This is a genomic window from Leifsonia sp. TF02-11 (assembly GCF_017565305.1).
Lineage (GTDB): Bacteria > Actinomycetota > Actinomycetes > Actinomycetales > Microbacteriaceae > Leifsonia.
The window spans coordinates 514,529-559,295 of the sequence record NZ_JAGEKP010000004.1; the positions used below are offsets into that span (position 1 = coordinate 514,529).

The window sequence follows — 44,767 nt, forward strand, 5'->3', positions numbered from 1 at the left end:
CATCATCTGGCCGTACCGCAGGATGTCGGGGCCGCCGATGTCGAACGTGCGGGAGACCTCGGGAGGCAGCTCGAGCGCCTCGATCAGGTAGTGCAGCACGTCTCGCACGGCGATCGGCTGGATGCGGTTGCGCACCCAGCGCGGCGCGGGCATGTACGGCAGCACATCGGTGAGCTGGCGGATCATCTCGAACGACGCCGATCCGGAGCCGATGACCACGCCCGCCTGCAGCACGGCCGTCGGAACCCCCGAGTCGAGGAGGATGCGCCCGACCGCGACCCGCGACCGGAGGTGGCGGGAGAGCGGGCCGTCCGGGTGCAGGGCACCGAGATAGACGATCCGGCGAACGCCGGCCGCCGCCGACGCGTCGGCCACCGCGTGCGCCGCCCGTGCCTCGTCCGCGTCGAAATCGCCGGTGGCCCGCATGGAGTGCACCAGGTAGTAGACGGCGTCGATGCCCCGGACAGCCTCTTCCACGGCGGCCGGGTCACCGAGATCGCCCTGGACGACCTCCACGTCGTCGCGCCACGGCACGTCGGTCAGCTTGAGCGGCGAGCGCACCAGCACACGCACCCGGTGCCCACGCTCCAGGAGGCGCGGCACGAGACGGCCGCCGATGTAGCCGGTGGCCCCGGTCACGAGAACGTGTAATGCCGTCACCGCCCGAACATACCCCTCCCACCGATGCCTCATCCACCGACCGTCAGGTACGGTTCTGGCATGGGCAAGCTTGTTTACGGAGGAACGACTGAGATCGGTTTCGAGGATCGGGTCCTCGCGCACCTGCAGATCGTGGTCGGGCTCAAGCTGCGCCGCAAGGAGGGCTTCTTCTTCTCGTGGCGCGACGAGCAGTCGGTCGGCGACGGCCGCAGCGCGATCTGGATCGACCCGGCGATTCCTCTCCTGTTCCGCTACAGCGGCGGGCGCCCTCCCAAGATCAACAAGACCTGGTTGGAGGCGCTCACCCTCTCGTCCAACAGCGCCCAGGGACTGCAGCTGACCGAGGAGATCGGCGCCCTCGGCGCTGACGAGGTCAATGCCGACGCTCCCCCCGGCCGCTGAGTCGCCCTGAAGGGACCGCGCCGACCGGAACTCCAGCCGCCAACTTGCTGAGAGACCCTCAGCGATAGCTTGTTCGGGCCCCGTCACGCGCCTAAGGTGGCCTGATCATGGCAGGAAGTGGAGGCGCGCCATGACACCGGAAGCAGAAGAACCGGTCGCCGCCCCCGCCGCACCGGCGGAGGCGCCCGTGGCCGAGCCGATCGCCGCGCCCGCGGACGCGGAGGCAGGCGCCGACGAGGCCGCTCCCGGCGACCGCCCCGGAGACATCCCCTTCGATCAGGCAGTCGCCGAACACGAGAACCCCGAGCTCGCCTGAGCCCGGGGTTCCCCGTACTTCTCGGTCGGAGCGCTCAGCTCCGCACCCGAATCACCGCAGGTATTCGAGCAGCTCCGGGCAGCGCAGCCGCTTGAGGCTGCGCGTCTCCAGCTGGCGCACGCGCTCGCGGGTGATCCCGTAGACCTCGCCGACCTCGTCCAGCGTCATCGGCTTCTGGCCGTCGAGACCGAAGCGCATCCGCACCACCTTGGCGTCGCGCGGAGGGAGGTCGCGCAGGCGATCCTCTAGGTCGCGGTGGCGGAACTCGACCTCGACCGACTCGGACGGTCCCGGTGCGTCGCCGTCCTCGATCAGGTCGCCGAGCTCGGCACCTTCGTTCTCGCCGACGGGAACCGCCAGCGACACCGTCTCCGAGTCGCTCATCCGCAGCTTGTGCACCTCGGCAGGGGTCAGGTTGGCGGCCTCCGCCATCTCCTCCAGCGTGGGCGTGCGACCGAGCTCGCCGCCCAGGTCTCGCCGGATCCGGTCGAGCTTGTCGATCTTCTCCACCGTGTGCACCGGGATCCGGATCAGGCGGGCCGTGTCAGCGATGCCGCGGAGGATCGACTGGCGGATCCACCAGGTGGCGTACGTGGAGAACTTGTTGCCCGTGCGGTAGTCGAACTTCTCGACGGCGCGGACGAGACCGAGGTTGCCCTCCTGGATCAGATCCATGACGGGCAGGCCGCGCCCGGCGTAGCGCTTGGCGATGCTGACGACGAGGCGGAGGTTCGCCTCGATGAAGCGCTCGAATGCACGCTTGCCGTCGTCGGCCAGGTACTGCAGCTCCCTCTTCTCGCGCGGAGTCAGGCCCGGGCGGGTGGCCAGCCGCTCGCCGGCGAGCACGCCGACCTCGATCCTCCTGGCCAGGGCGACCTCTTCGTCCGCGGTGAGCAGACGGGTCCTCCCGATCGAATTGAGGTAGTCGCGAACTGGATCATTGGTCACTTCGAGCGTCGTCATGGTGTCATCCCATCCCATCGTGCGCAGAGTCTTTCTGCCTCGATTCGTGCTTCAGGGTAGGCAGATTGCCTATGACCCCAACAAGGGGTTGACAGTCGTGGGAGCACTCGCTAGGCGTGTCGTTTGCGTCGATGCAAATGCCCCGATGTCAAGGGGATGGCGGCGGAGGGCACTCCTCGTACCGTGACGTGCGTGAGCGTGCATTCATCCGATTCCCAGCAAGACTCCGGCTTGACCACCATCCGGACCACGATCCCAGCCCGCCTCGACCGGTTGCCGTGGTCTCGTTTCCACTGGCTGGTGGTCGTCGGACTCGGCACCGTGTGGATCCTCGACGGACTCGAGGTGACGATCGTCGGCGCGATCGCCAGCCGCCTCACCGAGCCGGACTCGGGGCTCGGCCTGACCACGAGCCAAGTCGGCCTGGCGGCGGCGATCTACGTCGCCGGCGCCTGCACCGGGTCACTGGTCTTCGGCTATCTGACCGACCGGTTCGGCCGGAAGAAGCTGTTCATCGTCACGCTCGGCCTCTACCTCCTCGCCACGGTGTTGACGGCGTTCTCGGTCGCGCCGTGGATGTTCTTCCTGTTCCGGTTCTTCACCGGCGCGGGCATCGGCGGCGAGTACGCGGCCATCAACTCCGCGATCGACGAGCTCATCCCCGCCCGGCGTCGCGGCGTCGTCGATCTCGCCATCAACGGCTCGTACTGGCTGGGCACGGCGTTCGGTGCCGTGCTGACCGTCTTCCTGCTCGACACCGCGATCTTCCCGGCCGATGTCGGCTGGCGCATCGCGTTCGGGCTCGGAGCGGTCCTCGGCCTCGTGATCCTCCTGGTGCGCAGGAACGTGCCGGAGTCGCCGCGCTGGATGTTCATCCACGGCCGGAACGACGCGGCCGAGAAGGAGGTCGGCGCGATCGAGCACGACATCGAGTCGCAGCAGGGCTCTGCGCTCGAGCCGGTGCCCGACGACCGGGCGATCGAGATCCGTCAGCGCAGGTCGACCGGCTTCGGCGAGATCGTCCGCGTCGGAGTGACGGTCTACCCGAAGCGCTCGATCCTCGGACTCTCGCTCTTCATCGGACAGGCCTTCCTCTACAACGCCGTGTTCTTCACCTTCTCGCTCGTGCTGACGAAGCTCCTGCACGTGCCGACCGACGTCGCGCCGTGGGCGCTGGTGCCGATCGCGATCGGCAACTTCCTCGGCCCGTTCCTCCTCGGCCGGCTGTTCGACTCCGTCGGGCGCCGGTTCATGATCACCCTGTCCTACATCGGCTCCGGTGTGCTGCTGGTCGGAACGGGGATCCTCTTCGACGCGGGAGTCCTCGACGCGTTCTGGCTCACCGCCTGCTGGATGGTCGTCTTCTTCTTCGCGTCCGCCGGAGCCAGCGCCGCCTACCTCACCGTGAGCGAGATCTTCCCGATGGAGACCCGCGCGATGGCGATCGCGTTCTTCTACGCCGTCGGCACCGCGGCGGGCGGGATCGTGGGACCGATCCTGTTCGGCACCCTGATCGACGGAGGCATCCATGCCGTCGTGCTCGGCTACTACCTCGGCGCCGGTCTGATGATCGCCGCCGGCCTGGTCGAGCTGTTCCTCGGGGTGGACGCAGAGAACAAGTCGCTGGAGGACATCGCGGCGCCGTTGTCGGCGGGGACGCCGGCGCGATCAGCCCGCGAGTAGCTCCAGCAGGGCCGGCTCCGGCGCACGGCCGCCGCCGGTGTCGATCACCTCGCCGTTGCGGTAGCGGTCGAAGATGCGCGGGTCGATATAGCTGTTGCGCGCGATCGTCGGGGTGTTGCCCAGAGCCTCCGCCGCCTCGTTCACCGCGGCGGAGATCCGCTTCTTGCGCTGGGCGTCCGAACCTCCGACGCCCAGTTCGGCGAGCGCCTGGGCCGCGACGATCGTGCCGTGCAGGGTGCGGAAGTCCTTGGCCGTGAACTCGCCGCGCGTCTGCCGGCGGACGTACTCGTTGAGCGACGCGGGACGGATGGTGTGCCAAGTGCCGTCCTTCCACGACAGCAGCCGTGAGCGCTGCCCCCGCAGCGCCTGGATCTCGGCGAGCAGTTCGGCGAGGTCGGCGTCGGCGATGGTGCTCGTCCACTTCTGGGCCGACTTCGCCGGGAACGTGAGGGTGATCTCGTCGCCGTCGATCCGTGCGTGCCGGCAGAGCAGTGTGGTGAGCCCGCGGCTTCCGTTGGCGTGCAGGTACTCCTCGCTCCCGATGCGCACGCTGCCGAGATCGATGATCCGGAACGCTGCGGCGAGGACGCGGTCGCGACCGAACCCCTCCTCGCGCAGATCCATCGTCACTTTTCGGCGCGCCGCGGGCAGCGACTCGGCCAGCTGCGCCGCCCGCTCGAACTTGACGCGGTCCTGATGCAGGCGCCACGAGTCGTGGTAGCGGTACTGGCGACGCCCGGCGGCGTCCGTCCCGACGGCCTGGATGTGCCCGCGGGCGTCCGGCGAGATCCAGACGTCCTTCCATGCGGGCGGGATGACCAGCGACCGGATCCGCTCGAGCTCGCGCTCGTCCACGATCCGGTTGCCTGCCTCGTCTTCGTAGACGGGCCCGGCCGCCGAGTCACGCCGCGCGTACCCGGGGCCGGTCGGATCGCTGCGGCGCAGGCGCGTCACGCGGGCTTCTTGGCCTTCTTCGCCGGCGACTTCGCGGCGGAGGCCTTCGCGGCGGAGCCCTTCTTCGCGGCCGGTTTCTTCTCCGCGGCGTCGCCCCCTCCCCTGCTGCGCTCGACGCTGCGCTGCAGGGCCTCCATCAGGTCGATGACCTCGCCTCCGCCCTTCTTCTCCTCGGGCTCCTCGCCGAAGGTGGCCGCCGTGTCGATGCTCTCGCCTTGCTCCAGCTTGGCGTCGATGAGCTTGCGGAGCTCCTCCTGGTACTCGTCGGTGAACTTCTCCGGTTCGAAGTCGCCGGCGAAGCTCTCCATCAGCGCTGCGGACAGGGACAGCTCGCGCTCCGTGATCCGCGGCGTCGTCTCGAGCGAAGGGAAGTCGGCCTCGCGGATCTCGTCGTGCCACAGCATCGTCTGCAGCACGAGCACGTTGCCGCGCACGCGCAGCGCGCCGAGCCGGGTCTTCTGGCGGAGGGCGAAGTTGACGATGGCCGTGCGGTCCTCGTCCTCCAGCGTCTTGCGCAGCAGCGCGTACGCCTTCAGCGACTTGGAGTCGGGCTCCAGGTAGTAGCTGCGGTCGAACCACAGCGGGTCGAGCTGGTCGTTGGGGACGAACTCGACCACGTCGATCTCCCTGCTGCGCTCGGCGGGCAGCGACTCCAGGTCCTCCGGCGTCAGGATGACCGTGCGCTCGCCGTCGTCGTAGGCCTTGGCGATGTGCTCGTACGGGATGGTCTTGCCGTCGATCTCGCAGACGCGCTTGTACCGGATGCGCCCGCCGTCGGCGTCGTGCACCTGGTGCAGCGCAACGTCGTGATCCTCTGTCGCGCTGTAGACCTTCACGGGCACGTTGACCAACCCGAAAGTGATAGCGCCCGTCCAAATCGCCCTCATGCGTCCATCGTGTCCGTGGAAGCGCGCAAACTCAATGGTCGAAAGGAGGACGTGCCCGAGCAGGGCGCGGCGGCGTACGGTGTTCGCATGGCTGCCAAGGACACCGAGACGGTCTCGATCGACGGCCACCGGTTGCGGCTGACGAACCTCGACAAGGTGATGTACCCCGAGACCGGGACCACCAAGGCCGACGTCATCGGCTACTACAGCGCGATCGCCGATGTCATGATCCCGCACACCCGCGACCGGATCGCCACCCGTAAGCGCTGGGTGCACGGCGTCGGGACGCCCGAGCATCCCGGCGAGGTCTTCTTCCAGAAGAACCTCGACCCGTCGTCCATCCCCGGCTGGGTGAAGACGCGCACGATCACGCACAAGACCAGCGCCAACACCTACCCGCTCGCGAACGATCGGGCCACCCTCGTCTGGCTCGCGCAGCTCGCCGCACTGGAGCTCCACGTGCCGCAATGGCGAGTGGGCCGCGGAGGCGAGCGCAGGAACCCCGACCGCCTGGTGCTCGACCTCGACCCGGGCGAGGGCGCGACGCTGCTCGACTGCGCGGAGGTGGCCCGGTTGGCGCGCGCCATCCTCGCCGACATGGGGCTCGATCCGCTCCCGGTGACCAGCGGGTCGAAGGGCATCCACCTGTACGCCCCGCTCGACGGCTCGCAGACCAGCGACCAGGTCTCCGCCGTGGCGCACGAGCTCGCCCGAGCGCTGGAGGCCGACCATCCCGACCTCGTGGTGAGCGACATGAAGAAGACGCTGCGAGCGGGCAAGGTGCTGGTCGACTGGAGCCAGAACAACGGAGCCAAGACGACGATCGCGCCCTACTCGCTGCGCGGGCGGTTCCGGCCGACCGTGGCGGCGCCGCGCACCTGGCGGGAGCTGGCCTCGAAGGAGCTGCGCCAGCTGGAGTACCCGGAGGTGCTCGACCGCGTGCAGAAGCGCGGGGATCCGCTCGCCGGCCTCGCCGCTGGGCGCCCAGCAGCCGAGGAGACCGACCGCCTCACGACCTACCGCGCCAAGCGCGACGCCGACAGGACGCCGGAGCCGGTGCCGTCGGTGAGCCCCGACGCCGCCGACGGCCGCTCGTTCGTCATCCAGGAGCACCACGCCAGGCGGCTGCACTGGGACTTCCGCCTTCAGCACGACGGCGTGCTGGTGAGCTGGGCGCTGCCGAAGGGGCCGCCGACGGACCCGAAGCAGAACCACTTGGCGGTGCACGTGGAGGACCACCCCCTGGAGTACGGAACGTTCGCCGGCGACATCCCGCACGGCGAGTACGGGGCCGGCCACGTCGACATCTGGGACCACGGCGAATACGAGCTCGAGAAGTGGCGCGACGACGAAGTGATCGTCACCCTGCACGGCCAGGAGGACGGCGGACTGGGCGGCGTGCCCCGGAAGTTCGCGCTCATCGCCACCGCGCAGGGCGGGGACGAGAAGAACTGGCTGATCCACCTGATGAAGGACGCGGACCCGCGCGGAACGGCCGCACCAAAGGCCCCCGCCGCGAAGAAGACGACCGCCCATCCGATCGACAGTCCCCCGATCTCCCCCATGCTCGCCACCCTCGGCTCACGCAAGGACATCCACGACGAGGCCGAGTGGGCGTTCGAGATGAAGTGGGACGGCATCCGCGCGATCGCGGTCGTGCAGGGCGGCGCGCTCCGGCTGACGACCCGCAACGGCAACGACGTCACCCGCACCTACCCCGACCTCGCCGGGCTCGTCGAGCTGGCCGGCGACCACGACCTGGTCGTCGACGGCGAGATCGTGACCCTCACCCGGCAGGGCCGGCCCGATTTCGGTCTCCTGCAGACCCGGATGGGCTTGACCCGACCAGCGGAGGTGGAGGCGGCTGCGAAGCGCGCCCCCGCGCACTACTTCGTCTTCGACCTCCTCGAGCTCGACGGGAAGGATCTGCGGCGCGAGACCTACGACGACCGCCGCGCGGCGCTGGAGGCCGCGCTCACGCCGCCCAAGGACCACCCCGTGCAGGTGCCGCCGGCGTTCGCCGGGGATGTGGACCACGCCATCGCCTCCTCGAAGGAGCTCGGCCTCGAAGGCGTCATGGCCAAGCAGCGCGACGGCACGTACGCGACCGGCCGGCGCTCGCGCACCTGGATCAAGATCAAGCACCATCTGAGTCAGGAGGTCGTGATCGGCGGCTGGACGCCAGGCAACGGCCGGCGGGCGAACGGGATCGGCGCGCTGCTGCTGGGCATCCCCGACGGCGACACGCTGCGCTACGTGGGCAAAGTGGGCACGGGCTTCACCGACGCGATGCTCGACGACCTCGCGAGGAAGCTCTCGGCGCACGAGCGCAAGACCCCGCCGTTGGAGGGCGTGCCCTCCCTCGACGCGCGCGGCGCGCACTGGGTGCGTCCCGAATACGTCGGCGAGGTCGAGTTCGCGGAGTGGACGGGCACCGACCGCCTCCGCCAGCCGTCGTGGCGGGGCCTGCGGCCCGACAAGTCCGTCGACGAGGTCGTGCGGGAGTCGTGACCGCGCCGGGTCACGGCGTGCGCGGCGAGTAGACCGACAGCGCGGCGGGGAGGATCCGCAGTTCGAGACCCGCACCCGGCGTGTCCGTCGATGCCTCGCCGTCGTGGGCGTAGCCGGGGTCGACGTCGCGGGCACGCACCGAGATGCGGTCGCCGGTGAACGCGTCGAGAGCCGGCGGCCCCTGCAGGAACGGCAGTCGGGCGACGAGCGCGTCCGTGCGGCCGCCGAACGCCAGGGCGACCGCCCCGCGGGTCTTGGGCTTCGGGCCTGCCATCAGGATGCGCACGTCGAGCAGGCCGTCGTCCAGCCTCCGTCGCTCGATCGGCGCGACCGTGACCGGGTAGTAGCGATCGATGCCGACGAACACCGACCAGATCGACCGGGTCTTCCCGTCGATCTCCACCTCGATCGGGCTGCTGGAGCGCACGACGCGGATGGCGGCGATGAGCGCGGCGACCGGCTTGCCCCAGCGCGCCTCGTGCTTCTCGCGCTCCGCGACGAACGCGGGGTAGAGCCCGACGGACGCCGTGTTGAGCACCGTCCGGGTCACCGCATCGCCGCCGGCCGCAGGGAAGCGCAGCTCTGCGACATCGACCCGACGGCCCGAGCCGGCCGCGAAGGCGTCGAGCGCCGACTCGATCGATTCGAGTGCGGCCGCCTTGGCGAAGTGGTTGAACGTGCCGCCGGGCAGCACCAGCAGCGGGAGACCGGCGAGCCTGGCTTCGTGCGCCATCGCCGAGACGGTCCCGTCGCCGCCTGAGACCCCGAGCACGACGGGAGGCTCCGCCGAGTCGAGCTGCTCCTGCACGAGCGCGGCGATGTCGTCGCCCTCCTGCAGTTGGTGCACGCGGGCGTCGGGGAACCGCGTCGCGAGGAGAGGCCGCGGATCCGGCCTCCCGAGCCCGGCGCCCGAACCCGGGTTGACGACGATGAACGCGCCGGCACCGCGCGGCAGCACGGGCAGATCGATCGTCTCGGCAGTCGGCGCGGGAGTCGCAGTGCGCCGCAGCGAGCGCAGCACCGGCGTCGCGGCCTTCAGCAGGAGCGCAGCGCCCGCACCGATCGCCGCACCGCCTGCGACGTCAGAGAACCAGTGCGCGCCGGTGTGCAGGCGCGAGTAGGCAACGCCGGCCGCGAGCGGGGCGAGCGCGGCACCGGCCGCCGGCGACTCCAGCGCGACCCCCGCGGCGAACGCCGCTGCGCTGGCGGTGTGACCGGAAGGGAAGGACGGCGAGGTCGGCGACCGGTCGAGCCGACGCGACACCGGGATGGAGGTGAGCACCGGCCGGTCGCCTCCGACGAGGGTCTTGCCGACGACGTTGGCGATGAGGCTCGCGAGGCCGAGCGACGCGACCCCGCGCAGCGCCGCCCGCGGCTTGCCGAGCGCGACGAGCACCGCCGCAGCAGCGAACCACAGCTTGCCGTGGTCGGCGGCACCGCTGAGGAGCCGCCAGAATCCGTCCGCGCGCGGCCCGGTGCTGCGGCGGTTGATCCGGCGCGCGACCGCCTCGTCGGTACGGACCACCGAACGCGGCAGGGCGAACAGGGACCGGCGGCGACGGGACGCAGACATGCCATCACCGTACCCGCCGGTGGTGTGCGGCGGCCGCTGCCCTGGCCCGCGTGGATTCATCGATCGGGCTCGGTCGGGAGCGTCTCCCCTCGCTCGACACGAGCGCGGATCACGCCTTCCTCCCCCGCGATGAGGCTCTCGCTGCGGCGCAACCCGATCCTCTGCAGGTAATGATCGATATAGGACTCGATCTGGTCGGGCGGATCGTCGTCGAGCGCCGCTGCCTCATGCGCGATCGGTTCGCTGTGGCCGAGCGAGTAGAGGTACACGTCCCAGAAGCAACGGCCGTTTCCGCGCCCTGCCGGCTCTGCGACGATCCGATTCACGGTGCGTCGCTCGGCATCAGTGGTGTCGAGGAACGGCTTGGGCACGAGGACCTCGACTCAGAACGTGATCGTGTCGACGGGGTTACCCGAAGAACAATATCCCCAGGAGGTCAAGACGCTCGACACGGCATCGCTTTCGGATGCCTCGGCATGGGCTGCGGAAGCCCCGATGAGCGTGTGCGGCACCCACCGCCACCGGGCGGTAGGATCGTCGTCGTGAGCACGCACACGATCGCCGACACCCACCACACCGCCTCCGACGATGTCGTCGTGGACGACGAGCACGGCGGCCTCGTCCGCAGCCTGAGCGCGACCGTCCCGCCGATGCTGGGCAACGCGATCGCGACCCTCATCGTGCTGGTCACCGTCGTCATCGGCGTCATCAGCCTCGTGTACACCTGGACCGGGCACGCCGACGAGTTCCTCCCGTTCTTCCAGGTGACGGTCGCGGCCACGGTCGTGTCGCTCAACGCGCTGTACGCCCGCCGCACCTTCAGCTACGTCATCACCCTGATCGGCGCCATCCTCTGGCTCTGGGTCTCCGTCACGCCGTTCGTGCCGTTCTGGCAGGTCGTGTTGCAGGCGGTCACCGTCACCATCATGGTCTTCGGCGTCGTCTTCTCGCTCGCGGCGGTCTCGCTCAGCAAGAAGCCCCGCTTCTGAGCACAGAGCAGACCCCCGGCACACAGAAGCCAAACACAGCGGAGCCCGGCACAGCGGAGCCCGACGATACGCGGCTGTCGCATTCGCGGCACTTCGTCGACCTCAGCCCGCTGAAGGAGTCGCCGGCGTTCGCGCGGCTCTGGGCCGGCGGCGCCATCTCGGGGATCGGCGGCCAGATGACGGTCGTGGCGGTCGGCCTCCACATCTACGACCTCACCCACTCGACGCTCGCCGTCTCGTTGGTGGCGCTCTTCGCGCTCGTCCCGATGATCGTGTTCGGCCTCTACGGGGGCGTGCTCGCGGACGCGTTCGACCGGCGGACGGTCGCGCTCGTCACCGCGATCGTGGCGTGGGCCTCCACCGCCGGCATCGCCCTCGTCGCCTGGATGCACGTCCAGGTCGTCTGGCCGCTGTACGCGCTGACGACCGTCAACGCTGTCGCGACGGTCATGATCGGCGCGACCCGGCAGGCGATCACGCCCCGGCTGCTCCCTGTGCGGTTGCTACCCGCGGCGAGCGCGCTCGGCGGCATCAGCATGGGCGTCATGGTCACGGTCGGCCCCGCGCTGGCCGGTCTGCTGGTCGCGAGTGTCGGTATCCCCTGGACCTACACGGTGGACGTCATCCTGTTCACTGCGGCGTTCCTCGGGATCTTCACGCTGCCCTCCATCGTGCCGGAGGGTGAGCGGCAGAGCGCCGGTCTCTCGTCGGTCCTGCAGGGACTGCGGTTCCTGAAGACCGCGCCGAACCTCTCGATGACCTTCGTGCTCGACCTGATCGCGATGACGTTCGGCCAGCCGCGCGCACTGTTCCCCGCCGTCGGCGCGCTGCTGATCGGGGGCGGCCCCGTCACGGTCGGCATCCTGACCGCCGCCGGCGCCGTCGGCACGCTCGTCTCGAGCGTGTTCTCCGGCCGCCTCGGCCACGTGCGCTGGCAGGGCCGCGCCGTCGAGCGGGCGATCGTGGTCTACGGCGCGTCCATCCTCGGCTTCGGCATCGTGCTCGCCGTCGTCGCGTTCAGCGGCACGGCGGGAGGCGGTGCCTCGTTCGCCGAGGCGAATCTCCCCGCGCTGATCGCGGCCACCGTCCTGCTCGCCGCCTCGGGCGCCGCGGACAACGTCAGCTCGATCTTCCGGATGACGATCCTGCAGGCCTCGGCGCCCGACGTCATGCGCGGGCGGCTCCAGGGCGTGTTCACGGTCGTCGTGACCGGAGGGCCGCGCCTCGGCGACCTCTACATCGGCGTGCTGGCGTTGACCGGCGCGCTGTGGTTCCCTCCGCTTCTCGGCGGCCTCCTGATCGTCGTCCTCGTCGCAACGGTCGTGCGCGTGCAGCGCGGCTTCCGCCGCTACGACGCGCTGGCGCCCACTCCCTGAGCTCTCTGCAGCTCGGGTTCAGCGGGTGCGGATGCGGCGCGCCAGGCGCGGGTAGTCGATGACGAGGCCGTCCTCGTCGACGCCGAGGTCGGCCGTGAAGCCGCTGCCGACGCTGCGATAGCGCACGACCGCGCGTCCGGCCTCCGGGTCGTACGGGTGGGCTGCGCTATACGCCTGGCGGCTCGCGACGACCTCCAGCGACGGGAGGTCCACCCACGCCATCGTCAGTTCCGTCTCTTCCAGGCCGTCCAGCGCGTTCAGTCGCAGGATCGGCATGGTGTTGGTGACCGGGCACAGCGCCAGATCGCAGTCCACGGCGCCGTCCAGGTCGGACGGCGACACGATTCCGGGCTCCGCCAGCGGCGCATCGTGATAGCGGGTCGCGCCGTGCGTGTACGACTCGCTGGTCCAGCGCCCGTGCGCGTCGCGGGCGAGCACCAGCCAGCGCGTGAAGCCGCGGCCAGCCACCGCGACCGAGAGACGGTCGGTCGCCCAGCCGGAGGAGGTCTCGAGCTCCCAGCTCACGACGTAGTCGGTGGTGCGCGAGGTGCCGAGGGCATCGAGCCGGTCGGGCGCGAAGGTGACGACCGCCGCCTCCAACCGCTCGGGGTCCTCGTCGCCGACCCACTCCACGTGCCGCACCGCACCGCGCATCGTTCCCGCCTCCGTCCGCAGGGGCCCGTGACTCCGCCCGAGCAAGACGATACGCTCACGCCATGCAGACAGCGACAGCCATCTGGATCGTCCTCGCCGCCCTCAGCACCGCTATCGTCGGCGGCGTCTACCTCGGCTTCGGCGCGATGGTGATGCCGGCGTTCGACGGCGACGCCCGCTCGACCGGCGTGATGAACCGGATCAACGTGCTGGCGCCGCGGTCGCCGTTCATTCTGGCGTTCCTCGTCTCGGCGCTCGCCTGCGGGGTGAGCATCGTCTTGGTGCTCGTGGACCTGATGGCGGGGGCGACGGCGGCGTGGGCAGCGCTGGTCGCGGTGGCCGGCGCCGTGCTCGGACTCGCCGGATTCGTGATCACGGCCGCGGTCAACGTCCCGCTGAACAACCGCCTGGCGGAGGCCGCGCCGGGCGACGACGCGGCGTTCGCGGCGTTCGAGAAGCCCTGGCGGAAGGCGAACAGTGCGCGCGGCGCGGTCTCGCTCGCCGGCGCCGCAGCCTTGATGACGTCGCTGCTGGGCTGAGCGCGGCCGGTGCCCTTCTCAGGCCGCGATCGTCCGCGCGGGCAGCGGCGTCGGCGCCGGCGGTCCGTCGTAGCGCGACGACGGCCGGAGGATCTTGCCGTCGGCAGCCTGCTCCAGGATGTGCGCCGTCCAGCCGACGACGCGGGCGACGGCGAAGGTCGGCGTGAACAGTGAGCGCGGGATCCCGCACAGTTCCATGACGACACCGGCGTAGAACTCGACGTTGGTGTGCAGTTCCCGACCCGGTTTCAGCTCAGCGAGGAGCCGCTGCACCCGGTCCTCCACCTGCACGGCGAACGCCACCCGGTCTCCGCCGAACCCCTGCGCCACCTCCCGCAGCAGCCGCGAGCGCGGGTCCTCTGTGCGGTAGACGGCGTGCCCGAACCCCATGACGCGGCCGCCGCCGCGGACGGTGGCGGTGATCCACTCGTCGATGCGGTCGGGGGTGCCGATGGCGTCGAGGGTCTCGAGCGCGCGGCTCGGCGCTCCCCCGTGCAACGGGCCGGACAGCGCTCCGAGCGCGCCGTCGACGGCAGCCGCGACATCCGCTCCGGTGGAGGCGATGACCCGCGCGGTGAAGGTGGATGCGTTGAAGCCGTGGTCGATGGCGGCGGTCAGGTACGCGCTCAGCGCGTGCTCGTGGGCCGCATCCGGGACACGACCGGTGACCAGACGCAGGTAGTCGGACACCTGGCCGAGGTCGTCCCGCGGCTCGGCCGGGACCTCTCCCTTTGCGTAGGCGTGCAGCGACGCGAGCAGGACCGGTGTGACGGCCGCGACCCGGATCGCGTCGCTCGTGCGCGCGTCCGGGTCTTCGTCGTAAACCGGCCGCAGCCCATCGTGCGCGGCGACCGCGGCGAGCGCCATCCTCAGGCCGGCGAGGGCATCGCCGCCCGCGGTGAGCCGCGCGATCGACGGCAGCAGTTCGGCGACCGGGCCGGGGATGCGCCGGGCGGCCGCGATGCGCTGCCGGAACGCAGCCAGCTCCTCGGGCGTCGGGAGGTCGCCGAAGAGCAGCAGGTACCAGGCGTCCTCGAACGTGCGATCGCGTGCGAGGTCGATCGCCGAGTACTGGCGGTAGTGATAGAACCCCTCCTGCCCGCGCACGTCGCCCAGCGCGGTGTGCGCGGCGACCACATTGGTCAGCCCGCGGGGGACGTCGATGAGGGTGTCGTTCATGCGGTCCATGGCAGTAGTGTGAACGTGGATTGTCCGTGCGTCAACGTTGATCGGATCAACATGATCGAGTCCTCTGAACAGGCGGAACCCTCCGAACGGGGCAGGCTGCCCCGCCTCACCGCCGAGCAGACGGCCGAGCGCCTCGGCATCAAGCTCGAGACCCTCTACGCCTACGTTGCTCGTGGGCTCCTCGACCGCACGCGCACGGCAGCAGGGTCGACCTTCGATCCGTTGGAGGTCGAGGCGTTCGCCGCCGCCCGGCGACGCACCGCCGCCCCCTCCGCGGCGCGTTCGGAGGGGCGGCCGCTCATGGTCATCGAGACGGACTTCGCCCTCATCGACGACGGAGAGCTGTACTACCGGGGCCGCGCCGCCGCCGAACTGGCGCACGAGCCGTTCGAGGTGGTGGCGCGCTGGGCGCTCTCCGGGCAGTGGGATCCGGCCACCCGCTTCGCCCCCGGTCCCGGGCTGGAGAGCGCCAGGCGAGTGGCCGACGCCCTGCCGCCCGGTGCGGGCGACCGCGACCGTCAGCTGGTCGCGGTGACAGCCCTGGCCGCGGCCGACCCGCTGCGCACCTCCCTCGACCCGGAGGCCGTGGCCGGCGCGGCCGAACGGCTCATCACCGGGATGGTCGAGGTGCTGCCCGTGCGGTCTTCGCCGGTGGCGGCGACCCTCGCCGCCGAGCTCTGGTCACGCCTGACGCCACGGCCCCCGTCACCGCAGCTGCTGCGCACCCTCGACGCGGCCCTCGTGCTGCTGCTCGACCACGACCTCGCCGTGTCGACCCTCGCGGCGCGCGCTGCGGCCTCCGCTCGGGCGACGCCGTACGCGGTCGTCGTGGCCGGGCTCGGCGCCCTCGACTCGCCACTGCACGGCAACGCCAGTCGCGCAGCCCAGCGGATGCTCGCGCGTGTCGCGGCGGGCGAGGAGCCGTCCCGCGTCGTCGCCGACGCCGTCGCCGACGGCCGCGGCCCGGTGCCGGGATTCGGGCAACCGCTCTATCCGGCCGGCGACCCCCGCGCGCGGATCCTGCTCGGCATGCTCGCCGACGATCCAGCAGGCGCGCCCGTCGTCGAGGCCGTCGACGCGGTCGCTGCCCTCCTCCGCGATCGCACGGGCGCCGCCCCCAACTCGGATCTCGCCCTCGCCGCGCTCGCCCTCGCCGGCGGGATGGCCGACGACGCCGGCGAGGTGATCTTCGCCACCGCCCGCACCGCAGGCTGGATCGTGCACGCCCTCGCCGAGTACCGCGAGCGCCCCCTGCGGCTGCGGCCCGTCGGCCGCTACACCGCCCCGGCCGCCCGGCCATAGCCGGGGTGGCGGCTCAGCGGCGGAGGGCTTTGCGGGCCAGCGTGTTGCCGAGGAACTGGACGAGTTGGACCAGGACGACGATGGTGAGCACGGCGACCCAGGTGACGACCCAGTTGTAGCGCTGATAGCCGTACGAGATCGCGAAGTCGCCGAGACCGCCGCCGCCGAGACTGCCGGCGACCGCCGACAGGTCCACGATCGCGACGAACACGAAGGTGTAGCCCAGGATGAGCGGTCCGAGCGCCTCCGGGATGAGCAGCGTCGAGATGATCCGCCAGGGACTCGACCCCATCGCCCGCGCCGCCTCGATCACGCCCGGATCGATGGTCACCAGGTTCTGCTCGACGATGCGGGAGATGGCGAACGTCGCTGCGATCGTCATCGGGAAGATCGCGGCCGGCGTTCCCAGGAACGTGCCGAGCACGACCTGCGTCAGCGGGGCGACCGCTGTCATGAAGATGATGAACGGGATCGGCCGGACGAAGTTGACGAGCACATTGAGCACCGCCGAGAGGGCACGGTTCTGCAGCAACCCGCCGGGCCGCGTCGTGTAGAGCAGCACGCCGAGCGCGAGGCCGAGCACGCCGCCCAGAACGAGCGTCGCGACGACCATCCAGAGCGTCTGGCCGATGGAGGTCAGGTATACCGGCCACAGCGTCGACCAGTCGTTCACGCGGCCACCTCCTCGACCTCGGTGACCGTGCGTAGTTCCGCGATCAGCGCGTCCACGTCGCCAGGGGCGCCGACGAGCTCGAGCGTGAGGCTGCCGAACGACCTCCCCTGCAGTGCGGAGATGCCGCCGTACACGATCTCGAAGCGCACCCCGTGCCGGCCGACGGCGTCGGAGAGCACAGCGCCCAGCCGGCCGTCGTCGTGGATGCGGGCCGAGACGATCCGACCGGAGTGCTTGCCGCGCAGACGTTCGACGTCGGCGGAGTCCGGCTGGTTGCGGAGCACTGTGCCGACGAAGCGCTGCGAGGTCGGCGTCTGCGGGTTCGAGAACACCTCGAACACGCTCCCGGTCTCGATCACCCGACCGGAGTCGAGGACGGCGACGCGGTCCGCGATCGAGCGCACGACCTCCATCTCGTGCGTGATGACCACGATCGTGACGCCGAGCTCCTCGTTGACCCGCTTGAGCAGCGCCAGTACGTCGGCGGTGGTCTCCGGGTCGAGGGCGCTCGTGGCCTCGTCGGCCAGCAGGATCGCGGGGTTGGTCGCGAGCGCACGGGCGATGCCGACGCGCTGCTTCTGGCCGCCCGAGAGCTGGTCAGGATAGGTCCAGGCCTTCTCGGTCAGTCCGACGAACGCGAGAAGCTCGGCGACACGCTGCTTGCGCTTGTCGGCTGGCCAGCCCGCGACCTTCAGCGGGTAGGCGATGTTGGCGAACACCGTGCGCGACCGGAACAGGTTGAACTGTTGGAAGATCATGCCGATACCGGCCCGCACGCTGCGCAGGTCGCGTTCCCGGAGGGTCGTGAGGTCGCGGCCGTCCACGATCACCGCGCCGGAGGTCGGCCGCTCGAGCGCGTTGATGAGCCGCAGCACCGTGCTCTTGCCCGCGCCCGAATAGCCGATGATGCCGAAGATCTCGCCGCGCTCGATCGTCAGGTCGAGGTCCGACACGGCGGCGACCGCGGCGTCACCCGAGCGGAAGCTCTTGGTGACGCCGCGGAACTCGATGAGGGAGCCCACGCGCCTACTTCGCCGCCTGGATCGTCTTCTCGAGCGAACGGAGGATCGCGATCAGGTCGGCCTGCGACTTCTGCACGAGCACGGCGGTGTTCTTGGAGTCGGCGAGCACCGCGTCCTGGACGGCCTTGGAGTGGTACAGCTCTGCGATCTTCAGGTACGTCGCGTTGGACTTGTCCTTGTCGCGGGCGACGAAGGCGTTGATGTAGGGCTCGGCGGCCGCGCTCTTCGGGTCGTCCTTGAACAGGGCCGACTCCGGGTCGATGCCCGCAGGACCGACGAAGGTGTTGTTGATGACCGCGCCGGCGGCCGAGTCGAGGGCGGGTGCGGTCTGGGCGGCATCCACGGGGATCACCGTGACGCGCGACGCGGACGCGTCGATGTCGGCGGGCGTGGCGAGCGTGTTCCCGCCGTTCTTCAGCGTCACGAGGCCGGCCTTCTGCAGCACGAGCAGCGCCCGCGCCTGGTTGGTCGGGTCGTTCGGGATGGCGATGCCGGCGCCGCTCGGGATCTCGTCGAGCTTCGTGTACTTCTTCGAGTAGAGGGACAGGGGCACGACATAGGTGGACGCGATCGGCACCAGGTTCTGGTGCGCCTGCACGTTGTAGTTCGCGAGGAACTGGAGGTGCTGGAACAAGTTCAGGTCGAGCTGTCCGTCGGCGAGCGCCGGGTTGGCCTGCAGGTAGTCCTTGAACCCGACGACCTGGATGTCGATGCCGTTCTGCGCGGCCTCCTTCTTCAGGATCGGCCAGTAGGGCGCCGACTGCTCGGTCGTCCCGATCTTCACGGTGACCTTCGTGCCCGCCGCGTCGGCCGAACCGGAGTTGCTCGCGTTCACGGCGGCGACGACGCCGCCGACAACGGCGAGCACCGCGACGATCGCGATGCCGACGATCCACGGGGTCTTGGAGCGCTTGGGCTTCTCGGGAAGGGCGGGAATGGTCCCGGGCGGGGTGGCGTCGGACATGGCTGTGCCTCTCTTGTGAAGGGGGGATGTGCCGGCGGACGGTTGGCGGCACATCGAGCCTGTCAAGAGGCGGGGGGAGGGTCAAAACCCGTTCCGAAATATTACGGGGACGCAACGCGCGCCCCGCCCCGGCGGCCCGGGGCAGGGCAGCGCGGTGCTACGCGTTCTGCGGCTGGGCCGTGGACTGCAGGATCCGCACCATGTTGCCGGACGGGTCGCGGAAGGCGCAGTCGCGCGGCCCCCACGGCTGGTCCTTCGGCTCCTGGAGCACCTCGGCACCGCTCGCGCGGACGCGCTCGAAGACCGTGTCGAGGTCGTCCTCGGTGCGGAACACGACGTTGGTGAGCACGCCCTTCGCGACGAGCTCCTGGATGGCGTCGCCGTCGGACTGCGAGCGGCCGGCGTACGGGTCGGACAGCACGATCTCCGTGCCCTCCCGCCCGGCGACGCCGAGCGTGATCCAGTGGTGACCGCCCGACGCGACGTCGTTGAGCACGTCCAGGCCCAGCGCGTCGCGGTAGAACGCGAGCGACTCCTCGGGGTCGGTGACGGTGATGTGCGAGTACTGAAGCGAAATGGTCATGGTGTCACTCTAGGAAGGGCACCGGGCGTTCGCTTCTCCATTCCTGCTCGAACCGCGCGCGCCGCTCAGCCCGGCAGCGGCTTCGAGCGCACCGGGCGGGTGCGCTGCTTGGCGATGCAGTTGGGCATCGCCATCACCGCGCGGTGTTCGCGCGTGCGGTAGCTCGTCGGCGACTCGCCGACGATCTCGGCGAACTTGGAGCTGAACGATCCGAGGGAGGTACAGCCCACGGCCATGCACGCCTCGGTGACCGTCAGCCCTTCGCGCAGCAGCGACATGGCGCGCTCGATGCGCCTGGTCATCAAGTAGCTGTACGGGGTCTCTCCGTAGGCGGCCCGGAACCGGCGCGAGAAGTGCGACGGCGACATGAACGCGGAGGCGGCCATCGTCGGCACGTCGAGCGGCTCGGCGTACTGGCGATCGATCAGATCGCGCGCTCGTCGCAGGATGACGAGCTCCTGCAGTTCCTCCGGTGTCACGCCTCCACGGTAGCCCGCGTGGGCAGCACTCACCAGACGGCTCGCACCAGCGAGGCCTCACCCGTCAGACGCGACGTCTGCGTCGCCTCCCGCTCGACCAGTCGGATGAACGCGCTCAGCTCGCCGACACCGGCGGGCGTCGTCGGCAGGAACTCGGTGAGCTCCGGCGAGTGGACGAGGTAGGCCGCCCACTTCGCCCGCGAGATCGCGACGTTGAGCCGGTTCTTCGACAGCAGGAACGACATCCCCCGCGGTACGTCCGCCGCCGAGGACGCGGCGAGGCTGACGATCGCGATCGCCGCCTCCTGCCCCTGGAACTTGTCCACGGTGCCGACCCGCACCTCGGGGAAGCCCGCGGTGTCGAGGGCCTCACGCACCTCGGCCAGCTGCGCGTTGTACGGGGTCACGACGATCACATCGTCCTGACCGAGCGGGGAGTCGTCGCGGTCCGCGGCCGGATCGGTCCAGGGCCGCCCGACCAGGTCGCCCACGATGGCGACGACGACCTCGGCCTCCTGCGGAGATGCCGTCGCGTTGCCGGTGTGGGCGACGGGCACGGGGTGGAGGCCGGGCTCGACACCGGAGAGCTCGCGCTCCCCCGCGTCGGGGTGCGCGTGCAGCCGCCCCTCGTACGACAGCACGGAGACGGCGTGAGCGAGAGCCGGGTGCAGCCGGCGGCTCTCGGCGAGGAAGTAGCCGAACTCGGCAGGCAGCACGTCATGCCCGTCGCTCACCCAGCCGAGGGCGGAGCCGTCCACCGGTTCGGGATGGCTCCCCTGGCTCACCTGCGGCAGCTGCTGCGGGTCGCCGAGCAGCAACAGGTTGCGGGCGGCCACCCCCACGGCGATGGTCGACGCCAGCGAGAACTGGCCGGCCTCGTCGACGACGAGCAGGTCGAGACTCTCGCGGGGAACGCGTGCCGGGTTCGCGAAGTCCCACGCCGTCCCGCCGAGGACGAATCCGCTCGCCTCGCGCTCGGCGGCGAACTCGAGCTGGCCGTTGCGGCGCAGTGCGGTGAACCCCGGCGACTCGGCGGACGCGCTGGGAACCTTCCCGACGAGGGCCGCATCCAGGCCGGTCGCGACGACCCGCTCGAGCAGGTTCTCCACGACCGCGTGCGACTGGGCCACGACTCCGACCCGCCAGCCGTGCTCGGCGACCAGGCGTGCGATCACGTGCGCGCCGAGATATGACTTGCCGGTGCCGGGAGGGCCCTGGACGGCGAGATACGACGAGTCGAGATCGAGGAGGCTGGCCGTCACCGCCGCGATGCGCCCGCTGCCGTCGTCCGGGCCCTCCGGGGCGAGGATGCCGGAGCGGGTGCGCGGCGGGGTCCGTCGCAGCAGGTCGACCGTCGCGTTCACGGGCCAGCTGTCGTTCTGCAGCGCGGCCAGCAGGCCGGTGCCCCACTCCCGGATCGCCTCGGCGAGCGGTCGCGTGTTCGGCGGGGCGGCCGGCGTCAGCGCGCTCGGCAGGTGATCGTACGCGGCGACGTCCTCCGGCAGTGTCTCCCTGACCAGCACCGAGCCGTCGTCCGTGACGTCGATGACCGCGACGGTGCGAACGGTGCGCGCGCCCGGCTGCGCCCGGAGCAGCCGGAACGGACCGGGGTATTCGTAGAGCAGGAACGGTCCGGAGTTCTCGCTGACGCGCACCGAGCTGCCCGCTCCCCACTGACCCGAGAGCAGCAGCTCGCGCCGTTCGACGCGCTGGCCCTCGTCGAGGTACCAGTCGCGGACCACCCGGGCGGTCTCGACGACCAGCACGTCGCGGGTGTCTGCCCACTCCTCCACCGGCTGGATCAGCCGGGAGAAGTGGCTCTGCCAGAAGCTCTTCTGCTCGCGCCGATGGTAGTCGATCGCCGCCGCCGCGAGCGCGACGGCCTCGCGGTCGGTGGTGCGGTGCGGGTCGAGCGGGTCGCCGGCGAAAGTCAGCAGACCGGCGCGGAGCGGGGACGCCTCCGGTGCGACCTCCGGCTCCTCCAGTGGAGCGGCGCCGATCGGGACCCCGGCTTCCTGCGCCCTGGCGAGGAGCCAGTCGCGCAGGCGCAGGGTGGAGACGCAGTCGTACCGGTTGTAGTCGGCCAGCGCGTCGAGCAGGGGCTGCGCATCGTCGAGGCGGCCGAGCGCGATGAGGTCGCGGGCGTTCGCGTACTCGGTGATCGAGTCCGCGCCGTTGGTCACCTCGCTCTGCCGCAGCTCGGAGCCCATGTAGAGCGGCTCCAGCTTCTTGATCGAGTACGAGCGCGATCCCACGCGCACCGACTTGCGCACCAAGGGGTAGAGGTCGACCAGGACGTTGTCGCGGAGCAGGGCGTCGACCTCCTCCTCGCCCACGCCGTGCCGGGCGGCCAGGGACAGCAGGTGGGTCTGCTCGTAGGCGGCGTAGTGGTAGATGTGCATGCCGGGGAAGTCGGCCCGCCGTTCGCGGACGAACGCGAGGAACCGCTCCAGCGCGACACGCTCCTCCGCGAAGTCGTGCGCCCAGAACGCGGTGAACCGCGCATCCTGGTCGACCATGCCGAACAGGTAGTCGAGGTTCCAGCGCTCGCCGGCACCCTCGGTGTACAGCGGGTCGCCTTCGAAGTCGAAGAAGATGTCGCCGGGATCGGGCTCGGGCAGCACGGCCAGCACCGGTGCGTTGAAGACGCGGACGGGAGGCGGCGCGCCCTCGACGGCCTCCAACTGCAGCCGCGCCTGCTCGCGAAGGCCCGTCAGCGTCCCCTCGGGAATGCCGTCGACCGGGCCGGTGGAGGCGGCGAGCGCGTCGATGGTCGTGATGCCGGCGGCGATCAGGCGCTCCCGCTGCGTCACGCGCATTCCGGCGACCAGCAGCACATCGCGCGCCGCTTGCACCTCCGCGTCGCAGGTGTCGCACCGCCCGCAGACGGTGAAGCGCGGGTCGCCCCAGGCGACGGGACCGGTGTCGGCGACGTGCTGGTCGATGATCTCCAGGAGCCGGGCGCGGCGCTTGCGGTAGACGGGCTCGATGTCGGAGAGCCGGTGCTCGCTCACCGAGCCGTCGCCGAGCAGCAGCTCGACGGTTCCGTCGACGTCGACACCGGTGCGGCGCAGCTGCTCGGCGTACGCGGCGAGCTGGAGCAGGGCGGTCACCCGCGCGCTGCGGGCGAGCTTGGAGTCCTGCACGCGGTACCGGCCGTCGGCGAGCCGGACCACGAAGTCGGCGAACCCGACGAACGAACCGTCGAAGAACGTGGCCTGGAACACCACCTCGCTGGCGCGTTCGAACGCACGCGCCGTCTCGGCGACCGCCTCCGCCAGTGAATCGGCGGTCAGCGACTCCGGCCGCGCGACCTCCGCGACCCCCGCGCCGAACCGTTCGCGGTAGCGCTCGAGGATGTGGTGCTCGTGCTCGTCGCCCAGGCGCGAGGACCGCACGTACATGGGATCGTCGACCTCGTCGGTCTTCTCGATCCTGCCCAGCTTGACGTCGAGCGAGCGGAGGAAGGCGAACTCGCACTTCGACGCCTCGGTCAGGTCGCTGGCGCTGGTGACGATCACCCCGTCGAGTAGGAACACACCGCAACGCTATCGGCGTCCGCCGACATCCGTCGCGCTCGGGGTCACCTCACCCGCCGAGGGGCACGTTGTTGTCCCCCTCGGGCCCCGAAGGGGACAACAACGTGCCCCTCGTGCGCGTCCTTCGGCGGGAGCGGGTCAGCCTTTCGCCGCCGCCTTCATCGCGCGCTTGTGCTCGCGCACCTTCGTCAGCGACTCCGGGTCGACGATGTCGGCCACGGAGCGGTAGCCCTCCAGCCCGTAGTCGCCCGCGGCCTCACGCCAGCCCGGGACGTCCAGCCCCTTCTGCTTGCCGAGCAGGGCGAGGAAGATCTTCGCCTTCTGCTCGCCGAAGCCGGGCAGCGCCTTCAGGCGACGCAGCACCTCGGCGCCGTCCGGGTCGCCCTGGGTCCAGATCGCCGCAGTGTCGCCGCCCCAGTCGGTGACGATCGCCGATGCCAGCGACTGCAGGCGGCCGGCCATCGAGCCGGGGAACCGGTGCACCGACGGCGACTGCTTCATCACCTCGACCAGCCGGTCGGGGTCCAGCGAGGCGATGCCGGCCGGGTCGAGGGAGCCGAGCCTGTCGCGCAGCTTCGCGGGACCGACGAACGCGGTCTCCATCGCGATCTGCTGATCGAGCAGCATTCCGACGAGCAGGGCGAACGGAGACTGGTCGAGGAGGGCGTCCGCTTCCGCGTCGCCGGTGATCGAGAGAGCCATGCCCTCATGCTCCCATCCGCGTCACGCGACGAGCAACAGCACACCCGCGACGGCCGACAGCACGGCGAGCAGGAGCGCCACACCGAGGAGGACCGCGTGCACGACCAGGAAGGGGGTGGCGCGGCCGGCCGCGTCCCTCGCGCGCACGTCGGCCCGAACCCGGGAGAAGAAGCGGGGCCAGGCGAACACGTTGAACAGCGCGTTGAGGAACAGGACGACGGCGGCGAAAACGGTCATGATGCCTCCAGCGTAGGCGGAAGCGGGCGCCCGAACCGCTCGGCGATCAGGCCGACCAGGGCACGCGCCGCCGCACCGGGCCGCTGATGAGCGATGACGCTGAGGCGCCACTCGATCACCGGCGCGAGCGGTCGGGTCACCACGCCTGCCGTGGGGAGGACGGTCAGAGCCGGGAGGGCGGCCACGCCCAGGCCCGCTGCGACGAAGCGCGGGATCTCGCCCAGGTCGGACACCTCGGTTGCGATCTGCCTGGTCAGACCCGCCGCCGTCAGCGCGCGGTCGAGGGTGACCCGGTTGCCGAAGCCCGCGCGTGCGTCCACCCACCGCTCTGCGGCGAGCGCCGCCAGCGGCACGGGGCCGCCGCCGTCGGCGAGGAGATGCCCTTCCGGCAGGACGGCCACGAACGGCGCCTCCGCGAGCGGCAGCTCGAGCACCCCGGGCACGGAATCCGGCAGGCCGAGGAACGCGACATCCACCCGCCCCTGCCGCACGTCGTCGGCGAGACCCGTCGAACCGCTGGGCGACGGCCCGAGCCTCAGGTCGACGCGCGGGTGACGTCTGCGGAACTCGCCCATGATGCCGGGGAGGTCGATGGACGCCAGGTTCGTGAAGATCCCGACCCGCACCGCCCCGCGCAAGCCGCCTTCGCCTGCGACGAGGTCGCGGAGCCGCTCGATCGACTGGAGTCCGGTGCGCGCCTCGGCGAGCGCGGCCTCCCCGACGCCGGTGAGCCTGACCCCATGGGCGTCGCGCTCGAACAGGCGCGCGCCGAGCTCTCGCTCGAGCGCGGCCACTCCCGCCGAGACGGTCGACTGGGCTGCGAACAGCCGAGCCGCGGCACGCGTGAAGTTCTGCTCTTCTGCGACCGCGACGAAGTACTCCAGTTGTCGGGTGTCCATCCGGTCATCGTAACGTGATGATCGGTTTCTTCGATCATCAGCATCCAGATCATTCGTTGGACACGATGGCGAGCGGAAGCGATCATCGAGCCATGTCGATCGACGCTCCCACCTCCCCGACCACCGCCGTCTCGCCCACCGCCGTCTCCCCCACTGCCCGTACCCGTCCGGCCTGGCACCTCCGGCACGGCGCGGGCTTCTGGGTGATCGCGGCCGCCTTCCTCGCCGTGATGGCCTTCTCGACGATCCCGACCCCGCTCTACGCGCTCTACCAGCAGCGCGACGGCTTCCCGACCTGGGTGATCACGGTCGTCTTCGCCGCCTACGCGGTCGGCGTGATCGCGAGCCTGTTCCTGATCGGTCACCTCAGTGACTGGGCCGGCCGGCGGCGCATGGTGCTCGTCGCCATCCTGCTCGAGATCGTCGCCGCGGCGCTGTTCCTGGTCTGGAACGACGTCAGCGGCCTGCTCGTCGCACGGCTGATCTCCGGCGTGGGGGTCGGTGCGCTGACCGCGAGCGCGACCGCCCATCTGAGCGAGCTGCGCTCCGTCGCCCGCCCCGACGAGGGGCCGCGACTGGCCGGAACGGTCTCGACGGTGGTCAACACCGGAGGCCTCGCCCTCGGTCCGCTGATCGGAGGCCTCTTCGCGCAGTTCCTGCCTGCGCCGCTGCTGCTCCCGTACGCGGTCTTCCTGGTCGTGCTCGCCGTTGCAGCGGTCGCCGTCGCGCTCGTGCCGGAGACCGTCGAGCGCGCAGAGGAGCGCCCTCCCTACCGCCCGCAGCGCATCTCCCTCCCTGCGGCGGCCCGCGGCGCGTTCTCGGCCGCCGCGATCGCCGCCTTCGCCGGGTTCGCGGTGTTCGGCCTGTTCACGTCGCTGGCGCCGAGCGTGCTCTCCGGCACGTTCCACGTCGCGTCGCACCTCGCGGCCGGCGCGGTGCCGTTCTCGGTGTTCGCCGCGTCCGCCGTCTCGCAGATCGTGTTCGCTCCGGTGCGTCCGCGAACGCAGCTGATCGTCGCGATCGCACTCGTGGCCCTCGGCCTCGCGGGGCTGGCCGTGGGCGTGCTCGGCGGCTCGCTGCCCGCATTCGTCACCGCGGGGATCGTCGCGGGAGCGGGAGTCGGACTCCTCTTCCGCGCCGCGATCCTGGTGGCCGGTTCGCTCGCGGCGCCGGAGCGTCGAGGCGAAGTGCTCGCAGCGGTCTTCCTCGTCGCCTACATCGGCCTCGCGCTGCCCGTGCTGCTCGTGGGCGTCGCGCTCATCGTCTGGCCGCTGGTGCCGGTGCTCGTCGGCTTCGTCGCGATCGTGGCGGCACTGTCGGTGGTCGCGGGCCTGCGGATGCTTCGCACGGCGTGAGGCGCGGGGCGCGAGCGCGAGGGGCGGCCGTCAGGCGCCGGTCGCCAGCTGCACGCGCAGCGAGTCCACGCGCGTCGCGATGGCGTCGTCGGCGGCCCAGCGCTGGGCGAGCCGCGACAGGATCGCGTTGAGCTCCTCGGCGGTCAGGCCGCTCGCCAGCGTCAGTCGCACGACGAGCTCCTCGGCGGCGAGCCGGCAGTCCGGGTCGCCTGCCAGCAGGTCGATGTCGAGCACGCCCAGCTCCGAGCCGATGGAGGCGCGGAAGGCGTCGGCGACAACCGGGTCGCGGTCGCTCGGCAGCCACGGTAGTCCCTGGGCGAGCGTCCACACGGCGGGGCGGCGGAGGACGAACTCCGTTTCGGAAGTCGGGTCGAGCACGAGCAGCTCGGTCTCCTCCGACGCCGCGGCGAGCGCGGCGCGCGGGCCTGCGGCCGGGACGGGGCGTGCGGCCGGGTTCCACGCCTGCATCGCCGTGACTGATGAGAACACCGGCAGGACGCGACGGCCGTCGGGCGCGGCGACGGTGACGATCGACAGCTCCTGCGTCTTGTCGACGGCGAGGCCGGCGTCGCTGACGCCCTCCTCCCCCAGTTCTGCCACCAGGGGGATCAGCACCCGTACGCCACGCACCGCGTCCACCACCGCCTCCGGGCCCACCTCACCGGCCCGGAACGCGGCGAGCGCGCCGAGCAGGGCCGGGGGTGCGGAGCCGTCGTCGTCGCCGAACGGGTTGTCGTCGAACTCGCGACCCTCCCACGGCTGACCGGCGGAGTCGCCCTGCGAGGCGGTGAAACCCGCCAGCGCCGCGGCGAACCCGGCCAGCCGCTCCGACCCGGTCTCGGTCGGCTGCGGTCGCCGGTCGGCGTCGGGGCTGTCGGCGTCGTCCGTCGGCTCAGTCGCCGGCGACATCCAGCGCCTCGGGAAGGGTGAACGCGCCAGAGTAGAGCGCCTTGCCGACGATCGCGCCCTCCAGGCCGAGCGGGACCAGCTCGCGGAGCGCCGCGATGTCGTCGAGGCTGGAGATTCCTCCGGAGGCGACGACAGGGCGCTCGGTGCGCTCCATGACCTCGCGCAGCAGGTCGAGGTTCGGGCCCCTGAGGGTGCCGTCCTTGGTGACGTCGGTCACGACGTAGCGGGCGCAGCCGGCCTCCTCGAGGCGGGCGAGCACCTCCCACAGGTCGCCGCCGTCACGCGTCCAGCCGCGCGCCGCCAGCGTCGTGCCGCGCACGTCCAGTCCGACCGCGATCGCCTCGCCGTAGCGGCCGATGACATTGGCCGCCCACTCCGGGTTCTCGAGGGCTGCCGTGCCGAGGTTCACGCGGGTCGCGCCGATCTCGAGGGCTTGCTCGAGCGACTCGTCGTCGCGGATGCCGCCGGAGAGCTCGATGCTCACGCCCTTGGTCTGGCGGATGACCTTCTTCAGGAGGTCGCGATTGCTCCCGCGCCCGAAGGCCGCGTCGAGGTCGACGAGGTGGATCCACTCGGCTCCCGCGTCCGCCCACTCGGCGGCCGCGTCGACCGGGTCGCCGTAGCTGGTCTCGCTGCCGGCCTCGCCCTGGGTCAGGCGCACCGCCTTGCCGTCCGCCACGTCCACGGCGGGCAGCAGGACGAGCTTGGGCGTGTTGGTGAATTCGCTCATGTCGATGTCTTTCTCGAGTGTGGCTTCGATCGGGTCCGCACGGCGGACGTGTCGGTCTCGCTAGAGCGAGCCGATCCAGTTGCGGAGCAGGCGGAGGCCGGCGTCGCCGGACTTCTCCGGGTGGAACTGGGTCGCGGTGAGCGGGCCGTTCTCGACGGCCGCGACGAACCGTGAACCGTGCTCGGCCCAGGTGACACGCGGTTTCGGGAACGGCCCCGTGGCCTCCAGTGTCCAGTCCTGCGCCGCATACGAGTGCACGAAGTAGAAGCGCTCGTCGCGGATACCGTCGAAGAGCACCGAGTCCGCGGGGGCGTCGACCGTGTTCCAGCCCATGTGCGGCACGACGTCGGCCCGGATGAGGTCGACGGTCCCCGGCCATTCGCCGAGCCCTTCGCTCTCGATCCCGTGCTCGACTCCGCGTTCGAACAGCACCTGCATGCCGACGCAGATCCCGAGGACGGGACGACCGCCCGCGAGCCGGCGGTCGATCACCTCGTCGCCGTGCGAGCGGCGAAGGGCGTCCACCACGGCGGCGAAGGCGCCGACCCCGGGCACCAGCAGCCCGTCGGCCTCCTGCGCCCTGCGGCGGTTGCCGGTGAGCTCCACGTTCGCGCCGGCGGCCTCGAGGGCTTTGACCGCAGAGTGGACGTTTCCCGTGCCGTAGTCGAAGACGACGACGTCCGGTGCGCTCACAGCGCGCCCTTCGTCGACGGGATTCCCGACACCAGCGGGTCGAACGCTTTGGCCTGCCGGAACGCCCGCGCGAACGCCTTGAACTCGGCCTCCGCGATGTGGTGCGGATCGCGGCCGCCCACGACGGTGACGTGCAGCGTGATACCCGAGTTGAACGCGATGGCCTCGAACACGTGACGCACCATCGACCCGGTGAAGTGCCCGCCGATCAGGTGGAACTCGAACCCGGCTGGCTCGCCGCCGTGCACCAGGTACGGCCGGCCGGAGATGTCGACGACCGCCTGCACCAGCGCTTCGTCGAGCGGCACCAGGGCGTCGCCGTAGCGCGAGATGCCCGACTTGTCGCCGAGGGCCTCCCGGATGGCCTGGCCGAGCACGATGCCCACGTCTTCGACGGTGTGGTGCACGTCGATGTCGGTGTCGCCGCTCGCCCGCACCCGGAGGTCGGTGAGCGAGTGCTTGGCGAAGGCGGTGAGCAGGTGGTCGAAGAACGGCACCGACGTGTGGATGTCGGACGCACCGGTGCCGTCGAGGTCGAGGCTCAGCTCGATGCTCGACTCACTGGTGGCACGCTGGAGCTGGGCGGTCCGATTCGTCATGACTGCGAGCTTACTGGGGCTGCGTCGGCGGTCCGGGCCACGCCCGGCCGACCCAGCGCGCGGAGGGCCTCCAGGAACGCCGTGGTCTCGGTCTCGGTGCCCGCGGTCACCCGCAAGTGGTGCGGGATGCCGACGTCGCGGATGAGCACTCCGCGCTCGAGAAGCGCCTCGAAGACCGCGTGCGGGTCGTCGACTCCGCCGAACAGCACGAAGTTGCTCCCGCTGCGGTGCGGCAGGTACCCGAGCTCGGCGAGCTCGACGACCAACCGGTCGCGCTGGGCGCGGATCTCACCGACCATCGCCAGCATCTCGTCCGAGTGCGCGAGGGCGCCGAGGGCCGCCGCCTGGGTGATCGCGGACAGGTGGTACGGCAGGCGCACCAGACGGAGGGCGTCGACGACCGCGGGATCGGCCGCGAGGTACCCCACGCGCGCGCCTGCGAAGGCGAAGGCCTTGCTCATGGTGCGCGAGATCAGCAGGCGAGGGCGTCCCGCGAGGAGGGTGAGCGCGGTCTGCTCGCCGTCGGGCAGGAACTCGGCGTAGGCCTCGTCGACGACCACGATGCCCGAGGCCGCCTCGTAGACCGCCTTGATGGTCGCCAGGTCGAGCGGAGTCCCCGTCGGGTTGTTCGGCGAGCAGAGGATGACGATGTCGGGATCGTGCTCCCGCACCGCGGCGGCGGCAGTCTGCGGCGACAGCTCGAACTCCGCGTCGCGGGTCGCCGCGATCCAGGAGGTGCCGGTGCCGGAGGCCAGCAGCGGGTACATCGAGTAGGTCGGAGCGAACCCGAGCAGGCTGCGCCCGGGTCCGCCGAAGGCCTGGAGGATGTGCTGCAGGACTTCGTTCGACCCATTCGCCGCCCAGATCTGTTCCGCGGAGAGCCCGTGACCGAGATACCGGGCGAACGCCTCGCGCAGCTCTGTGAACTCCCGATCGGGATACCGGTTGACACCGGTGACGGCCACGGCGACGCGCGCGACGATGTCGGCCGCCACATCCTCGGGGACCGGATGCGTGTTCTCGTTCACGTTCAGCGCGACGGGCACGACCTTCTGGGGCGCACCATATGGGGTGCGACCGCGCAGGTCGTCACGGATCGGGAGATCGGAGAGGGAGGTCACGCATTCAATGGTAGTCAGGGTGATGCCTCGTGCTTCACCGTGTGACGGCGGGCGCGACGGCGTCACTCGAGCGCGCGCACCCCGTCGGCCCGGAGCGCGAAGAGTTCGAAGGTCAACGGGTGGGCGCCATCGGCTTCGTGTTCGCGCACGAAGGCGCGCGCTTCGTGTCGGGATGCATCGTCGGCAGCCGGAAACACCAGCAGGGCTTCCCGGTGCGGCACGGAGGCGACCAGTTCGTTTCCCAAGTGCGGTTCGAGAAGGGACGACAGCAACGGCAGCGTGAGAACACTCGACGCTGCCCAGTGACCGCCGAACAGGGCGAACGGCCGCCCGCCCGGTCCCGTCGGAAAGACGCGGGAACCGATCGCTCCCGATCGCAGGAGTGTCTCGAGGTTGGCGAGCGCTTCCGGAAGACGCGTCTCGAGGGTGTCCACGCTCGCCGTGAACGGCGTAGAGCCGATGGACGCGACTGCCGCGCCGTGATCCTGCACAATCTGCAGGAATACGCCGTGCCCGAGGTCACGTGAAAGAGAAGCATCGCTCGTTCCCGGATAGGCGTCCGTCACGAGATATGGGTAAATGAGCGACATCCTGCGATTGTGGCCGGGCTCTCTCATCCAGCCTCCTCGCGACACGCTTCGGATTCGGAGAGGCTTCGGTGTGGAGACCCTACTTGTCGTACTGCGTCGGAATCGCGAGCTGCTGCCCCGGCGTGACGACCGCGGACTCCAGACCGTTGAGCGAGACGAGGTCGGCGATGACGTCGCGCGGGTCGGCGTTGGGCGCCAGGCGCTCGGCGACCGACCAGAGCGAGTCACCCGACTGGACCGTGACGTAGTGGAAGGTCACGTGCGTCTGCTCGCCGGTGGCCGCGGCGACGCCGCCGTTGAGGGCGAAGACGAGAGCACCGATCACGACGGGGAGGGCGACAAGCGCCGTGAGGACGAAGCGCCCGCGGCGCGTGAGGCGGAGCCGGACGCGCGGAGCGGCCGCCGGGCGGGGCAAGGATCCAGTGCCGTTGATCGACGCGGTGCTCATGACTGCTGTGCTCATGATCGTGACCTCCTCGGGCTTCGTCGAAGCTCTGTTCCGAATATATCTTCGAATGTTCGAACCGCAATCGGCGATCCGGAGGGAATTCCCGCACGAATTTCGAGACACACTCGAACACATGTTTGTCGGGCCGCCGTATCGTGGATACAGTTTCGATTGTCTGGGGGAAAGACAACCAGGCACCACCGACATTCGGTTCCGACCGGGTGCGTGGACGGTCACGAAGGGACGAGCGTGTCGAACGAGAACCAGGCTCCGCGCACGCGGCGCCGCAAGAACCTCAGCGAGAAGCAGCTCGCCATCCTCGACGTGATCCAGCGGTCGGTGAGCCAGCGCGGCTACCCGCCGAGCATGCGCGAGATCGGCGACGCCGTCGGCCTCTCCTCGCTCTCGTCCGTCACGCACCAGCTGAACCAGCTCGAGCTGAGCGGCTACCTGCGGCGCGACCCCAACCGTCCCCGTGCCCTCGAGATCCTGATCGACCTGCCCTCGGCGCCCGCCCCCGACTTCGAGAACCAGACGCCCGTCGGCGACGCGGCCATGGTCCCGCTGGTCGGCCGCATCGCCGCCGGCGTCCCGATCACCGCGGAGCAGCAGGTGGAGGAGGTCTTCCCGCTCCCCCGGCAGCTGGTGGGCAACGGCGAGCTCTTCATGCTCAAGGTCGTCGGCGAGTCGATGATCGACGCCGCCATCTGCGATGGCGACTGGGTCGTGGTCCGGTCCCAGAACACCGCGGAGAACGGCGACATCGTCGCGGCGATGCTCGACGAGGAGGCCACGGTCAAGGTCTTCCGCCAGCGCGACGGCCACACGTGGCTGCTCCCCCGCAACTCCAACTTCGAGCCGATCCTCGGCGACTACTCCCAGATCCTCGGCAAGGTCGTCGCGGTCCTCCGCGCGGTCTGAGCCGCTCGGACGCGACTCACGCCCAGCCCAGCTCCTGGAGTCGCGCGTCGTCGAGGCCGAAGTAGTGCCCGATCTCGTGCACCAGCGTGATGTGCACGCGCGCCCGCAACTGCTCGACGGTCTCGCAGCTCGCCTCGAGATTGTTGCGGAACAGCGTGATCCGGTCGGGCAGCTCGCCGAACCCGTAGACGCCTCGCTTGGTCAGTGGGTGCCCGGTGTACAGCCCGTAGAGCCGTGGGCGCGCTCCGAGCGGCTGGTCGGCGATCAGGATCGCCACGTTCTCGAGCGGCCGCACCATGTCCTCCGGCAGCCCGTCGAACACTTCGTCGACCAACCGCTCGAACTCGTCGTCGGCAATGCGCACCATGCGCCCATCATCGCCGAACGCACGGAGGTCGCGCCGCCCCGTCCGCGCAGAGCGGAACGGGGGACGCGACCTCCGTCGTGGAACGATCGCGTTCAGGCCGAGACGCCCGCCCGCTCCCGCACGTCGCGCGTGGCGGCGAGGATGTTGCGCAGCGAGGCGACCGTCTCGTCGTAGCCGCGCGTCTTCAGCCCGCAGTCCGGGTTCACCCAGAGCTGGCGGCCGGGGATCGCGCCGAGCGCCGTCTCCAGCAGCTCGGTCACCTCGGCCACCGACGGCACGCGCGGCGAGTGGATGTCGTAGACACCCGGGCCGATGCCGTGCTCGAAGCCGGAGCGCTGGATGTCGTGCACGACCTCCATACGGCTGCGCGCCGCCTCGATGCTCGTCACGTCGGCGTCGAGGTTGCGGATCGCGTCGATCACCACGCCGAACTCCGAGTAGCAGAGGTGGGTGTGGATCTGGGTCGCGTCGGCGACGCCGGACGTCGCCAGGCGGAACGATCCCACCGACCACTCGAGGTAGTCGTGCTGGGCGGCACGCTTGAGCGGCAGCAGCTCGCGGAGCGCCGGCTCGTCCACCTGCACGACTCGGATGCCGGCGGCCTCCAGGTCGCCGATCTCGTCGCGCAGGGCGAGCGCCACCTGGCGCGCGGTCTCGGCGAGCGGCTGGTCGTCGCGCACGAACGACCAGGCGAGGATCGTGACCGGGCCGGTGAGCATGCCCTTGACCGGCTTGTCGGTCAAGGTCTGCGTGTAGGTCGACCAGTCGACCGTGATCGGCTTCGGTCGCGACACGTCGCCCCACAGGATCGACGGGCGCGTACAGCGCGACCCGTACGACTGCACCCAGCCGTTCTGGGTGACCGCGAACCCGTCGAGGTTCTCGGCGAAGTACTGCACCATGTCGTTGCGCTCCGGCTCGCCGTGCACGATGACGTCGAGGCCGATCTCCTCCTGGAGGTCGACGACCCGCTTGATCTCCGCCTGCATCCGGCCGAGGTAGTCGGCCTCGGTGATGACGCCCTTCGCGAACTGCGCGCGGGAGCGCCGGATGTCCGCGGTCTGCGGGAACGATCCGATGGTCGTCGTCGGCAGGAACGGCAGCTGCAGCGCCTCGTCCTGGGCGGCCAGGCGCGCAGCGTACTCGCCGCGGCGGAAGTCCGCCCTGGTCAGAGCGGCCTCGCGCGCCCGCACGGCCTCCACTCGGACGCCGGGCGCCGCCGCACGGTCGGCGAGCGCCGCGCTTGCCGCGCTCAGCTCGTCCTGGATCGCCTCGTGGCCGTCGACGATCCCGCGCGCGAGCACGGCGACCTGGGCGACCTTCTGGTCGGCGAACGCCAGCCAGCTCTTCAGGCGCGCGTCGAGCTCCGGCTCATCCTCCACGTCGTGGGGCACGTGCAGAAGGGAGGTCGAGGTCGACACCGCGACCTCAGGGCTCAGCGACAGGAGTGCGGTCAGCTTGCCGAACGCGGCTTCCAGATCACCGCGCCAGATGTTGTGGCCGTCGACGACGCCGCCGACCAGGGTCTTGGCCGCCAGCGCGCTTCTCGTGGCCTCGTCGAGCTCGCTCGGGATGTCGCCGCGCACCAGGTCGAGCGAGATCGCCTCGACGGGCGAGACCGCGAGCACCGGGAGGGCGTCGTCCAGGCTTCCGTAGGGCGCAGCGACGAAGATCGCCGGTCGCTCGGTCGCACCGCCCAGGGCGGCGTAGGCGGCACGGGTGGCCTCGAGCACCTCGGTGCGCTCCTCGTCGATGCTCTCCGAGACGAGCGCAGGCTCGTCCAGCTGCACCCACGGAGCGCCGGCGGCGGAAAGGCGCGCGAGCAGGTCAGCGTAGACCGGCAGCAGGTCGGCGAGCCGGGACAGCGGGCGGAAGCCCTCCGGCGCCTCGTCACTCGCCTTGCTCAGGAGCAGGAAGGTGACCGGGCCGACGATCACGGGCCGGGTGACGAAGCCCGCCGCGCGTGCCTCCTCGAACTCGCGGACGATCCGGTCGGACGCGAGCCGGAACGCGGTCTCCGGGCCGATCTCCGGAACGAGGTAGTGGTAGTTCGAGTCGAACCACTTGGTCATCTCGAGCGGCGCCTTCTGGCCCTCGCCGCGCGCGATGGTGAAGTAGCCGGCCAGGTCGACGGAGCCGCCGTCACCGACGAGGTCCGCGAAGCGCGACGGGATGGCGCCCACGGTCACCGCGGCGTCGAGAACCTGGTCGTAGAAGCTGAAGCTCTCCGGGATCGCCGCGTCGTCGCGGCCGAGACCCAGCGCCGCGAGGCGCTCCCGGGTCGCGGCACGGAGCCCGGCTGCGGTGGCCTCCAGCTCGTCGGCGCTGAGCTCGCCCGCCCAGAAGGCCTCCACGGCCTTCTTGAGCTCGCGGCGACGGCCGATCCGGGGGTATCCGATGACGGTGCCCACCGGGAAGGCGGAGCGTGGGGTGGTGGTGTCGGTCATGCGTTTTCGCTTTCCTGATGGGTTGGTGCGGGAGTGGATGCGGTGGTGTGCGCGGCCGGGAGCAGCCCGATCCTGTCGAGGACGGACAGCACTGCCGCGTGCTGGTTGAAGGTGTACAGGTGGAGGCCGGGTGCGCCGCCGTCGAGCAGCCGCTGCGCGAGGCGGGCGGTCCAGGCGATGCCGATCTCGCGCTGCCCGTCCTCGTCCGGCTCGATCTCGAGCTGGATCGCGAGGTCGCTCGGCAGGTCCTCCCCGCTCAGCTCGAGCATGCGGGTGAGCCGGGCGGGCGAGGTGACGGGCATGATCCCCGGCAGGATCGGGAAGGTGACGCCGGCCTCCCTCGCCCGCTGCACGAACGACAGATAGTCCTCGGCGTGGAAGAAGAGCTGCGTGATCCCCAGGTTGGCGCCGGCCGCCTGCTTGGCGAGCAGTGTGTCGATGTCCTGCGACACCGAGTGCGACGACGGGTGGCCGTTGGGGAACGCTGCGACGGCGATCTGCACGCGCTCCCGGTGGTTCAGGAGCGCGCGCGCGTGGAGGCCGGGCACCGGCAGCTCGCCGTAGGGGACGCGCTCGGCCTGCACCCGGTGTATGAGCTGGACGAGTTCGGCGGAGCTGCGGATGTCGCCCAGGCCGTCCTCACCCGGTGCGAGGTCGGCCGGCGGGTCGCCGCGCACGGCCAGGAACCGGCGGACGCCGGCGTCGAGGAACTCCCGGATGAGCCGGTTGGCCTCCTCGTGCGACGACCCGACGCAGGTCAGGTGGGCCATCGGCTGGACGTCGGTGTGCTCGAGGATGTAGCGCACCAATTCGAGCGACAGTGCGCGCGACGACCCGCCGGCTCCGTAGGTGACGGCGATGAAGTCGGGGCGCGCAGCCGCCAGCAGGTCGATCGTGGTCGGCAGCGCGGCAGCTGCGCGGTCGGAGCGCGGCGGAAGCAGCTCGAAGGAGAACCGCGCGTCGGTACAGTCCATGGTTCCTCGGGTGTCGATCAGCGTCTCGGACACCCCGCTCCGGCCGGCAGCGGACGCTGTCGGAGGATACGGGGCGGGCGGGTGCCGGGCTCGGCTGTCGCACCACGTCAGCGGTCGCCCGCTTCGGTTGTGCAGTCACGGTAGCAACGCAGAAGGCCGGGCGGAACCCGGTGCGTCATGCAACGACACAGAGGGTCCGCCCGGCCTCCGGGGCGCAGTGCGGTCTTACACGGCGAACGGCTCGAAAACCGCCTGGTACTCGGGCATGATCCGAGCGTGGACGCGGGTCCCGTCCTCCACGTACTCGGTCGAGAGCACACGCCCGCGCTCGTGGAGGGCCGAGATCAGGTCGCCGCGGTCGTACGGCACGACCAGCTCGACCTCTACGGAGGGGTCGGGCAGCAGGCGGGCGATGGCCGCGAGCACCTCCTCGACGCCCTCGCCCGTTCGCGCGGAGGCGAAGATCGCCCCGGGCTCCAGGCCGCGCAGCACCAGCCGGTCGTCGGCGGGGATGAGGTCGGCCTTGTTGAAGACGACGATCTCCGGGATCTCCCTGGCGCCGACCTCGCCGATCACGTCTCGGACCGTCGCCAGCTGCGACGCGGGGTCGGGGTGCGAACCGTCGACCACGTGCACGATGACGTCGGAGTCGGCGACCTCCTCCAGCGTGGAGCGGAACGCCTCGACCAGCTGATGCGGGAGGTTGCGCACGAAGCCGACCGTGTCGGCGAGCGTGTACAGCCGGCCGTCGGCCGTGACGCTGCGGCGGACCGTCGCATCCAGGGTCGCGAACAGGGCGTTCTCGACGAGCACGCCCGCCTTCGTCACCCGGTTCAGGAGGCTGGACTTGCCCGCGTTCGTGTACCCGGCGATCGCCACCGACGGCACCGAGTTGCGGTTGCGGTTCGCCCGCTTGGCCTCGCGCGCCGGCTTGAACCCGGCGATCTGCTTGCGCAGCTTCGCCATGCGCGAGTGGATGCGGCGGCGGTCGAGCTCGATCTTCGTCTCACCCGGTCCGCGCGAGCCCATGCCGGCGCCCGCGCCGCCCACCTGGCCACCGGCCTGGCGGGACATCGACTCACCCCAGCCGCGCAGGCGCGGGAGCAGGTACTCGAGCTGCGCGAGTTCGACCTGCGCCTTGCCCTCCCGGCTCTTCGCGTGCTGGCTGAAGATGTCGAGGATCACGGCCGTGCGGTCGATCACCTTGACCTTCACCACGTCTTCGAGCGCGCGCCGCTGGCTGGGTGCGAGCTCGGTGTCCGCGATGACGGTGTCGGCGCCGAGGGCGCGGACGATCCCCGCGAGCTCCTCGGCCTTGCCGCGGCCGAGGTAGGTGCTGGGGTCCGGGTGCGGCCGGCGCTGCAGGAGGCCGTCGAGCACGGCGGCGCCCGCCGTCTCAGCCAGTGCCGCGAGTTCGCGCAGCGAGTTCTCGGCGTCCTGCAGGGTGCCCTGCGAGTACACGCCGATCAGCACCACGTTCTCGAGGCGCAGCTGCCGGTACTCGACCTCGGTGACGTCCTCGAGCTCGGTGGAGAGCCCGGAGACGCGGCGCAGCGCGGCGCGCTCCTCGCGGTCGAACTGGTCGCCGTCGTGGTTTCCGCCGTCGGTCGCGCTCTCCTGGAGCGCCTGGGCGCCACGGCCGAAGAGCGTCACCGACGCCTTGTTCTGCTCGGTCGCGAGCACCCGTGCGACGACGTCGTCGGTGGTCTGCTGCGCGGTCTGCTCGTCGAATTCTGTTCGTTCAGTCATACATGTCCCCTGATCCGGGTCGGGTCAACCCTAGCTCGTCGTGCTGCTGTGTTTGTCTGTCGGTCTGTGTCCTGTACGGTCCTCTTATGGCCAGCGGAGATCACTATTTTTCCCCGGCGCCCGAAAGTGAACTGAACCTGCGGCCGTTCACCGCGCGCCTGGTGGGGCAGACGTACGAATTGGTGACGGCGAACGGGATCTTCAGTCCCGAGCGCATCGACATGGGTACGCGAGTGCTCCTCGACCATGTCCCCGCTGCGCCACCCGGAGGTCAGTTCCTCGACCTCGGCTGCGGCTGGGGGCCCCTGGCTCTCACACTTGCTCTCGAATCCCCTCATGCGACCGTCTGGGCGGTCGACGTCAACACCCGGGCTCTCGACGTGGTGCGCAGGAACGCGCAGAAGCTCGGTCTCACGAATATAAACCCTGTGACCCCGGATGATGTTCCCGATGACGTGGAATTCACCACGATCTGGTCCAATCCGCCGATCCGGGTCGGCAAGAACGAGCTCCACGACATCCTCCAGCGGTGGCTGCCGCGGCTCGAGCCCGGATCGGACGCCTGGCTGGTCGTGCAGCGCAACCTGGGCAGCGACTCGCTGCAGCGCTGGATCCAGGCGACGATGCCCGAGCTGACGACGACGCGCCAGGCGATCTCCAAGGGCTACCGCGTGCTGCGGAGCCGACGGCCCGCAGAGTAGGTGCACCGGTACCGCTGAGCGGTACCGAGGGGCCGTGCCGTGGTGCCGGGGCCGTGCCGTGGTGCCGGGCGGCTCAGGCGAGGTCGAGCGTTCCCGTGTAGACGAGTTCGGCCGGCCCGGAGAGGGCGACGTGCTCGCCGTCCTCCGTCGGGAACATCCGCACGCCGACCGTGCCGCCGGGGACCTCAACGCGCCACTGGTCCGGCGCACCATCGCCCGCCCAGTACCGCACCGCCAGCGCGGCCGCCGCCGCGCCAGTGCCGCACGAGAGCGTCTCGCCGCTCCCCCGCTCGTGCACGCGCATCCGGATGCGACCGATGCCGTCGCTGACGAGCGGCTCGCGCGGAACCACGAACTCGACGTTGGCGCCGTTCTCGGGCTCCGGCTCGATGTGCGGGATGTAGTTCAGGTCGGCTGCCTCCAGCTCCGACTCGTCGGCGACCGCGACGACGACGTGCGGGTTGCCGAGGTCGAGACCCAGGCCGGGACGGGCGACCGGGAGCTCCTTCGCGCGCACCAGCGGCTCGCCGCCGTCGAGGGCCCAGCGCCCGAGGTCGACCTGGAAGCCGGTGAGATTGCGCTGCACGTCGCGAACGCCCGAGCGCGTGCCGATCGGGAGCGTGTCGCCGTCGGCGAGTTCGGCGAGCCCGGACTCGAGCAGGTAGCGCACGTAGACGCGGATGCCGTTGCCGCACATCTCGGCGACGGAGCCGTCTGCGTTGTAGTAGTCCATGAACCATTCGGCGCCGTCGTCTTCGGCGAGGGCTTCAGCCCCCTCGGGGAGGTGCGTCGAACGCACCGCCCGGATGACGCCGTCGGCGCCGATCCCGAAGTGCCGGTCGCAGATCGCGGCGATCTGCGAGGCCGAGAGGGGCAGCCGCCCGTCAGGGTCGGCGTAGAGCACGAAGTCGTTGCCGGTGCCCTGACCCTTGGTGAAATGGAGCGTCGCCATCCTCACAGCCTATCGAGTGCGGAGCGGGTCAGTTGCGGGTCGTCATAGTCCAGCCAGTGCAGGTCGGCGTAACGCTTGAACCAGCTGACCTGTCGCCGGGCGTAGCGGCGGGTGAGCTGCTGGGTGGCGGCGATGGCCTCTTCCCGATTCATCTCGCCCTTCACCTCGGCGAGGGCTTGCGCGTAGCCGATCGCGCGGCGTGCGGTCACACCGTGCTCGAGCCCGAGCGGGAGGAGCCGCTGCACCTCGTCGGTGAGTCCGTCGCGCCACATCCGCTCGACCCGCTCGTCCAAGCGCCGCACGAGCTGGTCACGCGGCGCGGCCAGGCCGAGGAGGACGGTCGGACGCCAGAACCGCGGAGCCTCCGGCAACGAGCCGCTCACGGGCCTACCGGTGAGCTCGGCGACCTCCAGAGCACGGACGATTCGCCGGCCGTTCGCGGACCCGATGCGCTGCGCCGCCTCCGGGTCGAGCTCGGCGAGCCGGCGGAAGAGCATGCCGGGACCCTGTGCGGCGAGCTCGGCCTCCAGCCGCGCGCGCAGCTCGGCGTCGGTGGCCGGGAACCGGAAGTCGAAGAGCACGCTCGACACGTACAGTCCGGACCCGCCGACGAGGATGGGCGTGGCCCCGCGGTCGAGGATGTCGCCGATGGTGCGGCGCGCCTCCGGCTGATAGCGGGCGACGGTGGCCTCGTCGGTGACGTCGAGAACGTCGAAGAGGTGGTGCGGCACACCACGCCACTCCGAAGGCGGCAGCTTCGCGGTGCCGATGTCCATCCCGCGATACAGCTGCATGGCGTCGGCATTGACGATCTCAGCCGCACGGCCACGCTCCCGCAGGGCTTCGGCGATCGACAGCGACAGCTCGGTCTTGCCTGTGCCGGTCGCGCCGACGATGGCGATGATGCGCGGGGCGACCGGTTCGGACTCGGGTTCCTCGCCGGGGATCGCTGCGGGACGGGCCGTTCCGTCGACTCCCGCCGGGACCGGGTGAGCAGACCCGGAGGCGAGGTCCGCCCCGGGACCCGTGGCAGGATCGGGGGCGAGACGGGTTGCGGCCGATCGGTCGGTGCCGGCTTCGGGCGCCGAGGCCTGTGGCTCGCCGGTCGACGCGCGGGACGCCTCGGCGCTCAGCGCTGGCCGTCCGACGGGTCGTAGATCGGCATCGTGCCGACGCCCGGTGACGTGAGCGGCTCGCGCACGCGCAGGGTGGGCAAGCCGAGGGAGACGGGACCCGCTCCCGAGGCTGCTGTTCCGCCGTGGGTCGGGACAGCGCACGACTCCGCCTCTGCACGGTCCCAGGCGTCGCCCGCCCGTGTGCGCCGGATCGCGAGGGGGGCGCCGTCGGCGCTGTCGGCGATCAGGTAGTGCGGGGCCGCCTGCGTGACGCGGACGGTGACGACGTCGCCGGGGCGCGGGCTCTCCGAGCCGGCCGGCAGTTCGAAGTGGACGAGCCGGCTGTCGCGGGCACGTCCGCTCAGGCGGTGCGTGTCGGCGTCCTTGCGGCCTTCTCCGTTGGCGACGAGGAGTTCGACCTCGCGACCGACGAGGCGCTCGTTCTCTTCGAGCGAGATACGCTCCTGGAGCGCGATCAGGCGGTCGTAGCGGTCTTGCACGACCTCCTTCGGCACCTGGTCCGCCATCGTCGCGGCCGGCGTACCGGGGCGGATCGAATACTGGAACGTGAAGGCGGACGCGAAGCGCGCCTGCTCGACGACCCGCATGGTCTCCAGGAAGTCCTCTTCGGTCTCGCCGGGGAAGCCGACGATGATGTCCGTGCTGATAGCCGCGTCCGGCAGCTTGGCGCGCACCCGGTCGAGGATGCCGAGGAACTTCTCGGAGCGGTACGAGCGGCGCATCGACCGCAGGATCCGGTCGGAACCGGACTGCAGCGGCATGTGCAGCTGGGGCATGACGTTGGGCGTCTCCGCCATGGCGTCGATGACGTCGTCGGTGAACGCCGCCGGGTGCGGGCTCGTGAAGCGGATGCGCTCGAGCCCGTCGATGCCGCCGGCCGCACGCAACAGCTTGCTGAAGGCCTGTCGGTCGCCGAACTCGACACCGTAGGAGTTGACGTTCTGTCCGAGGAGCGTCACCTCGATCGCGCCGTCGTCGACGAGGGCGCCGATCTCGGCCAGGATGTCGCCGGGCCGGCGGTCCTTCTCCTTGCCGCGCAGCGACGGGACGATGCAGAAGGTGCAGGTGTTGTTGCACCCCACCGAGATGGAGACCCACCCGGAATAGGACGAGTCGCGCTTGGTGGGGAGCGTCGAGGGGAAGGTCTCGAGCGCCTCGAGGATCTCGATCTCGGCGGCGTCGTTGTGACGCGCGCGCTCGAGCAGCCCGGGCAGCGAGCCCATGTTGTGGGTCCCGAACACCACGTCGACCCAGGGCGCCTTCTCGAGGATGACGTTCTTGTCCTTCTGGGCAAGGCAACCGCCGACGGCGATCTGCATGCCGGCGTGCCGACGCTTGATCCCGGCGAGGTGGCCGAGATTGCCGTAGAGCTTGTTGTCGGCGTTCTCGCGCACGGCACAGGTGTTGATGACGACGACGTCGGCTTCCGCACCGGCATCAGCGGGAACGTAGCCGGCGGCCTCGAGGGATCCGCTCAGCCGCTCAGAGTCGTGCACGTTCATCTGGCAGCCGAAGGTGCGCACCTCGTACGTGCGGGCGTGCCCGTCCTCGGTCAACGCGGCCGGGGACGGCGAGAAGGTTCGCGGGTGCTCGACGGTGCTCATAATGCGTACGATTCTACGTTCGCCCGGGAGCGGAATCGAACGACGGCTCCACGGCGGTGAGGTTCCGGTCGCCGACCGTCGGCCGGCCACGCGCCGATTCGTCCCGCCCGACCCGCTGTCGGGCGCCGAGAACATGTCCGGGGCCGCGAGACCTGCGCCTCACGCGCCCTCACGCAACCTCCCGCAACCTCCCGCAACCGCGCAGCACACGCTCGCACGCGCCCCGGCCGAACCCGCATCCCTCTGCAACAGCACCACCCGCGCACCATTCCGCTCGACCCGCGTGACAAGTGCTTGCGCGCTCAGCACCCATCCATAGCCACCATCGCGAGACCGCAACAACCCGTGGCCTCATCCACGACCCGCGGCCTCATCCACTAGCGTGTCGGCCCCATCCGAGCGCGGTGCGCCGAACCGACCCTCACTCGGAGCGCAGCCCCAGGCGACCCGCAACCCGACGAGCTACTGGAACCGGACTCCGCCGCGGCGCCCGCGCGTCGCGAAGGCGGCGTCCATGGCCTGACGCACGACCGAAGACCCGTAGCCCTTGCGGGCGAGGAAGCCGTGCAGTCGTCTGCGCGTCGTCTCGTCGTCGTAGGAGGACAGCTGCCCGATCCGCTTGACGGCGAGCTCTGTGGCCCGCTCGAGCTCATCTTCGTCGGCGATGTCAGCCAAGGCCTCCTCGATCAGCTCCGGCGCGATGTGCCGTCGCTTCAGGTCGAGCTCGATCGCGGAGCGACCGAGGCCCTTACGGCTGTGCTGTGTGAACGCCAGCGTCGCCGCGAGCGACGCATCGTCGATCACGCCCATCGCCTCGAGCCGGTCGAGCTCCGGCGCGAACACCTCTGGCACGATCTCACGCTTGATCAGCAGCTGCTCGAGCTCCCAGCGTGACATCCCCCGCCGCGCGAGCTGCCGGATCGTGAGCGCCGTCGTCTTGCGGGTGAGCCGCTCGGTCTCTTCGTCCTCAGCCCCAGCCTCAGGAGCGCCTGCCCCGAGAGAAGACGCCTCCGGACTGGCGCCTGCCGACGCGCGACTCGGCTCAGCCGCCCAGGTGTTGTTCCAGCGTTCGGTGGCGCCAGCCCTCTCCGGTCGGGCACCTCCGCCGGCAGCACCTCCCCCGGCAGCAGCTGCCCCCGGGAGCTCGGCCACCGGACGGGCGACGGAGCGGCTCGCTTGCCGCCGTTCCGGCGACGCCTTCGCGCGCCGCAGCGGCGTCACCGGAGCGAGATGCTCGCTCTGCAGAGGCTCCGACGGCGGCCCCACAGGCGACTGCTCTTCGGACGATAACTCCTCGGACGACAACTCCTCCGGCAACCGCCCCTCAGAAGACCGCCCCCCGGACGACCGCTGCTCGGACGACCGCTGCTCGGGCGACCGACCTCGAGACGACCGAAGCGTACCTGCGGACGACTCCCCCGCACCCGAGTCAGCACCCGGGTGCGGTTCGGAGGGAAACCTCACGACCATGACGTCGGCCTCCTCGACAGTGTCGGACGTTCAGCGGAGATGACGGGTCACGCGCCCTTGCGGGCCTGCAGCTTCTCCTCCAGGGAGTCCACGGTCGCGTCGGAAGTCGCCGCTGCGTTCGGGTCGGCGATGACGCCCAGCTTGATCAGGATCTTGTTCTCGATCTCCGCTGCAATGTCGGGATTCGCGATGAGGAAGTTACGCGAGTTCTCCTTGCCCTGCCCGAGCTGGTCGCCTTCGTAGGTGTACCAGGCTCCCGACTTCTTCACGAGCCCGTGCTCCACGCCGAAGTCGAGCAGGCTGCCCTCACGGGAGATGCCGACACCGTAAAGGATGTCGAACTCGGCCTGCTTGAAGGGCGGAGCCATCTTGTTCTTGACGACCTTGACGCGGGTGCGGTTTCCGACCGCGTCGGTGCCGTCTTTCAGGGTCTCGATGCGACGGATGTCGAGGCGGACGGACGCGTAGAACTTGAGCGCCTTTCCACCGGCCGTGGTCTCGGGGCTGCCGAAGAAGACGCCGACCTTCTCGCGCAGCTGGTTGATGAAGATCATCGTGGTGTTGGTGGAGCTCAGCGCACCGGTCAGCTTGCGCAGAGCCTGCGACATGAGGCGGGCCTGGAGGCCGACGTGCGCGTCACCCATCTCACCCTCGATCTCGGCGCGGGGCACGAGCGCGGCGACGGAGTCGATCACGATCAGGTCGATGGAGCCGGAGCGGACCAGCATGTCGGCGATCTCGAGCGCCTGCTCACCGGTATCGGGCTGCGACACGAGGAGAGCGTCGATGTCGACGCCGAGCTTGCGGGCGTACTCGGGGTCGAGCGCGTGCTCGGCGTCGATGAAGGCCGCGATGCCGCCGGCCCGCTGGGCGTTGGCGATGGCGTGGAGCGTCAGCGTGGTCTTA

At 70.6% G+C, this 44,767-nt stretch carries 44 protein-coding genes (1 of these 44 only partly in view); 11 read left to right on the plus strand and 33 right to left on the minus strand.

Annotation, left to right across the window (positions count from 1 at the left end; translation table 11 throughout):
- On the minus strand, positions 1-693 hold the start of the coding sequence (locus JNB50_RS08275; RefSeq protein ID WP_208039611.1) for an SDR family oxidoreductase. It extends 846 nt beyond the left edge of the window; 693 of the gene's 1,539 nt are visible here — the first part of the coding sequence; its start codon is at positions 691-693; its stop codon lies off the left edge, out of view.
- A 27-nt stretch (positions 694-720) separates the two neighbouring features.
- Between JNB50_RS08275 and JNB50_RS08280 the strand changes: the two genes are divergently transcribed.
- Complete coding sequence (locus JNB50_RS08280) at positions 721-1,062, plus strand: ATP-dependent DNA ligase (RefSeq protein WP_208039612.1); 342 nt, start codon at positions 721-723, stop codon at positions 1,060-1,062.
- 130 nt (positions 1,063-1,192) lie between these two features.
- Positions 1,193-1,378 carry a hypothetical protein gene (locus tag JNB50_RS08285; RefSeq protein WP_208039613.1) on the plus strand — a complete coding sequence of 62 codons (186 nt, stop codon included), beginning with the start codon at positions 1,193-1,195 and terminating at the stop codon, positions 1,376-1,378.
- Between the two features lie 51 nt (positions 1,379-1,429).
- Here the strand turns inward: JNB50_RS08285 and JNB50_RS08290 are convergent, their stop codons facing one another.
- Positions 1,430-2,341: a sigma-70 family RNA polymerase sigma factor gene (locus JNB50_RS08290; RefSeq protein ID WP_208039614.1), complete on the minus strand. Its 912-nt coding sequence runs from the start codon at positions 2,339-2,341 to the stop codon at positions 1,430-1,432.
- A 156-nt stretch (positions 2,342-2,497) separates the two neighbouring features.
- On the opposite strand from JNB50_RS08290, the gene JNB50_RS08295 reads away from it, so the two are divergent.
- Positions 2,498-4,024 (plus strand): MFS transporter, encoded by a 1,527-nt coding sequence (locus JNB50_RS08295; RefSeq protein WP_208039615.1) that lies wholly within the window; start codon positions 2,498-2,500, stop codon positions 4,022-4,024.
- Here JNB50_RS08295 and JNB50_RS08300 read toward each other — a convergent pair.
- The gene (locus JNB50_RS08300; protein WP_208039616.1) at positions 4,010-4,978 is read right to left on the minus strand and encodes a DNA topoisomerase IB; all 969 of its coding nucleotides are present in this window, start codon (positions 4,976-4,978) and stop codon (positions 4,010-4,012) included. The two genes, JNB50_RS08295 and JNB50_RS08300, sit on opposite strands and share 15 nt — an antisense overlap.
- Positions 4,975-5,865, minus strand: coding sequence for a Ku protein (locus JNB50_RS08305; protein WP_208039617.1), 891 nt, complete (start codon positions 5,863-5,865; stop codon positions 4,975-4,977). Before JNB50_RS08305 ends, JNB50_RS08300 begins: the two co-directional genes overlap by 4 nt.
- A gap of 87 nt (positions 5,866-5,952) precedes the next feature.
- Here JNB50_RS08305 and JNB50_RS08310 point away from each other — a divergent pair, with 87 nt between their 5' ends.
- Positions 5,953-8,376 carry an ATP-dependent DNA ligase gene (locus JNB50_RS08310; protein WP_208039618.1) on the plus strand — a complete coding sequence of 808 codons (2,424 nt, stop codon included), beginning with the start codon at positions 5,953-5,955 and terminating at the stop codon, positions 8,374-8,376.
- 10 nt (positions 8,377-8,386) lie between these two features.
- On the opposite strand, the gene JNB50_RS08315 is transcribed toward JNB50_RS08310, so the two are convergent.
- Together JNB50_RS08315 and JNB50_RS08320 are read right to left on the minus strand one after the other, a co-directional pair.
- Complete coding sequence (locus JNB50_RS08315; RefSeq protein ID WP_208039619.1) at positions 8,387-9,949, minus strand: bifunctional phosphatase PAP2/diacylglycerol kinase family protein; 1,563 nt, start codon at positions 9,947-9,949, stop codon at positions 8,387-8,389.
- Between the two features lie 56 nt (positions 9,950-10,005).
- Positions 10,006-10,320 carry a hypothetical protein gene (locus tag JNB50_RS08320; protein WP_208039620.1) on the minus strand — a complete coding sequence of 105 codons (315 nt, stop codon included), beginning with the start codon at positions 10,318-10,320 and terminating at the stop codon, positions 10,006-10,008.
- Positions 10,321-10,491: 171 nt separating this feature from the next.
- Between JNB50_RS08320 and JNB50_RS08325 the strand changes: the two genes are divergently transcribed.
- Together JNB50_RS08325 and JNB50_RS08330 are read left to right on the plus strand one after the other, a co-directional pair.
- Positions 10,492-10,938: a hypothetical protein gene (locus tag JNB50_RS08325; protein ID WP_243768143.1), complete on the plus strand. Its 447-nt coding sequence runs from the start codon at positions 10,492-10,494 to the stop codon at positions 10,936-10,938.
- 74 nt (positions 10,939-11,012) lie between these two features.
- Positions 11,013-12,314, plus strand: a complete 1,302-nt coding sequence (locus JNB50_RS08330) for an MFS transporter (RefSeq protein WP_208039697.1) — start codon at positions 11,013-11,015, stop codon at positions 12,312-12,314.
- An 18-nt stretch (positions 12,315-12,332) separates the two neighbouring features.
- On the opposite strand, the gene JNB50_RS08335 is transcribed toward JNB50_RS08330, so the two are convergent.
- Positions 12,333-12,968, minus strand: coding sequence for a putative glycolipid-binding domain-containing protein (locus tag JNB50_RS08335; RefSeq protein ID WP_243768144.1), 636 nt, complete (start codon positions 12,966-12,968; stop codon positions 12,333-12,335).
- A gap of 62 nt (positions 12,969-13,030) precedes the next feature.
- Here JNB50_RS08335 and JNB50_RS08340 point away from each other — a divergent pair, with 62 nt between their 5' ends.
- Positions 13,031-13,507, plus strand: coding sequence for an anthrone oxygenase family protein (locus JNB50_RS08340; RefSeq protein ID WP_208039621.1), 477 nt, complete (start codon positions 13,031-13,033; stop codon positions 13,505-13,507).
- Positions 13,508-13,525: 18 nt separating this feature from the next.
- On the opposite strand, the gene JNB50_RS08345 is transcribed toward JNB50_RS08340, so the two are convergent.
- On the minus strand, positions 13,526-14,695 hold the full coding sequence (locus tag JNB50_RS08345) for a citrate synthase (RefSeq protein WP_208039622.1): 1,170 nt from the start codon (positions 14,693-14,695) through the stop codon (positions 13,526-13,528).
- A 51-nt stretch (positions 14,696-14,746) separates the two neighbouring features.
- Here JNB50_RS08345 and JNB50_RS08350 point away from each other — a divergent pair, with 51 nt between their 5' ends.
- Complete coding sequence (locus JNB50_RS08350) at positions 14,747-15,997, plus strand: citrate/2-methylcitrate synthase (protein WP_208039623.1); 1,251 nt, start codon at positions 14,747-14,749, stop codon at positions 15,995-15,997.
- 13 nt (positions 15,998-16,010) lie between these two features.
- Here JNB50_RS08350 and JNB50_RS08355 read toward each other — a convergent pair whose 3' ends face one another.
- The 9 genes from JNB50_RS08355 to JNB50_RS08395 form a co-directional block, all read right to left on the minus strand.
- Positions 16,011-16,670: a methionine ABC transporter permease gene (locus tag JNB50_RS08355; RefSeq protein ID WP_307794645.1), complete on the minus strand. Its 660-nt coding sequence runs from the start codon at positions 16,668-16,670 to the stop codon at positions 16,011-16,013.
- Positions 16,667-17,692 carry a methionine ABC transporter ATP-binding protein gene (locus JNB50_RS08360; RefSeq protein WP_208039624.1) on the minus strand — a complete coding sequence of 342 codons (1,026 nt, stop codon included), beginning with the start codon at positions 17,690-17,692 and terminating at the stop codon, positions 16,667-16,669. The genes JNB50_RS08355 and JNB50_RS08360 overlap by 4 nt, the downstream gene beginning before the upstream one ends.
- A 4-nt stretch (positions 17,693-17,696) precedes the next feature.
- Positions 17,697-18,656 (minus strand): MetQ/NlpA family ABC transporter substrate-binding protein, encoded by a 960-nt coding sequence (locus JNB50_RS08365; protein ID WP_208039625.1) that lies wholly within the window; start codon positions 18,654-18,656, stop codon positions 17,697-17,699.
- A 157-nt stretch (positions 18,657-18,813) separates the two neighbouring features.
- A complete protein-coding gene (locus JNB50_RS08370) occupies positions 18,814-19,239 on the minus strand; it encodes a VOC family protein (protein ID WP_208039626.1) in 426 nt (141 codons plus the stop codon).
- A 65-nt stretch (positions 19,240-19,304) separates the two neighbouring features.
- The gene (locus tag JNB50_RS08375) at positions 19,305-19,718 is read right to left on the minus strand and encodes a helix-turn-helix transcriptional regulator (protein WP_208039627.1); all 414 of its coding nucleotides are present in this window, start codon (positions 19,716-19,718) and stop codon (positions 19,305-19,307) included.
- Positions 19,719-19,747: 29 nt separating this feature from the next.
- The gene (locus JNB50_RS08380) at positions 19,748-23,257 is read right to left on the minus strand and encodes a bifunctional RecB family nuclease/DEAD/DEAH box helicase (protein ID WP_208039628.1); all 3,510 of its coding nucleotides are present in this window, start codon (positions 23,255-23,257) and stop codon (positions 19,748-19,750) included.
- A gap of 138 nt (positions 23,258-23,395) precedes the next feature.
- Positions 23,396-23,959 (minus strand): HhH-GPD-type base excision DNA repair protein, encoded by a 564-nt coding sequence (locus tag JNB50_RS08385; RefSeq protein WP_208039629.1) that lies wholly within the window; start codon positions 23,957-23,959, stop codon positions 23,396-23,398.
- Between the two features lie 21 nt (positions 23,960-23,980).
- Positions 23,981-24,196, minus strand: coding sequence for an SCO4848 family membrane protein (locus JNB50_RS08390; protein WP_208039630.1), 216 nt, complete (start codon positions 24,194-24,196; stop codon positions 23,981-23,983).
- Positions 24,193-25,095, minus strand: a complete 903-nt coding sequence (locus tag JNB50_RS08395; RefSeq protein WP_208039631.1) for a LysR family transcriptional regulator — start codon at positions 25,093-25,095, stop codon at positions 24,193-24,195. Before JNB50_RS08395 ends, JNB50_RS08390 begins: the two co-directional genes overlap by 4 nt.
- 92 nt (positions 25,096-25,187) lie before the next feature.
- Between JNB50_RS08395 and JNB50_RS08400 the strand changes: the two genes are divergently transcribed.
- The gene (locus JNB50_RS08400; protein ID WP_208039632.1) at positions 25,188-26,450 is read left to right on the plus strand and encodes an MFS transporter; all 1,263 of its coding nucleotides are present in this window, start codon (positions 25,188-25,190) and stop codon (positions 26,448-26,450) included.
- Positions 26,451-26,480: 30 nt separating this feature from the next.
- On the opposite strand, the gene JNB50_RS08405 is transcribed toward JNB50_RS08400, so the two are convergent.
- From JNB50_RS08405 to JNB50_RS08435, 7 genes are all read right to left on the minus strand, one after another.
- Positions 26,481-27,359 (minus strand): SseB family protein, encoded by an 879-nt coding sequence (locus JNB50_RS08405; protein WP_208039633.1) that lies wholly within the window; start codon positions 27,357-27,359, stop codon positions 26,481-26,483.
- Entirely contained in the window at positions 27,343-28,089 is a 747-nt protein-coding gene (gene priA, locus JNB50_RS08410) for a bifunctional 1-(5-phosphoribosyl)-5-((5-phosphoribosylamino)methylideneamino)imidazole-4-carboxamide isomerase/phosphoribosylanthranilate isomerase PriA (protein WP_208039634.1), read from the minus strand. The genes JNB50_RS08405 and priA overlap by 17 nt, the downstream gene beginning before the upstream one ends.
- Positions 28,090-28,149: 60 nt before the next feature.
- Positions 28,150-28,782, minus strand: coding sequence for an imidazole glycerol phosphate synthase subunit HisH (gene hisH / locus JNB50_RS08415; RefSeq protein ID WP_208039635.1), 633 nt, complete (start codon positions 28,780-28,782; stop codon positions 28,150-28,152).
- Positions 28,779-29,381 (minus strand): imidazoleglycerol-phosphate dehydratase HisB, encoded by a 603-nt coding sequence (gene hisB, locus JNB50_RS08420; RefSeq protein ID WP_208039636.1) that lies wholly within the window; start codon positions 29,379-29,381, stop codon positions 28,779-28,781. Before hisB ends, hisH begins: the two co-directional genes overlap by 4 nt.
- Complete coding sequence (locus JNB50_RS08425; RefSeq protein ID WP_208039637.1) at positions 29,378-30,502, minus strand: histidinol-phosphate transaminase; 1,125 nt, start codon at positions 30,500-30,502, stop codon at positions 29,378-29,380. The genes hisB and JNB50_RS08425 overlap by 4 nt, the downstream gene beginning before the upstream one ends.
- Before the next feature lie 62 nt (positions 30,503-30,564).
- Positions 30,565-31,092 carry a hypothetical protein gene (locus JNB50_RS08430; RefSeq protein ID WP_208039638.1) on the minus strand — a complete coding sequence of 176 codons (528 nt, stop codon included), beginning with the start codon at positions 31,090-31,092 and terminating at the stop codon, positions 30,565-30,567.
- A 79-nt stretch (positions 31,093-31,171) separates the two neighbouring features.
- Positions 31,172-31,555, minus strand: coding sequence for a LysM peptidoglycan-binding domain-containing protein (locus JNB50_RS08435; protein ID WP_374222251.1), 384 nt, complete (start codon positions 31,553-31,555; stop codon positions 31,172-31,174).
- 234 nt (positions 31,556-31,789) lie between these two features.
- On the opposite strand from JNB50_RS08435, the gene lexA reads away from it, so the two are divergent.
- A complete protein-coding gene (gene lexA, locus JNB50_RS08440) occupies positions 31,790-32,461 on the plus strand; it encodes a transcriptional repressor LexA (RefSeq protein ID WP_208039639.1) in 672 nt (223 codons plus the stop codon).
- Between the two features lie 16 nt (positions 32,462-32,477).
- On the opposite strand, the gene JNB50_RS08445 is transcribed toward lexA, so the two are convergent.
- The 4 genes from JNB50_RS08445 to hflX all read right to left on the minus strand — a co-directional run bounded on the left by JNB50_RS08445 (position 32,478) and on the right by hflX (position 37,998).
- On the minus strand, positions 32,478-32,828 hold the full coding sequence (locus tag JNB50_RS08445) for a metallopeptidase family protein (protein WP_208039640.1): 351 nt from the start codon (positions 32,826-32,828) through the stop codon (positions 32,478-32,480).
- 92 nt (positions 32,829-32,920) lie between these two features.
- A complete protein-coding gene (metE, locus tag JNB50_RS08450; protein WP_208039641.1) occupies positions 32,921-35,275 on the minus strand; it encodes a 5-methyltetrahydropteroyltriglutamate--homocysteine S-methyltransferase in 2,355 nt (784 codons plus the stop codon).
- Positions 35,272-36,249 carry a methylenetetrahydrofolate reductase gene (locus tag JNB50_RS08455; protein WP_208039642.1) on the minus strand — a complete coding sequence of 326 codons (978 nt, stop codon included), beginning with the start codon at positions 36,247-36,249 and terminating at the stop codon, positions 35,272-35,274. Before JNB50_RS08455 ends, metE begins: the two co-directional genes overlap by 4 nt.
- A 225-nt stretch (positions 36,250-36,474) precedes the next feature.
- Positions 36,475-37,998: a GTPase HflX gene (gene hflX / locus JNB50_RS08460; RefSeq protein ID WP_208039643.1), complete on the minus strand. Its 1,524-nt coding sequence runs from the start codon at positions 37,996-37,998 to the stop codon at positions 36,475-36,477.
- Between the two features lie 86 nt (positions 37,999-38,084).
- Between hflX and JNB50_RS08465 the strand changes: the two genes are divergently transcribed.
- On the plus strand, positions 38,085-38,699 hold the full coding sequence (locus tag JNB50_RS08465; RefSeq protein WP_208039644.1) for a class I SAM-dependent methyltransferase: 615 nt from the start codon (positions 38,085-38,087) through the stop codon (positions 38,697-38,699).
- Between the two features lie 73 nt (positions 38,700-38,772).
- On the opposite strand, the gene dapF is transcribed toward JNB50_RS08465, so the two are convergent.
- The 5 genes from dapF to recA form a co-directional block, all read right to left on the minus strand.
- Positions 38,773-39,651: a diaminopimelate epimerase gene (dapF, locus tag JNB50_RS08470; protein WP_208039645.1), complete on the minus strand. Its 879-nt coding sequence runs from the start codon at positions 39,649-39,651 to the stop codon at positions 38,773-38,775.
- A gap of 2 nt (positions 39,652-39,653) precedes the next feature.
- Positions 39,654-40,598 (minus strand): tRNA (adenosine(37)-N6)-dimethylallyltransferase MiaA, encoded by a 945-nt coding sequence (miaA, locus tag JNB50_RS08475; protein WP_208039701.1) that lies wholly within the window; start codon positions 40,596-40,598, stop codon positions 39,654-39,656.
- Positions 40,599-40,780: 182 nt separating this feature from the next.
- Positions 40,781-42,391 (minus strand): tRNA (N6-isopentenyl adenosine(37)-C2)-methylthiotransferase MiaB, encoded by a 1,611-nt coding sequence (gene miaB, locus JNB50_RS08480; RefSeq protein WP_208039646.1) that lies wholly within the window; start codon positions 42,389-42,391, stop codon positions 40,781-40,783.
- A 462-nt stretch (positions 42,392-42,853) separates the two neighbouring features.
- A complete protein-coding gene (locus tag JNB50_RS08485; RefSeq protein WP_307794646.1) occupies positions 42,854-43,657 on the minus strand; it encodes a regulatory protein RecX in 804 nt (267 codons plus the stop codon).
- 251 nt (positions 43,658-43,908) lie between these two features.
- On the minus strand, positions 43,909-44,767 hold an 859-nt coding region (recA, locus tag JNB50_RS08490; RefSeq protein WP_208039648.1), incomplete at its 5' end, for a recombinase RecA.

What these genes read in the sequence shown, in the direction of transcription:
- JNB50_RS08280 (WP_208039612.1), top strand. Translation starts at nt 721, where the DNA reads ATGGGCAAGCTTGTTTACGGAGGAACGACTGAGATCGGTTTCGAGGAT.
- JNB50_RS08285 (WP_208039613.1), top strand. Translation starts at nt 1,193, where the DNA reads ATGACACCGGAAGCAGAAGAACCGGTCGCCGCCCCCGCCGCACCGGCG.
- JNB50_RS08290 (WP_208039614.1), bottom strand. Translation starts at nt 2,341, where the DNA reads ATGACGACGCTCGAAGTGACCAATGATCCAGTTCGCGACTACCTCAAT.
- JNB50_RS08295 (WP_208039615.1), top strand. Translation starts at nt 2,498, where the DNA reads ATGGCGGCGGAGGGCACTCCTCGTACCGTGACGTGCGTGAGCGTGCAT.
- JNB50_RS08305 (WP_208039617.1), bottom strand. Translation starts at nt 5,865, where the DNA reads ATGAGGGCGATTTGGACGGGCGCTATCACTTTCGGGTTGGTCAACGTG.
- JNB50_RS08310 (WP_208039618.1), top strand. Translation starts at nt 5,953, where the DNA reads ATGGCTGCCAAGGACACCGAGACGGTCTCGATCGACGGCCACCGGTTG.
- JNB50_RS08315 (WP_208039619.1), bottom strand. Translation starts at nt 9,949, where the DNA reads ATGTCTGCGTCCCGTCGCCGCCGGTCCCTGTTCGCCCTGCCGCGTTCG.
- JNB50_RS08335 (WP_243768144.1), bottom strand. Translation starts at nt 12,968, where the DNA reads ATGCGCGGTGCGGTGCGGCACGTGGAGTGGGTCGGCGACGAGGACCCC.
- JNB50_RS08340 (WP_208039621.1), top strand. Translation starts at nt 13,031, where the DNA reads ATGCAGACAGCGACAGCCATCTGGATCGTCCTCGCCGCCCTCAGCACC.
- JNB50_RS08345 (WP_208039622.1), bottom strand. Translation starts at nt 14,695, where the DNA reads ATGGACCGCATGAACGACACCCTCATCGACGTCCCCCGCGGGCTGACC.
- JNB50_RS08350 (WP_208039623.1), top strand. Translation starts at nt 14,747, where the DNA reads ATGATCGAGTCCTCTGAACAGGCGGAACCCTCCGAACGGGGCAGGCTG.
- JNB50_RS08365 (WP_208039625.1), bottom strand. Translation starts at nt 18,656, where the DNA reads ATGTCCGACGCCACCCCGCCCGGGACCATTCCCGCCCTTCCCGAGAAG.
- JNB50_RS08370 (WP_208039626.1), bottom strand. Translation starts at nt 19,239, where the DNA reads ATGACCATTTCGCTTCAGTACTCGCACATCACCGTCACCGACCCCGAG.
- JNB50_RS08385 (WP_208039629.1), bottom strand. Translation starts at nt 23,959, where the DNA reads ATGGCTCTCTCGATCACCGGCGACGCGGAAGCGGACGCCCTCCTCGAC.
- JNB50_RS08390 (WP_208039630.1), bottom strand. Translation starts at nt 24,196, where the DNA reads ATGACCGTTTTCGCCGCCGTCGTCCTGTTCCTCAACGCGCTGTTCAAC.
- JNB50_RS08395 (WP_208039631.1), bottom strand. Translation starts at nt 25,095, where the DNA reads ATGGACACCCGACAACTGGAGTACTTCGTCGCGGTCGCAGAAGAGCAG.
- JNB50_RS08400 (WP_208039632.1), top strand. Translation starts at nt 25,188, where the DNA reads ATGTCGATCGACGCTCCCACCTCCCCGACCACCGCCGTCTCGCCCACC.
- JNB50_RS08405 (WP_208039633.1), bottom strand. Translation starts at nt 27,359, where the DNA reads ATGTCGCCGGCGACTGAGCCGACGGACGACGCCGACAGCCCCGACGCC.
- priA (WP_208039634.1), bottom strand. Translation starts at nt 28,089, where the DNA reads ATGAGCGAATTCACCAACACGCCCAAGCTCGTCCTGCTGCCCGCCGTG.
- hisB (WP_208039636.1), bottom strand. Translation starts at nt 29,381, where the DNA reads ATGACGAATCGGACCGCCCAGCTCCAGCGTGCCACCAGTGAGTCGAGC.
- JNB50_RS08430 (WP_208039638.1), bottom strand. Translation starts at nt 31,092, where the DNA reads ATGTCGCTCATTTACCCATATCTCGTGACGGACGCCTATCCGGGAACG.
- JNB50_RS08435 (WP_374222251.1), bottom strand. Translation starts at nt 31,555, where the DNA reads ATGAGCACAGCAGTCATGAGCACCGCGTCGATCAACGGCACTGGATCC.
- JNB50_RS08445 (WP_208039640.1), bottom strand. Translation starts at nt 32,828, where the DNA reads ATGGTGCGCATTGCCGACGACGAGTTCGAGCGGTTGGTCGACGAAGTG.
- metE (WP_208039641.1), bottom strand. Translation starts at nt 35,275, where the DNA reads ATGACCGACACCACCACCCCACGCTCCGCCTTCCCGGTGGGCACCGTC.
- JNB50_RS08455 (WP_208039642.1), bottom strand. Translation starts at nt 36,249, where the DNA reads ATGGACTGTACCGACGCGCGGTTCTCCTTCGAGCTGCTTCCGCCGCGC.
- hflX (WP_208039643.1), bottom strand. Translation starts at nt 37,998, where the DNA reads ATGACTGAACGAACAGAATTCGACGAGCAGACCGCGCAGCAGACCACC.
- JNB50_RS08465 (WP_208039644.1), top strand. Translation starts at nt 38,085, where the DNA reads ATGGCCAGCGGAGATCACTATTTTTCCCCGGCGCCCGAAAGTGAACTG.
- dapF (WP_208039645.1), bottom strand. Translation starts at nt 39,651, where the DNA reads ATGGCGACGCTCCATTTCACCAAGGGTCAGGGCACCGGCAACGACTTC.
- miaB (WP_208039646.1), bottom strand. Translation starts at nt 42,391, where the DNA reads ATGAGCACCGTCGAGCACCCGCGAACCTTCTCGCCGTCCCCGGCCGCG.